This window comes from Thermococcus sp., from assembly GCF_015521605.1.
Classification (GTDB): Archaea; Methanobacteriota_B; Thermococci; order Thermococcales; family Thermococcaceae; genus Thermococcus.
Window position 1 is genome coordinate 1 of sequence record NZ_WANV01000024.1, and the last position, 54,020, is coordinate 54,020.

The following is a 54,020-nucleotide window of genomic DNA, read 5'->3' on the forward strand; positions in this document are numbered from 1 at the left end:
TGGTGGTCTCGGTGTCCCAGTAGTCGCCGGTTATGTTCTGAACCCACTCGAAGTAGCTGACGGTGACACCACCGGCGTTACAGAGGAAGTCCGGTATGACAAGGACGCCCTTCTCATGGAGGATCTCGTCGGCCTCCGGGGTGGTCGGACCGTTGGCGAGCTCTGCTACTATCTTGGCCTTGATCTTGTCGGCGTTGTCCTTGGTGATGACGCCTTCGATGGCGCTCGGGGCGAGGACGTCGACCTCGAGCTCGAGGAGCTCCTCGTTGGTGATGTTAGTGGCTCCCGGGAAGTCCTTAACTGAGCCGTGCTCCCTCTTCCACTTGAGGACTTCGTCGGCGTTTATGCCGTCCTCCATGTAGATGCCGCCCTTGCTGTCGCTGACGGCGACGACCTTCATGCCGTACTCCTCGCTCATGATCTTGGCCATGTAGTAGCCGGCGTTACCGTAACCCTGGATGGCGATAGTCTTACCCTTGAGGTCCATTCCGAGGGCCTTGGCCGCCTCACGGACGGTGAAGCTGGCACCCCTGGCCGTGGCGTCCATCCTCGCGACGATACCGCCGACACCGGGCGGCTTGCCGGTGATGATTCCGAAGCTCGGAACCTTCCTCCTGCTGATGGCCTCGTACTCGTCCATCATCCAGGCCATGATCTGCGGGTTGGTGTAAACGTCGGGGGCCGGAATGTCAGTGTAGGGACTGATGATGTCGTAGATGGCCCTTATGTAGTTCCTAGCGAGCCTCTCCTTCTCCCTCTCGCTGAGCTCCTTCGGGTTGACGATGATACCACCCTTACCTCCACCATAGGGGAGGTCAACAACGGCGACCTTCCAGGTCATCCAGGTGGCGAGGGCCTTGACGGTGCTGAGGGTCTCGGCCGGGTGCCACCTGATTCCACCCTTGGTCGGACCGCGGGCCCAGTTGTGCTGAACGCGGAAACCAGTGAAAACCTTGACAGAACCATCGTCCATCTCGAGCGGAACTGAGACCTCAACAATCCTCATGGGCTTCTTGAGCCACTCAAGGGCCTCTTCGCTTATGTCCATGAACTGGGCAGCCCTCTCGAGCTGCTGAACGGCCATCTCAAACGGGTCAATCTCGACCATCCTTACCACCTCGGGTTTCGGTAATTTGCGATAAGCCCTTAGGCATTTGCATATATAAACCTTTCGCCAAAGGAGGCAGGAGAACGGTTAATTTTAAACAAAAAGTTATGTACGGAAATTTTCGGCGAAAAGAAAATATCTGCCGAAATTTTGGGACAAAAACAGGACTGTACATCCAAGATTTTTTATACATTGGAGAACATAAAGGAGCACCACTGAATAAAAATGTATGAAATCATATTGAAACGGGGGCCCTCAGCGAGAAGTCGGTCATCACCCATCAGATCACTCTCGTTCCAATCATCGGGCACCACTACAACTGGGGCGCCACAGGTTAAATATTTGATGGAGTGTGAAGGACGTATTTTTGTCACTATTTGTCCAATAACCCCTCTGAATTGACACAGTGTCAAAATAGTGCTTACGTTCTTCTGACGTATTAGAAAAATGACGAGAGCGTAACAAGCTTGGTTTAACGGTTGAGTAAATCGTCTTTTGTCGAAAAAAGCTATTAGAAAGCTTTTTATAGAATGCCTTGTCTTATACATAATGCCCCGCCGCAGTACACGGGGTGCTAAAGCCCATACATTTAAGAACGGGGGTGAATTGTGTGGAACAAAGAGATCAATGGGCAACTAAGCTTGGTTTGATTTTAGCTATGGCAGGTAACGCCATCGGTCTTGGTAACTTCTGGAGGTTCCCGTACCAGCTGGCTAGCAACGGTGGCGGCGCCTTCATGATACCGTACTTCATAGCCCTGCTCTTCCTTGGAATACCAGTGATGTGGATTGAGTGGACAACGGGAAGATACGGTGGCAAGTACGGCCACGGTACAATCGGCCCGATGTTCTACCTCATGGCCAGGGAAAGCCTGAAGCCAAAGACCGCCCTTATCTTTGGTATCATCGGTGGTATGCTGGCTTTCTCGGTCGCTTCGCTGCTGAGCTCATACTACTACCAGGTCATCGGTTGGTCAGCGGCGTACACCTACTACAGCCTCACCGGAGCCTACTTCGGCAAGGACACCGTCCAGTTCTTCCTGAGCTACGTGGCCAACACCAAAGCAGTCATATTCTTCTGGGGACTGACGATGGTTCTCCTTGGAATAGCAGTCGGCCAGGGTGTCAGCAAGGGTATCGAGCGCTGGGTCAAGGTTATGATGCCGCTCCTCTACGTGTTTGCCATACTCCTTGTTATTAGGGCACTGACCCTCGGTTCACCAGTCAAGCCCGAGTGGAGCGCTATCAAGGGCCTTGAGTACATCTGGAAGCCGGACTTCCAGACCCTGAGCCAAAACTTCTTCAAGATCAGCCTTGCAGCGGCGGGACAGATATTCTTCACACTGTCCCTCGGTATGGGTATCATACACAACTACGCCAGCTACCTCGGTCCGGAAGATGACGTTGCCCTCAGCGGTCTTGCCACCGTTTCACTCAACGAGTTTGCGGAGGTCATCCTCGGTGGCTCACTCGCCATACCGATAGCCTTCGCCTACCTCGGCCCGGAGCAGGCTGTTAAGGGTGGCGTTGGTCTGGCCTACATGGCACTGCCGAACGTCTTCGCCAACATGCCAGCCGGTCAGATATTTGGTGCAATGTGGTTCCTGCTCCTCTGGTTCGCAGGATTCACCTCGGCCATAGCAACCTACAACTATCTTGTCGCCATGCTCGAGGAGGACATACACCTTGAGAGAAAGATCGGTACCTGGGTGGTCTGGATATTCCTGTTCATCCTCGGACTCCCGGTCGCCCTCGACAGCAGCCTGGCATACCTCAGCGAGCTCGACATGTGGGTCGGCAGCTACTTCCTCGTCCTGCTCGGTCTCTTCGACGTCATAGTGGCAGTCTGGCTCTTCAAGCCCGACAACTTCTGGGAGGAGCTCCACAAGGGAGCCTACATCAACGTGCCTAGCTGGTTCAAGCCCATCATGGTCTTCATAGCACCACTGTTCATGATAATCCTCCTCGCGGGGAACACCTGGGACTACATCCAGATGGGCGCATTCAGTGTCTCGGAGTCCTACGTTACCAACGTCCTTGGCTACGACTACACGCCCCAGGTCATCAGCCTCATCACCAGGGCCAGGATAGTGATACTCATAATCCTCATCATCGGTGCCATCGAGGCGTACATGGCCATCAAGAAGAAGTACGGCGAGGAGCTTGCGAAGAACGAGGTGCTCATAAAGATCTGAGGTGGTGGAGATGGACACGGGAGCTCTCGCTTTCCTAGTCTTTGCATGGGGCGCAATATTCATCATGATGTACTGGAGCATTACCAAGCTCCTGCAACATGAGAAACAGCAAAAGGCTTAAAGCTCCGCTTTTCTTTTACCTTTTGGAGGTGTAGGTATGCGAAGTGCAGAGATTCTGCGAGATGTCGCACAGACTTTAGAGGATGTCGAAAAGAGAATCAACTCATTAAAAAACCTCTCAGATAAAAACAAGCAGAAAGCCCTCAGGCTTATCCATGAAGCCCGCGAGAACTTCCTCCAGCTGTCTGAAAACCTCGCGACCGATAACGAGGAGCTGGCCAACTTCTTCCTCAAAAGGGCCGTCAGGCTGAAGAACAACACAAACGACAAATACATCGAGAAAATGGGGGAGAAGGAGTACATGAAGGACGTGGCGATGATGAACAAGTATTCCAAAGTTGCCCCCTACGATTTCGCCGGTGAGGTCAAGGTTCTCCGCAGGGCGTACAGGGCGTTCCTGTTTGGAATGGTTCCATTCTATATTGTATCCGGCATATTCGGTCCGATGTATGCCTTTACGGCCCTGATACTAATAATCCCAACGCTCCTGGCGATGCTGAGTCTGAGAAAGAGAGGTAACCTCGGCCTGATGCTGTCCTTCGCAGTCATGCCCATTCCGATGATCATGGGCGCATTCTCTATAAGGTATGCCATCTACGCATTTAACGACCCCACCGAACTCGCGAAGATAGCCGAGGCCTTCGGCAGAAGCATTGGATTTGCCCAGGCGGTCGTTGCTATCATAGGTGCTCTCGGAGCGGCAACACTGATCCTGCTCGGCTACGCCAGCTACGCCCTCTACAAGCACAGACACGCGTTCCTGTGAAAAAAGAAAGCCCTCAGTAGAGGGCCTCGTTCCCCCTTTCTCCTGTTCTTACCCGGATGGCGTCTTCCACCGGGATTATGAAGATCTTCCCGTCACCCGGTGTTCCGCTGCGGGCGTTCCTTACTATGGTGTCCACGACCCTTTCCACGTCCTTGTCCTTTACAACGATCTCGATCTTCATTTTTGGAAGAAGGTCGTACGGCGGAACACCGCCCTGAACGCCCCTCCCCTGCACTGGATAGGCCGTCAGGGGCACGATGCCAATCTGCTTGAGAGCGTTCTTCACGCGGTCGAAATCGTTTCCCCTAATAATCGCCTCAACTTTTTTCATAGCAACCACATAGATGGTTTGTTAAAACTTCAGAAAAGGCTTTCGAAATTAAACAAAGGAAAATTCAGGAAATCTGAGCCAGGAACTTCCTTAGCCTTTTGAGAGAGATGCGGGTTTTCCTGGCCAGCTCCTCAACATCGGCGTTTCTGAGGTCTTCTACCGTGTGAACTCCAGCACGCTGGAGCTTTGCCAGGGTTTTCGGTCCGATGCCCTTTATCGATAGGAGGCCACTCTTTTTCTTGAGTTTTCTTCCTTTCCCGGAGGTTCTGAGCCGCCCTACACTCGGTTTTCTGGCCTTTTCGCGTCCCGGTGGCTTTTCCGCTTTACGGGAAGGCTTTATGGCCACAACCTTGACCACTTCCGTGGCGTAGGCTCTCTCGGGAACTTCCTCCGATGGCCGTTCGGCGGGTTCTCCACTCCCCTCCGGTGGAACCTCGGGGGGCTCCACGTACTCCGGAACCTCCGGGGGATTCTCACTCACGTAGCTCGCAACCACCACCGGTCGGAAGGGGTTGTCCCGCTCCTCAAGCCGCTCCAGAAGGTGGACGTCAAAAGCTCCTGTTTTAACGTACCTTTCCAGCTCGTTTGCCAGCCTGTGGAAGTCCCTGCTGTGGGTCAGAATCCTTCTCTCGGCGTACTTCTTTGCCTGACCGGTCGTTATGAGGAACTGCCAGTCGCTGGCTTCGAGGATCAATATCTCCCTCGCGAGCTGCTCAAGGATTCTGTCGGTGGTTCTGTCCATCCCGTAGTACTTACTCGCCAGCGCTACCATTCTCTCCTCGGCACGATAGACGTGCTCCCACGTCCATTCCGTTCCCCCGTTCCACCAGGTCGAGTGGTCGGCGTTGGCCCCCCACGAGCCCTCTGGTAGCTCAACTTCGTACCGCTCTCCTGTGTAACTGTCAAGGAAGGCCGAAAGTGTCGTGGTAACTATTCCCCTTTCCGCCATCAGTTCAAGCACCCTGCCGAGCCATTTGACGCCCTCAAACCACCAGTGGCCGAAGAGCTCGGTGTCGTAGGGCGAAACGACTATTCCCTTCTCACCCAACTTCTCCTCATAGCCCTCCAGCAACGTGGTCACCAGCCAGACGAAGTGTCTGGCGTGCTCCTCGACCCGTTCCATCGCTTTATCGGGGTCGTAAAATTCCTTGTCCCCGAGCTCAACGTCCTTTCCCGTTACCCTCCAGTACTGCCCTCCGCTCTCCGGGGCTTTCCTGTGGAACTCCCGATAGAAGAAGTCGCCCGGATAGCCGTAGTGTGCGCTCCAGACCTGGTGGCCGGTTTCCCGGTTGCGGGCGAAGATGGCCACGCTGGAGCCCCTAACCCAGTAGGGCCTCAGCGTGCTCTTCTCTCCTTCGTAGAGCTGAATCTCGCCATAGCCCCTCGTCACGGGGCCCTCATCGATCAGGTTGCTCTCAACGAAGAAGTACTCGATACCGAATTCCTCCAGGAATCTCTCTATGCCCTGCCTCTTGACCAGCCTTCCACCCGGGAGCTCCCACTCTCCGGCCGGCCTGTAGGCGCACTCCGGAAGCCAAATCCCCCTCGGCCTCCTCCCGAAGTGTTTCTCGTACGTGGCAACGCCGTTTGCTATTTGCGCCCTTATCGCCTCGTCCCTCCCGAGGAGGGGGAGATAGCCGTGAGTTGCCGCGGAGGTTATTATTTCGAGATAGCCGGAATCCTGGAGCTCGCGGAACTTGCCGATGATGTCGCCGTTTATCGCCTTCCAGTAGTCGTAAACCTTCCTGAAGTGGTCAAGGGAAGCCCTAACCGCCTTTTCGTCGTACTTGCCCGATTTCAGGTCTTTCTCGGTTGCCTCGATTCTCCTCAGGAGATATTCCTCAAACTCGGCCTTGATGTAATCATCGGCCAGCTGCTCGGCCAGAACGGGGGTTATGTTGATCACTAGCTGGAACCTAACACCAGAATAACGGAGGCGCTCAAACTCCATGAGGAGGGGCAGATAGGTCTCGCTCATCGCCTCGTAGAGCCATTCCTCGCCGAAGGGCCATCTGCCGTGCTTCCGAACGTAGGGGAGGTGGGTGTGCAGGACGAATGTGAAGTAGCCTTTCATTCTATATCACCGGGAGTGTTGTTGATCTTGGAGTATTTAACCTTATCCGGAACAGAGTTGAGCCCGTGAACATCTCAGGACAGCGAAGGGGTTTAAAGGGAAAGGGACAACCCGGAAGGGGTGAGAGAATGAAGGAAGAAATGAGCAGCGTTGATATACGCTACATCGTGAGGGAGCTCCAGTGGCTTATCGGTTCTCGCGTTGACAAGGTTTACCATGACGGCGACGAGATAAGGATTAAACTCCGGACGAAGGAGGGAAGGGCTGACTTGATACTCCAGGCCGGCAAGAGGTTCCACCTCACGACCTACGTAAAGGAGGCCCCAAAACAGCCCTCAAGCTTTACCATGCTCCTCAGGAAGCACCTCTCAGGTGGATTCATCGACGCGATAGAGCAGCACGGCTTCGATAGGATAGTGAAGATTCGCGTTGGGGACTACACCCTCATCGGCGAGCTCTTCAGGAGGGGGAACGTGATACTCGTTGACGGGGAGAACAAAATCGTCGCAGCGCTCCGCTACGAGGAGTACAAGGACAGGGCGATAAAGCCGAAGGCGGAATACAGGTTTCCACCGGCGAGGGAGAACCCCCTTGAGGTTTCGAAGGAGCGCTTCCTAGAACTGATGCGGGAAGATGAAAATCTCGAACTCGTCCGTGCCCTGGCCAGAAAGCTTAACATGGGGGGCATGTACGCGGAAGAGATTTCCATCAGGGCCGGCTTCGAGAAGACAGCTCCCGTGAAGGAGCTGAGCGATGGAGACCTGCTGAGGGTCTACGAGGCGATGCTTAAGACCTTCAACGACGAACCAAAGCCCAACATAGTCTTCAAAGACGGAAACATGCACGACGTCGTTCCAATCGAGCTGAGGCTCTATGAGGGACTGGAGAAGCGCTATTTTAAAACCTTCAGCGAGGCCCTCGACGAGTACTTCGGAAAGATAACCCTGGAGAAGGCGAGAATTGAACAGACAAAGAGGCTTGAGGCCAAGAAGAGGCAGCTCCTCATGACGCTCAGAAAGCAGGAGGAGATGCTGAAGGGCTTCGAGGAGGGGGCGAAGGCCAACCAGGAGATAGGTGACCTGATCTACGCCAACTACGCCCTCATCGAGAGACTTTTGGAAGAATTCAGGAAAGCCACTGAAAAGCTCGGCTGGGACGAGTTCAAAAAGCGCATAGAGGAGGGCAAGAAGGGGGGCAACAAAATCGCGCTCATGGTGAAGGGCATCGACCCCAAGGAGAAAGCCGTGACGATAGAGCTGGAAGGCAAAAAGATACGCCTCCACCTCAACAAAAGCATAGGTGAGAACGCCGAACTCTACTACGAGAAGGCCAAGAAGTTCCGCCACAAGTACGAGGGGGCACTTAAGGCCTACGAGGACACGAGGAGGAAGCTCGACGAGGTGGAGAGGCTCATCGAGGAGGAGCTCAAGAAGGAGCTGAACGTCAGGCGAATAGAGAGGAGAAAAAAGAAGTGGTTCGAGAAGTTCCGCTGGTTCGTTTCGAGCGAGGGCTTTCTGGTTTTAGCGGGTAAGGATGCGAGCACCAACGAGATTCTAATAAAGAAGCACATGGCCGAGAACGACCTCTACTGCCACGCCGACGTCTACGGCGCCCCGCACGTTGTGATCAAGGATGGCCAGAAAGCCGGGGAGAAGACCATCTTCGAGGCCTGCCAGTTCGCGGTCTCGATGAGCAAGGCCTGGAGCAGGGGAGTTTACAGCGAGGACGCCTACTGGGCGCTCCCGGAGCAGGTCACCAAGCAGACCCCAAGCGGCGAGTACCTGGGCAAGGGAGCTTTCATGGTCTACGGCAAGAGGAACTGGCTCCACGGGCTCCCTCTCAAGCTCGCCGTTGGCGTGATAAACTACGAGGGCGAGGACTACGTCGTCTGCGCCCCTATCGATGCCATAAAGGCCCACACGGACAGGTACATCGTGATACGCCCGGGTTCGCTGAAGAAGAGTGAGCTCGTGAAGAAGATACGGCGTATTCTGGAGAAGTGGGGCTACAAGGTGAGGGAAGAGGACATTATGTCCGTCCTGCCGCCGGGGAACGGCGACGTTGTCGAGGTCGTGGGCTAGAGCTTTTCACCGCCGGCGACTACGAAGCCCACCACAAAGCTCAGCAGAGCTATGACGTAGCCCTCGGCCAGAATCTCAAAATAGCCTGAACCGTAGACGTACCACGACGTGAGGGTGAAGACGAACATCCCCACAGTGCCCACCCCGGGGCCGACCCTCCCCCCGAGAACACCGAAGAGCACGCCGACGAGTATCATGAATATTCCCGCAAAGAACGCTATGAAGGTGAACATGCCCGCGGTGCTGTGGGGGTTGAGCCACCAGAACGCCTCGTTGAACCCCCCGGGAATCGTCAGGACTTCGCGAAGGATACCGAGGAAGGTTATTTCCCAACCGTTGAAACGGAACCAGGGGAGTGCAAAGGAGAGAACCACCAGAAGGGAAGACAGGAAGGAAAAGAGCCTCATCTTCATCACCCCTTAAATCTCGTCAAACCAGCTCCCTTCCGGTGGTCGTCATCACGAGCTTCCCATGCTTCACTCCCTTCAGGCTTATCAGCCTCTCGGCTATCTCCTTTATCCGGGTGGCCTTGCCCTTGACCACGACCACCTCAAGGCAGTTGTGTTCATCCATATGGACGTGGAGGCTTGAGATTATCTCATCAACGTAGTCGTGCTGCAGGTCGAGCAGTTCCTTCACGACATCGGCCTCGTCGTGGTTGTAAACTATGGTGATTGTACCTGCAACGTCCCTGTCACCTTCCTCCCATTCGTGTCGGACTATGAAGTCCCTCATCATGTCCCTTATGGCCTCGCTCCTGTTAACATAGCCCTTTTCCTCGATTATACGGTCAAACTTTTCAAGCAGCTCATCGGGAACCGAGACTCCAAAGCGTGTGATCTTCATGACACCACCGTGATTTCTTTGAACGTCATCGTTAAAAACGTGACGCGAAAGCCTTTTATTCCCGGGGGAAAATGTAGCCCTATGCCAATCGAGGAGCTCTACGCAACAGCAACCAGAGAGCTGGCGAAGGACCTCGTTTTCGAGATAGACGACGAGCCGGTAACACTTTCGATAAGGGGTGTCCTTCTTGCCAGAACCGACTCCAAGGGCCACAACTTCTCGTTCTTTGAGCTTAGCGGGAACGAGTTCGTCCTTGCGGTTCAGATGAGGGGCTTCGTCGTATATCTTGGAATCGAATCGGATGAGGAGCTGGAAGAGGAGGTCTACCCCGAGCTCGTCAGGGCACTCCTCGAACACCTGACGCCGCAGATAGCCCTCCTGATAACCAAGGCGGAAAAAGAGTACCGCGGAAGGGCGGATCTGCTCCTCGACGATGACATGAGCCCCGACTTAAAGGAGTTCTTCTACGGCCTTCTGGTCAAACACCGGAAGGGCAGGCCAATATACGAGCAGACCGAAGTGGCCTAACTGAGGAGTTCAACAAGTACAAGCGCCACGAGCATCAGGGCAAGAACAAGCACGGTTCTCTTCGTGTAGAGCTTTGCCGCCCTCTTTTCATAGTAGCTCCTCGGGGAGACGTTGAGGATGTAGAGACCAAGAAGAGAACCGCTGAGAAGGCCGAGGACGTTTTCCACGGTGAGCACGAGTGAGCCGGCGAAAACGTCCCACCAGCCCATCGCGAGGGAGATACCTATAACCGCTGTTGGGGGGACTAGGGCGGCCGCTATTGAGACCCCAGCCAGGATCTCCGGGATTCTGCTGACTATGGCAACTATCCCGGCGTAGCCAAGGATTATGGCAAGGAGTATGTAAACCAGCCCGGAGTCGCCGCGAATGAGTATCTCGTGGGTTGGCTCGGGGGGCATCGAGCCGGCAAGCTTGAGGGCCAGAGACACAAGGAGAGCAGACAGAAATATGACTCCAAGGAGCTTTAGGATCGATGAAACGGCATCGAGGGCGTCCCTCCCCTTGCCCATGACGATGTTGAGGGAGAAGCCGTAGAGCGGACCGAGGATGGGCGATAGGAGCATGGCCGAGATTATCATCACGATGCTGTCGTTTATCAGGCCGAAGAGGGCTATTATCGATGCCACAGCACCGAGGGTGAGCTGAATCGGATCGACCCGGGCCTGGTTGTTGGCGTTTTCGATGAGCCCCTCAATGGCGGCGAGACTCCAGCGGCGCTTGAATTTTCTGAGCGACTTGGCCGAGTTGGCGTATTTTACCGACTTTCCGCTGACCGGAGTCCAGGTTATCGAGGAGTGGCCCTTTCTCAGGTCAACGGCCTTCATCAGCTCGTCGACGACGTCGTTAATCACGAAATCCGGCACGAGGACGGTGAATTTAAGCGCCCGGTGCCCGTTGCTCTGAACTTCCTCGAAGTAGAACTGGAGACCCCACCCGACCAGAACCTCCTTTACCTTCTCACCCTCACCCTCGTCGCAGTAGATTTCCAGCCGGAGCATGGCGCATCGTTTCAATTTGGGCGGTGCTCCTAATAACGCTACCGCTTCAAAGGGGTTTGAAGGGGAGGGAGCCGTTATAAAATCCGGCACCGTAGTGATCACCATGAAGGGACTTACCCTATCGCTCCTCCTTGGGATTCCCCTGCTCCTCGCGGCATGGGTGGTCGTCCAACTGAATGCATCGGCTGGAGCTCTGCTCTTCATAACAGCGTTCACGTTCCCGCTCATCCTCATGGGGAGGTATTTTCACGAAAATCCCCAGAAGGCGGCCGTCTTCGTGGGCGTTATGGTGGTGCTAACGCTCCTCTTCAGACCACCTCCAGTCTCCGGCCCCAACATCTATTTCGGCCTTCACTTTGCCACAGGCTGCTGGAAGCCCGAAGAAAACCCCTGGCCGCTTAACGGGAGCGCGGACGTCGCCTATTCCTGCTTTTACCTTACCGAGTCCGGGGTTCTCCACGTCTCCGGGATGGCGTGGGAGAAGACGTGGGTGAGGCTTCCTGTGACCGGGCGCGTTGTTGTTTTAGATGCTCCCCTGGGGAAGGCAGACAAGGTCTATCTGGCCGCCGTCGAAAGGGCAGAAGAATCCGGGTACGAGCCGGTAGTAGAGAATCGAACTGCAAGAGCAACGCTCCTGCGGAAGGGAAGCCAGTGCGTCTATATAGCGGAGAGAAACGTTTTGGGAGAGGGCATCGCGGTGGTCTCCGCACGCGGGAACTGCGAAGCGGTGGAGGAATTCGCCCGGATTCGGAGCAGTTGAGGGGGCACTTCGAACCGTGAGACCCACTTTGTCACCGTGACAAAAAGACGCCAGGCTTTTTGCAATTTCCTGCCCGATGGCCAATCCGACGACCGAAAGGCTCTTAAGTGATGCAATGTTCAATACTTCGATGCCCCATGCGGTACAGGAGTGATTGTTTTTGGCTACCCTGAGGGTTTCCTGAATCCCAACGTTAGCTCACCGATTTTTGGACGGGATTGCTTTTGGCGTTGACCTGAGGGGGGAGAGTTTTTGGTGTTTACACCGCCATACTCGACTTCTCTGCCGTAGCTGAGGCCTTCACGCTCGTTATTCCCTCATTTTTGGGACTTCTTTCTCCGGAAAGACTTCAAAACCAGGAGGTGGTAGAATGAAAGCTGTTCTGCCGGATGGAAGGATACCCAAGAGGTGGTACAACATCTTGCCGGACCTTCCGGAGTCCCTAGCCCCGCCACTCGACCCGGAGACAGACGAGCCAATGGATCCGGAGAAGCTTCTGAGGATTTTCGCGGCCGAGCTGGTCAGGCAGGAGATGAGCACCGAGCGCTACATTAAGATACCAAAGGAAGTCCGTGAACTCTACACCAAGATAGGCCGCCCGACGCCGCTTTTCCGAGCAACGAACCTTGAGAAGGCCCTCGAAACGCCAGCGAGGATATACTTCAAGTACGAGGGAGCGACGGTAACCGGAAGCCACAAGATAAACACCGCTCTGGCACAGGCCTACTACGCCAAAAAGGAGGGCATCGAGAGGCTCGTCACCGAGACCGGCGCAGGCCAGTGGGGGACGGCATTGAGCCTCGCAGGGGCCTTGCTCGGGCTTAAGGTTCGCGTTTACATGGCGAGGGCGAGCTACCGGCAGAAGCCCTACAGGAAGACGATAATGCGCCTCTACGGTGCAGAGGTCTATCCAAGCCCGAGCGACAGGACGGAGATAGGAAGGAAGTTCCTCTCTGAAGACCCGGACCACCCCGGCGGGCTGGGCATAGCGATAAGCGAGGCCATTGAAGACGTCCTCCGCGACGAAAGGGCCCGCTATTCCCTCGGAAGCGTCCTCAACCACGTCCTCATGCACCAGACGGTCATCGGCCTGGAGGCAAAAGAGCAGATGAATGAGTTTGAAGAGCCGGACGTGATAATAGGCTGCGTCGGCGGCGGAAGCAACTTCGCCGGCCTGGCTTACCCCTTCGTGAAGGACGTCCTCGACGGCAAAGAGGACTACGAGTTCATAGCGGTCGAGCCGAGGGCGGCACCGACAATGACCCGGGGCGTTTACAGGTACGACTACGGCGATTCGGGTGGCTACACACCGAAGATGAGGATGCACACCCTCGGCCACACCTACTACGTCCCGCCGATACACGCCGGTGGTTTACGCTATCACGGCCTTGCCCCAACGCTGAGCATACTCATCAACCACGGCATCGTCAAGCCGGTAGCTTACCACCAGAACGAGGTCTTCCGGGCGGCCGAGCTGTTCGCAAAGACCGAGGGAATAATACCCGCCCCCGAGAGTGCACACGCAGTGAAGGGGGCAATAGACAGGACGCTGAAGGCGAAGGGTGAAGGAAAAGAAGAGGTCATTCTCTTCAACCTCAGCGGTCACGGCCTGCTCGACCTCAAGGGATACGAGGACTACCTCGACGGAAGGCTTGAGGACTACGAGCCTGACGGTTTCCCGGCGCTGGAGGGCTGAGGCTTTCTTTTCCATTTCATTTGAGCCTTGACAGAATCCTCCTCGGATAGAAGTTCAGACTCGCCCTCGCCTGCGGTGTTTCCATGCCCAGGTTTATCCCGAGGCTCATGAGGTCCCTCGGAGAGCGGACGTCCCACCGGCTCTCGGCGGAACTTGTTATAAAGCGCGGAACATCGTACTTCCTGACGAGCTGCCAGGTCTTCGTCATGAAGCGGAGGATCTGAACCCTCTCATAGGGATTGGCAGTGAGGAGCGGCGCAAGGGAGAAACCTATGGCAACCCCCTTTTTCGCCGCTATCTTCGCAAGAACGTGGTCGAAGCCGGGGTCTTTCCTCCCGAGCCACGGGCTTATGAGTGCATCGACGCCGGCCTCAAGGGCGAAGCGGTTTACCCTCATGTCGCCGCCCTGGACATATATGAGGGCCTTTAAATTGCGGTTCTTCACCTCCCGGATGAGGCTCGGCTTTCTGGTGACTACGAGCAGTGCGACCCGGCCATGCCTCTCGCGAAGCTCCCTGAGATCCTCCTTCAGCGCACCCCAGTCCGGAGAGCCCTCAAGGGTGAGCTTTTTGGTGAAGACAACCTCGTCGAACCACTCGCTTGCCAGCTCGTAGGCCTCCCCGTTCCTCACGTCCATTTCCACGAAGTAGTCGCGGGAGAAGGAGAGCTCCTCGGCTTCAACTCTTTCACTGTCCGGGCTCATTCCTCCAGCCACTCCCTCACGGCTTTGACGACGGCCTCCTTCTTCATCGGGAAGGCCTTGACCTTTATCCTGACCTGAATGGTGTCCCCGCCTTCGTCTATCTCCGGCTCGCCTAGATAAGCCTTCTGCTTGTTGAAGCGGACGTAGAGGGTTCCCTCCTCGTCGACCTTCTCGTCGAGATTCTCCAAGAGGTACCCCCTGTCCTCCTCGCTCAGCAGTTCCTTGAAGTAGTCAATGAACTTCCTAACGGCCCTGCTCCTCTTTATCTCGACGTTGACGACCTTGATGGGGTTTCCAAAGAAGCCGGTGGTCTCGTCGATGTCGAAAATCACATCGTCGTCATCGATCTCTTCCGGAATGAATGTGGCAATCGCCTCAAGAACCTTGTCCTCATCCTCTGTGGCGTGGATGAAGGTGGTAATCCTGACGTGATGGGCCCTTAGGTTTGCCATTTCTATCACCGGAGTGAATTGGGAAAGCGGCTTTAAAAGATAACCCCGCTTTTGTGGGAAATCTTAAATAGTTTTCCCACCAAGGTTCTCTTGGTGGAAAAAATGCTGACCAGAGTTGACTCAAAGGGGCGCCTCTATCTCCCCAAAGCTATGAGGGAAGGCCTTCCAGATGAGGTTTATCTCGTTAAGCTCGATGAAGGAATACTGATCGTGCCGAAGCCCCAAGAACCCCTCAGAGAACTCGAAGAACTAGGAAAGAAACTCCCGGACAAGACCCTCCACGAACTCAAGAAGGAAATACTGAGGGAAGCCACAAAAGAGGTACTGGAGGAATCTGAATGATATACGCAGACACCGATTTCTTCCTCGCACTAATGAAGCCAGGCGACTGGCTCAAGGAGAACGCAGAGAAAATCCTCAAAAAATACAGCGGCCAGATAACAACCTCGGAAACTACGTTTCTCGAACTGCTAATTGTGGCAAGAAAGTACGACCTTGACCCGATAAGGTTAACCTCAGCCGTTATGGCCCTGACAGGAAGAGAGGACGACGTTTACCTGAGGGCGGCCTACTACATGAAGGAGCATGACCTCAACCCCTTCGACGCCTTTCATGCGGCAAAATGCGGGGGAGTTATAATAAGCTCGGACAGGGTCTATGAGAGAATCGGGATCAAGCGGATAAGGCTTGAAAATCCTGAAGAATAAGCAGCCATTAAAGACCCTTGGGAAAACATTCCCATAATCCTCGCGCTTGGATGAATGCAACGTTATCTTCTTTTTCTCAGGAAAACCAACAAGACAATTACCATAACAGCAAGAGTAACCAAAGTAAGTGATGCTAAAGACATACTATTCTCCGAATTTCTGGATAATACTGAAAGTATTTCCGGGGTTATATCGCGGAATTTGCCATTTTTAAAGAGATATGCTCTGTTTTCATTAAATACCACCACCCCTCCACAGCAAAATGATACCCTGTAATTATTGTTTCTAAGGGCATTTGGGAGCTCAATTGAATTTCCTGACGTGAGTTCAAACATGTCAGTAGAGTTGAAGAGGAAGACTGAATCTCCCCCAGGAGCTACGAGCATACTTCTGGACTCAACCTTTAGCGCGGGGAATCCCTTTAGCTCCCCCGTATTGACCACTCTGAGGTAGTTGTTTCTGGCTTTTAGGGAACCGAGTTGGACGAGTGAAAAACCTTTGAGTTCAAATAGATTGAGCAGGATGCGGGTTCCCCCGTTAGCAGGGACTCTCGAAAGAAGATAACTCCTATTGGAGGCCATTACTGGATAGAGCGTTGTGTAGCCTTTAAATGTGTGTATCTTGACGAAATCGGTGCCGTTAAATAACCAGATAATAGAAACCGAATCATTACGCGGATCTCCGTCAAAAAGCACCGGTTTTCCGATCCACACCTCTGGAGGATACGGCCCTTCTCCCAGCTCTCTTTCTTCCAATCTTCGATTGTGGATTAGAACCAGAGAAGAGTCCCTAACGGCAAATAACTTAACCCAACCGCCATCCGCGGATACTGTAACCAAATTTTTGCTGTCATTAATTACCAAGCCCACCGAGTATATACCCGTTCTGCTGAAGTTGTACTCGTCGAGTAGCTTCCCATTCTCGTCTACCAAGTACGCAAGAGATCCTTCAACGAGCCAGGCGTTTAGTGCTGGAATCCATATTGCCGGCCCCGAGACGTTCAAGGGGATTAGATTTTCGTCCTCTAAGAGGTAGTTCTTAAAGATAAAATCACATTCCCCAGTGCTGGGGTCATCGTTAGAACCCTGCATTATAAACGTCAGGAAGTACTCCTTCCCATTCCACTTAACCTCCAGGTCGTTATCGGTGCACAGACTTCCCCTACTGAAAGTTTTAATAAGCCTGAGCCTGCCTTTGCGATACGTGTAAAGCCCAACAGTCCCCCGCTCTCCCTTCTGGAGGAGCCAGTATTCGCCGTTCCAGTGCCGCACTTGATAATGACCCAAGGTAAAGTTGAGCCGTTCAGCTTCAAAGGAGTGGCCATCGTAAACTACACTGTAAAGCTCATCAGAGGCTTCATTGAAGACCAGAAAGGCAATCCTGTCTCCGGTGGAGTAGGCGTCCAATATTTTCAGGCCATCTTCCATACCCCATGCAGGAATGGGGCCGATGAGCAGAAATAAAAGCAGGGTGAAAAAACCAGTACTCTTCACCATTCGGGACATTGCCTTCTCACCGAGTTGAGGTTTGTGGATTCATGAGTATAAATGTAGTGTTTGACGAGCTTGACATCAGACGGATAGGAGTAAAAAACGGAAGAACGAGATTGGGCGTCAGTGAAGAGGTTCACTGAAAACACCCCTACCTACGCCCAAACTTATACCCTAAAATCCCCCCAATGAGGAGTGCAAGGACTAAACCGAGAAGGATTAAGCTGGGACCGTTCATGGAACCCGGCTCGGCAGTAGTTGTGGCCGAAGATATTGAACTGGAGTTTTTCTCATAGCAATCATGGAGATTGTACTGACCGGTAATCGTTGGAAACACTTCCTTGTTGTCAAGATTCACTGTTATGGTTGGGATTGCCTTGAGATCACCATGAAAAACGAAGATGTAGCCAGTTGCTTTTTCTGAATTAAAAACAGGGATAAATCTGCCGTCCCGGACGATCCCAGCGTAGACGGACCCGTTTGCCTTGAGATAGTAAAGTGCTGGGAAGAAAATGATCAGAGTACCATCAGACAGTTGCGCCGCCAAAAGTGAGTCCGCAAACACTGAGGCGTTGATTATTGATATGTCCTCCTCAAAGGCCTTCAGGGGCACTCTTTCTATAAAACTCGTCCCAATGGCCTCAGAATACGAGGAAAAAATAATCGTATGGTTTTTCAGCCTGGAGGTACCAAAAATCCCTGTGGATGGCGAGGGGATATTCCATGTTGGCTCTATGCATCCATTTTCAATCCTGTAAATAGTTATGGCGTTGTAGGTTAAATTGTAGGGGTAAGCTCTCGCAAATGGCCTCCCATTTATCCTGAAGAGGGGATAGCCGTACTGAAGAAGGAGGTACCAAGAGCCGTTCGAGTAGAAAGCCTCGTGAAATTCCGATGAGAAGTCCCCCTGCCATATGAGGTAATAACTTCCGTTAGATGAGTAGAACATGAAAGATCTCCACGGGGACTGGTCTACGGTAAGGTTAAGGGTTCTCAAGCTGTTTCCCGGGCTGTAAGCGTCGTAGGTGGAGACCTCAATGAAAAAGTCTCCGTCTCCAGGGACGACCCGCGTGGCTATTTTCACGCCGTGGTAAGCCGCGGAAACCTGTGGTGCTATTAACAAAAGTGTAAAGACAAAAAAGCCAGCAAAAGCTCTAAAATACATACTTCTTGCCTTTGTCATTGCAGTATTCCTCCATCTCTTGGATATTCTGGATATTGGCATCGTAATAGTAAGCCCTGTGCGGATAACCCTCGGTATATTTCACATAGGCACATGCTCTTTCTCTATACTCCAAAGCAGTTTCTGAATCGGGTGATCTAACTCTACCATCACATTCCATTTCCATGAAGATGTTGCTTAGATTGCTCTCCTCCTTAAGTTCCTCAATCTGATTATACACAACGTTGAAATCCTGCAGTGTCTTAGTTGTTCCCTGATAGTAATTAGGCTGGATAAACACGTACGTAAAGTATTTCGCCAGAAGTCCAATATCAGTTTTTGTAATATCACTAACATGATTTGGATATGAATAATGGAAATACGGGATCCAAATGAATTGCTGCCCCTTGTTCCAAATATGATTCGAGTCTTCATAAACAATCCCATCACTAAACTGCCAGGGGTATTCGAGATACCAATAAAAACCTACTTGGTAGCCGCTCGTGTTATTGTATACTCCATCAACCCATCCTTTCCAATATTGAATCCCCCTAATTCCTCGGGTTTTACTCTTGTCAATAAGAACTGGAATCACAACCCGGTAATCAATTCCCCTCAATATTGAATCTACCCATCTTCCAAGAGATGCACCATCTTGATATCCATCATCGTAAGAATACCCACTAAACGGGATATTCCCATGAACTAAGTTCCCATTTTCATCTTTTTTAGAAGAGTGTAATGCTATTGCATAAGTGAAGCCTCGATCTTCCAACTGGGATGGTGTTCCTGCAGAGGGGAATGTCTCATAACTTCCATTTTGTGCTTTAAAATACCACAATCCATATGTTGCCATTGTATCACTTCAATCCATAGTTCTAAGTTATACCCATTTAAGCTTTTTGATTTTTATATCATTATTAGTATTAACGGTATTTTACCTTAGTTATTTTAGTTTAGCTTGACAGGATAAATCCCCCCACAAATAACATCTACCCCAAAGATATCAACACACTAGTTCACAAATCAAATGAGAAATCTCATAATATTAAAATCCAACAGGAGAACAGAAAAGGGAGGCAGAGCCTTCACTTGCCCCTGCCCCTGTTGGCCCTTATACTGGGCCTGACCTTCTCGGCGCCCTTACCCTTGTTCCTGAGTCCCCTGCTCTTCCTGCCGGCGCTGGTGAGTCCGCGGAAGACCCTGCCCTTGTGGGCCTTGCCGGCTATCCAGTTGATCTTGGGGTCAGCCTTGATGACCGGGTGGTGCGGGTCGACCATTATGACCTCAAACCACCTGTACATTCCATCCTCGCCGACCCAGTAGCTGTTGAGAACCTCAAGGTTCGGGAACTTTCTGGCAGCCTTCTCCTCGGCGATCCACTGGAGGCTCTTCTTCGGGCTGTACTTGACCTGACCCATCTTGCTCGGCTTCCTTCCGCCCTTCCACCTGGGCCTCTTCCTTCCGCCCTTCCTGACTCTGACCCTAACCATGACGTAGCCCTGCTTGGCCTGGTAGCCGAGGCTCCTGGCCCTGTCTAGCCTGGTCGGCCTCTCGATCCTAACGACGACGGGCTCACGGCGCCACTTTATCATTCTAATCTTGAGAAGCTCCCCGACGTAGCTCTTCTTGGGGCTCTTCCAGGCTTCCCTAATGTACTTGTACATTCCCATCTTGCACCCTCCTTCCGTGTTTGTGGTTCTCCCTTCCGGGAACATCCCGCGGGCTTGGCCCGCCCAGTCGGTCGAGGTTCGAGGTTGAGTTTTTAAGCCTTGCGGAGTAGTTAACGTGGTGAAACCGATGCGCCTTCAAAAACTCGTATCCCTCATAAAAGAGAAGGACTTTGACGGAGCCCTGATAAGCCCGGGGACGAACCTCTACTACCTCACCGGGCTGACGGTTCACGAGGCCGGTGAGAGGCTCACCGTTCTGGTTGTGAGCGCCGACGGCGAATACCGGCTCCTGCTCCCTAGCCTCTACAAGAACGTCGTGAGAAACTTCCCAGTTACCTTCTGGCGGGACGGGGAGAACCCCTACGACAAGCTCGCGTGGATACTGGCCGAACTCCACCTCTCAGACGGCAGGCTCCTGATAGAGGACACCATGCGCGCCGACTGGCTGATGAACGTCATGAGGCTCGGTCCCTTCGAGTTCCACCCCCTAAGCTCGCTCGTTAGGGAACTCCGCATGAGGAAAGACAAGCATGAGATAGAGATGATGGGGCACGCCGCCAAGGCCGCAGACAGGGTCTTTGACGAGATCCTTAGCTGGAACCTGGTCGGTATGCGCGAGCGGGAGCTGGCCTTGAAGATAGAGCTGGCCATCAGGGAGCTCAGCGACGGAATCTCGTTCCCGCCGATAGTGGCGAGCGGTGAAAACGCCGCCAATCCCCACCACGAACCGGGAAACAGGAGGCTCAGGAAGGGGGACATGGTGATACTCGACTACGGGGCCAAGTGGAAGGGCTACTGCTCGGACATAACGCGGACGATAGCCCTCGGCAGACCAGATGAGAGGCTGGTTGAGATCTACGAGGTCGTTAAGGAGGCGCAGGAGAGGGCATACAAGGCTGTCCGTGAAGGCGTCCTCACGAGGGAAGTTGACAGGGCCGCGAGGGAAACCATAGAAAAGGCCGGTTACGGCGAGTACTTCACCCACAGGACAGGGCACGGCCTTGGCCTGGACGTCCATGAGGAGCCATACATCGGCCCGGATGGGAACTTGATCCTCGAAAACGGCATGACCTTCACAGTGGAGCCCGGCATTTACGTTCCCGGCCTCGGAGGGGTTCGCATAGAGGACGACGTCGTCGTTCATGACGGGAAGGGGAAGAGGCTGACAAGGGCGGAGAGAGAGCTTATCAGGCTTTGAATACCCCGGCTTTTCCTTCAGCTCCTCGATGTCCCCCACATTCTTAAATTGAGCACGTTAAGATACCCCCAGCCGTCGAGGTGCACGGGAATCTATGAAAGCAGAGAGAACTGTCTTTCTGCCCAAATCAGCCATCTCAGCCTTCCAGGGTTCTGGCGGCATCAAGAACCTCTCAGGTGTTCCATATCATTGCAACCTTTCCTTCCACAGTTAAAAATGCCTCAGCGCGCCTGAGGGGACGGAACGAGACACAGACGTTCCCGGTTGTGAGGGCACGTTTCAAGCACATAACTGAAGAGAGATGGCAAACGGAAGAAAATGGTTTCGAGGTCAGAGAATTTCCTCGACCGAGACCTCTATCTCCCAACCCATCATCCTGATGTCGGGGGACTTGTTTATCCTGCCCACCAGCCTGTTGCCATCGAGCCTGACGTCCAAAAACGTGCTGGCGATCTTCTCGATCTCTGGGAGGGGGTTGAAGGGAAGCCTCTGACAGACGTTCTTGTCCATAAAGTAAAACGCCTTCCGTTTCTTGTTCCCCAGGAACCGGTCTATGCTCGATATAATTTCATAGAAGTTGCGGTAGTTCTCCACGAAGGCAAAGAGCTTTTCCAGGCCAAGGACAACGTTTATAGCCTCGTTGAGACCGGAGAACACCCTGGCACTCGCCTCTTCGTACCGGCGCAGGTACATCGCCGCCTCGCTCTCAACCGCCACCCTATCCACCACCTTGCCAACGTTCATGACCCCCCCAGTTTTAAGGACGATGGCATCGTCGAACACCCCCTTAACGCCGAAGAACTTGAGATGCTCGTCGAGCATGTGGAGTGTATCCAGATGGTCGTCGACCACGAAGGAGTAGCCCCTGTCATCGGAATAACGCTTCAAAAGGAGCACCATGAAGTCGAGGGTGTAATTCGGTGAGGTGTACTCCACGAGTACAGTCTCCCCGAATCCCACCGAATCCAGGAACTGAAACACCTCGCCGAGTTTACCCACGGCCATCACCTCACTAATTTAACCAAACGACCCCAAGATATATAACAACTTTGGTTCGGAAGATGCCAAAAAGTGAACGGTGAGAACATTCAGCACCAGCAAAAGATTTAAATATCAGGAATCCTACTCGCACCGATGCCGATGAGGGGGGAGTGTCTTCTCCATCGCTGGAGTCGCAGCTGTGCCTGATTTCCCCGATAACCCCCCTATTCTGGAGTATCGCTCACGCTCTTTTGAAAAAATTCTGAGGAGGTATAGCCATGGCTGAGCTCAACTTCAAGGCCATTGAGGAGAAGTGGCAGAGGCGCTGGATGGAGGAGAGGGTTTTCGAGCCCGACAGAAGGGCGAAGCCCAAGGACAGGAAGTTCTACATAACCGTCGCGTTCCCGTACCTCTCGGGTCATCTCCATGTCGGCCACGCGAGGACCTACACGATTCCCGACGTCATAGCGCGCTTCAAGCGCATGCAGGGCTACAACGTCCTCTTCCCGATGGCTTGGCACATCACCGGCGCGCCGATAGTCGGAATCGCCGAGAGGATAAAGCACCGTGACCCGAAGACGATACACATCTACCGCGATGTCTACAAGGTTCCCGAGGAGGTACTCTGGAAGTTCGAAGACCCGAAGGAGATAGTCAAGTACTTCATGAAGGCCGCGAAGGAGACCTTCATCAGGGCAGGCTTCTCCGTCGACTGGACGAGGGAGTTCCACACAACGAGCCTCTTCCCGCCCTTCAGCAAGTTCATAGAGTGGCAGTTCTGGACGCTCAAGGACAGGGGGCTGGTGGTCAAGGGGGCGCACAGGGTCAGGTGGGACCCGGTAGTCGGTACGCCGCTGGGAGACCACGACATAATGGAGGGAGAAGACGTCCAGATCCTGGACTACATTATAATCAAGTTCATCCTGGAGGAGAACGGTGAGGAAATTTACCTTCCAGCGGCAACGCTCAGACCCGAGACTGTATACGGCGTCACCAACATGTGGCTGAACCCAGAGGCGACCTACGTCAAGGCAAAGGTCAGGCGCGGCGATAGGGAAGAGACCTGGATAATCAGCAAGGAGGCCGCCTACAAGCTCTCCTTCCAGGACAGGGATATTAAGGTTCTGGAGGAGTTTAAAGGAGAGAGGCTCATCGGAAGGTACGTGAAGAACCCGGTAACGGGAGATGAGGTCATAATCCTCCCGGCGGAGTTCGTAGACCCGGACAACGCGACCGGAGTGGTTATGAGCGTTCCTGCTCACGCGCCCTTTGACCACGTTGCCCTTGAAGACCTCAAGAAGGAGACCGAGATCCTGCTCAGATACGACATCGACCCGCGTGTGGTCGAAGAAATAAGCTACATCTCGCTGATCAAGCTGGAGGGCTATGGCGACTTTCCGGCGGTCGAGGAGGCCGAGAGGCTCGGCGTGAAGAGCCAGAAGGACGTTGAGAAGCTCGAAGAAGCGACCAAGAACATCTACAAGGCGGAGTATCACAAGGGGATCTTCAAGATTGAGCCCTACGCCGGCAAGTCCGTTCAGGAAGCCAAGGATCTGATAGCCAAGGAGCTCCAGGAGAAGGGCATAGCGGAGATAATGTACGAGTTCGCCGAAAAGCCCGTCATATCTAGGTTCGGCAACCAGGCGGTCATCAAGATAATCCACGACCAGTGGTTCATCGACTACGGCAACCCAGAATGGAAGGAGAAGGCGAGAGAGGCTTTGGCAAACATGACCATCTACCCGGAGAGCAGACGCGCCCAGTTTGAGGCGGTAATAGACTGGCTCGACAAGAAGGCCTGCGCGAGGAAGGTTGGCCTTGGAACGCCGCTCCCGTGGGACCCCGACTGGGTCATCGAGAGCCTGAGCGACTCAACCATCTACATGGCCTACTACACCATAAGCAGGCACATGAACAGGCTGAGGGAAGAGGGCAAACTCGACCCGGAGAAGCTCGACAGGGACTTCTTCGACTACCTGTTCCTGGAGGAGTTCAGCGAGGAGCGCGAGAAGGAGCTTGAGGAGAAGACCGGAATCCCGGCCGAGACGATTCGCGAGATGAAGGAGGAGTTCGAGTACTGGTACCCGCTCGACTGGCGCTGCTCGGCGAAGGACCTCATCCCGAACCACCTGACGTTCTTCATCTTCAACCACACCGCGATATTCAGGAAGGAGCACTGGCCGAGGGGCATCGCTGTCAACGGCTTCGGAACGCTGGAAGGCACCAAGATGAGCAAGAGCAAGGGCAACGTGCTGAACTTTATAGACGCAATCGAGGAGAACGGTGCCGACGTTGTCAGGCTCTACATAATGGGCCTGGCCGAGCACGACAGCGACTTCGACTGGCGCAGGAAGGAGGTCGGCAAGCTCCGCAGGCAGGTCGAGAGGTTCTACGAGCTGGTGAGCGAGTTCGCCACCTACGAGGCCAAGGAGGGCGTTGAACTAAAGGACATCGACCGCTGGATGCTCCACCGTCTGAACAAGGCCATCGAGGGAGCGACCAAAGCCCTTGAGGAGTTCAGGACGAGGACTGCTGTCCAGTGGGCATTCTACACCGTCCTTAACGATCTGCGCTGGTACATGCGCAGAACAGAGGGCAGGGACGACGAGGCAAAGCGCTTTGTTTTGAGAAAGCTCGCCGAGGTCTGGGTCAGGCTGATGGCGCCGTTTACACCGCACATCAGCGAGGAGCTGTGGGAGAAGCTCGGCGGAGAGGGCTTCGTCAGCCTGGCGAAGTGGCCGGAGCCAGTTGACGAGTGGTGGAACGAGACCATCGAACTGGAGGAAGAGTACGTCAAGAACCTCATCGAGGACATCAAGGAGATAATAAGGGTAGCTAAGCTCGAAGACGCGAAAAGGGCCTACCTCTACACTGCCCCTGAGTGGAAGTGGCGCGTCGTTGAGGTCGTCGCCGAGAAGAGGGACTTCAAGAGCGCGATGGCCGAACTGATGAAGGATCCCGAGATGAGGAAGCACGGCAAGGAGGTAAGCAGGCTGATACAGCGCCTCATCAAGGAGCGCGCCTTCGACGTGAAGAGGATAAACGAGGAGAAGGCCCTCAGGGAGGCGAAGGACTTCATGGAGAAGGAGCTTGGCCTTGAGATAATCATTAACCCCGAGGAGGACAGGGGAGGAAAGAAGAAGGCCGCGATGCCGCTGAAGCCGGCGGTATTTGTGGAGTGAGATTCCATGTTTCTTCCGAAACATTTTATCTTTCAGGCCGGAGAAGGGGTCACCTATCTTTTTCCCATCTAACATCTGGGGTCAATAGCTCATCTTGAAGAATTGATATTTCTGTCAGGTAGTTAGTAAGATTACAGGAGACTTGGTACTCTATAAACAGTCTAGTGATGTTCTGTTCAGGAGAGAGAAGAAATCTAAAAGTATTCTTACCTTGCGTAACCTGTTTCCCAAGACAAGAAGGCGATATACTGGCATTCATTGGGTTTACACATATTTCGCAAGTTCCGCTGAGCTTTGAAATTATATTGACCTCAAACTCATTTTGGAAGGGAGTTACATAAACTGTATCATACGGGGGGTCACCGTTGATGAGAACTTTTGTCTCGATGGGATTTTCAACAGTAAGCCATTGAGAGGTTATAAAAAGAAAGATAAGAACAAAAAGGGAGACAATGATTTTTTTCATTTCCCAGTCACCCCCTTAAAACCCCGTCTGGGTCTATTTTAAACGATACGTAACCAGATTTTTCCCATTCATCTCCCAAATGTGTTTGATAACTAACACTAACATATACTTATACCCAACAGTAACGCTAAGATCTCCCCCTATTCCAAAGGTGTGAACATAAGTCATTGACACTCTCGTCCATCTTCCAGACACTGATGGAGTTTTTGGTACAAAATATAGTCTTACATATCCAGAGTGGAGACTATCTGGTGTATAATATGCTATTGCTCCAAGATCGGATCCTGCTCTTCTCATTTCGGGGGATGCATACACGTCTTTAAACAATATTAAATCATCCGCCTCGTCCCATTTGTAGTAGACTACATCATCAGGCCCTCTATAAAGAGTGCCCTCCAGTTCCTTCCATAAATAATTCCCCCATATCATAACGTAATACGGCATCTCCGGATCGTTTTGGTAAAAGTGAGCACCACCAACATCCAACAGTAAATCGTTGTAATCTCCACTCATTGGCTGGATAGGAGGTTTTTTAATTGGAACCACACGATCTCCTAAGAATTGGGCCAGTTTTATGATAACTTCCGGATCGCCTCCACTTCTTGAGGCTACAAACTCCATCAATTGTATCTTTTTTATAAATCTGAGTATGCTGGATTCTGAGGCTGTTAACCCCAGAGTTTTTAGTTCCTTGACTTGTTTGGTGTCTTCAGGTGTTATTCTCTGAATCGCAAGAAGATCAAAATAACTCACAGGCACGCTTAGATTGTTATTGAGAAAGTCATGTAACTTTGCTATCGATTTCTGGTTTTCATAACTAGCAATGCCAACTGAGTCGAGGTAAGATCTCGTTACTTTAGCGGACAGAGCACTTCCAGCCATCACCCCAGCCATCAGCAGTCCCAACAGGACTGCAAACAACGGCTTCCACTTCACATAATTCACTTCCAGCAGGTTTGCAACCAATTTTAGATCAGTCCCCTTATAAGTTTTACTACTAAATTTAGTGTTTATAAATACCGTTGGAGTAATTTTGTTAACACTACTTCATCTCGGACTTTTTGAGAGAAATAGGGACAGAGTAAAAGAAGTTGTATGGTTATGCAATCAGCAGGAAAAGCCAGGATTAAGCTGGTATCCTTCGGAAGAAAATCCTGCAAATCCAAAAATCCACTCTGCCATAAATTCACCCCCATCTTATAAAACCTTTTCTCCGAAAACCCCTTAAAGAAAAGCCCTTTAGCATTTTCCGGTGTCCCACATGCTTTTTGACGAAGAAACGTTCAAAAGAGAAATCCTCTCCAGAATCCCGCCCCGGGACGAGTCCCCACTACCGCCCAATTGGCTCCACACCGAAATGCTCGAACGCTTCCGCGTCCTGCAGTTCGCGCCGATAAGAGAGGGAATGAACATCCTCGAAATCGGGTGTGGCGCACACGCCCTAGCAACGGTTCCCCTTGCCTACCTCGTCGGCAAAACCGGCCGCGTTGTGGCAGTTGATAAATCAAGGTGGCGCTTCTTCGAGGAGATAACCACCGCAACGGGCATGAAACACAGGATAATCCCCCTAAAGCTCGACGCGAGAGAACTGCCCTTTCCGTTTAAGGCCTTCGATTTAGCCGTCCTCGTGCACGGGGTAAGGAGCCTGAAGAACGAGGAGATTATGCTCAAAGTCATCTCAGAGATGCTCAGAGTCTCGGAGAGAATTTTCATAGCCGAGAGCCTGCCCATAGCCAACAACGAGAGGCAGAGGGCGCACCTCGAACTCTACAACCTGCGCGAAGAAATATTCGAGGCGCTCTTTGGCGAGAAGGACGACCTTCACTATCCAACGCTGGAGAAGCTCCGAGAACTTGTGGAAACGACCGGAGGGAAAGTAATCGAAAGCGGAACTTTCAAGCCAAGCCTGCCTCACTATCTCGCATACATCCCGCGGGAATACGTGGAGGGGATAAAAGACGAAAAAAAGCGCGTTGATCTCCTAAGAAGATGGGACGCGGCGTACGAAAAGTGGAAGAGTGGAGCCGAGCATCCGCCGGTGGGGTGGGTTCTGGCGGAAAAAGAGTGATAAGGCTTAGAACTCCCTCTCGACGAGGAACTCGGCGAGAAGCTCCAAGTCCTTTCTCGCCTCACTCTCAGGGAGGATCTTAAGGGCCTCGTTTGCTTCCTTGACGAGGTTCTTCGCGTACTGTGCCGCATAGTCTATGCTGCCATACTTCCTGAGGAGCTCGATGGCCCTGGCAACTTCCTCCTTGACCCTCTCGTCGTGTATCAGGGCGTCTCCCTTTGCGTCGCCTGCGTATTTTCCAAAGACCCTGAGGAACTCGGCCTTGTCCTCCTCGCTCGCGTGGTCGAAAAAGTGGCTCACTATGAGGGTCTTCTTGCCCTTCCTTATGTCGCTGCCGACGGGCTTTCCAAGCTTCTCCTCGTCGGCGATGAGGTCAAGCACATCGTCCCATATCTGGAAGGCTATGCCCACGTTCATTCCCCACTTGGCGAGGGCCCTGATGTACTCCTCGTTATCGGTCCCGACTATCGCGCCTATCTCAGCCGAACCCTCGAAGAGCGCCCCTGTCTTGCCGCTGATCATCCTGAGGTACTCCTCGACGGTAACCTCCTCCCTGGTCTCGAACTCTATGTCGAGCGCCTGCCCTTCGCAGAGCATGTTGGACGTTCTGACGAGGACGTCGAGGATCCTCGCCTTCTTTTCCGGACTGACTTCAGCTTTGGCCACCGCCTCGAAGGCCTTGCTGAAGAGCAGGTCGCCGGCGAGGATCGCCATGTTCACTCCCCAGAGCTTGTGGACGGTCGGCCTTCCGCGCCTCAGCTCATCCATGTCCATTATGTCATCGTGGACTAGGGAGTAGTTGTGGATGAACTCAACCGCGGCCGCTGGATAGAGCGCTTTCTCTGGGTCACCGCCGACGGCCTCGGCGGCTCGAAGAACCACGAAGGGCCTAACGCGCTTTCCACCCGCGAGGGGATAATGTCTGGCCGCATCATAGAGCTTACCCGGCTCCTTCTCAGGGATGAGCTCAAATATTGCCTTATCAACGTCCTTTGCCATCTCCTTGACCCTTGCGAACAGTTTATCGTACTTCCCCATTCTATCACCCCGTGAGTGATGAAAACAACCTAAAGGAAAAATAGGGCAACTCTTTATCAGTTTTGCCCTACCTTATCTCAACTAGGTACCCGTTCCTCGACACAAAGACGTCCCTGCCGATGAGATAGCCCTCCTCCTCGGCGAGCTCGGCGTAGTGGGTCAGCATCCTGAAGTCGCCGTGTGCGGGAACTATGTTCTCAGGATTGAGCAGCCTGAGAAGGTAGCGGTGGTCTTCCCTGCTGGCGTGACCGCTGACGTGGAGGTCCTTTATCATCCTGACCCCCTTCATCTTGAGCTTCGTCTCAAGGACATAGCGCTGGGCCCTGTTGAGCGGGTTGGGTATCGTTCCTGCGGAGAAGACGACGGTGTCGCGCTTGCCGATGTCATAGAGCTCACTGTTGGCCATCCTCGTGAGCACCGCGCCGGGCTCCCCCTGGTGCCCCGTGACTATCAGCAGGTAGTTCTCCCTCGCCCCGGAGACCTCCTTGAGAACCTTCCTGACGGCGTTGGGGCTTCTCACGGCCTTCGCACCCTTCATCTTGATGAGGCCGAGCTGCTTGGCTATGCCGGTGTACTTGGCCAGGGAGCGGCCGACCAGAACGGCCTGTCTGCCCATCTTGTTGGCAATCCAGATGAGCTCCTGAAGGCGGGCGATGTGACTGGCGAAGGTGGTGGCTATCAGTCCATCGGCCTCCATGCCCTCGTAGAGGAAGAAGTCCTCAAGGAGCATCTGGGCAACGGCCTCGCTGGGCGTCTTGGTAGGTTCAGCAACGCGGGTTGACTCGGGAATGAGTACCTTGACACCCTCCTTACCCAGCTCCTTCAGGCGCTTGTAGTCGGGCCTCTCACCGAGCGGGTTGTTGTTGTCGAACTTGAAGTCGCCGGTGTGAACCACCGCCCCCTCGGGCGTGTGGACGACGACCATGGATGACTGCGGAATGGAGTGGGTTATTCTCACGAACTCTATCGCCAGGTTCTCACTAACCTGGACTATCTCGCCGTACTCGGTCTCGTACATCGGGTTCTTGACCTCAAAGTACTGCTCGCTCTTGACCTCGCCCTTCGCGAGCTTTATCGTGTAGGGCGTGCCGTATATCGGGACGTCCGGGTAGTGGGGGGCGAGCTTGGCAACCGCCCCTATGTGGTCGAGGTGACCGTGGGTGAAGGTTATGGCGACAACTTTCTTGTTTCTAATTGAAGAATCGTCAGGAATTGCACCAAGCTTTTGCAGTTCTTTCGTGGGAAACTGCTGAATGTTGACGTCCTCATGGATGAGAACACGGTCAAGCCTAATCCCCATGTCGATTATAACGACTTCCCCGTTGTACTCAACGGCGGTCATGTTTTTGCCTACTTCCTCGTAACCGCTAACTGTATGGATTTTTATCATATCTATTCCTCCTTACGCCCCCAGGCCTCTCCTGAGGCGTGGGGCTGCGTTGGTCTTAGTTATCGGGAGGGTTTAAAAAGGTGTGCATTTGTGAGAACTGGAGAAAAAGGGTAAAAATCACCGCCTCCGGAGGTATGCCGGCAGATTTATTCTCACCTCCAGCCACTCCCTCGTGAAGCCCGTGACGACGAGGGGAACCTTCCTAAGCTCCTCGACGTTTCTGGCTCCAACGAGGAACATAGCGTTGCGAATCTCCTCGATGTAGCGCTGAAGGACTTTGACTACTCCATCGACATCGCCTTTCACCGCCGGTTTGAGGAGCGGCAAAGCGACGCCGGCGAAGGTGGCACCCATCGCGAGCGCTTTGGCCATAGTTATTCCGTCGCGCATGCCGCCTGTGGCTATTATCGGAAGTTCAGTGGCGTAGCGAACCTCTGCGACGCTTATGGCGGTCTTGATGCCCCAGTCCCAGAACCGAAGGGCAAGGTTTCTTCCCATCTCATCCTTGGCGCGGTAGTACTCAACACCGCTCCAGCTGGTTCCACCGAGGCCGCCGACGTCGATGGCGTCAATGCCTATGCTCTCGAGCCTTATCGCCACCTCCATTGAAACGCCAGCTCCGGTCTCCTTCGCTATTATCGGGTAGGGGAACTCCGATTTGAGCTCGGCCAAAGCTTTCAGGACGCCCCTGTACTGCGTGTCCCCCTCGGGCTGGACGCTCTCCTGGAGGGGGTTCATGTGTATCGCCAGAGCGTCCGCCTGAATTGTCTCGACGGCCTTCAATGCCTCATCCACCCCATAGCGCCCGGGCATCGTCTCAGCGAACTGGGGAGCGCCGAGGTTGCCGACGAGGAAAACGTCGGGGGCAACGTCCCTGACATAGTAGCTCTCCCAGGTCTCGGGCTTCTTTATCATCGCCCTCTGGCTACCGACGCCCATCGGGATGTTCAGCTCCTGGGCAGCCTTGGCCAGGGTCTTGTTTATCTTCCCGGCAAGCTGGGAACCCCTCGTCCCGCCGGTCATTCCGGCTATGAAGATTGGATAGTCAAACTTCCTCCCAAGGAACTCAACGCTGAGGTCTATTTCATCCTTGTCTATCTCGGGAAGGCTCATGTGGATGAAGTGAACATCTTCAAACCCGTTTCTCACGTGAGCCTGAACGTTCCTCTTGAGGCAGTGCTCAATGTGCTCAAACTTCCTGATGACCGTGAGTTCTTCCTTGTCAAATGCCTGCATTCACACCACCGAAAGAGAAAGGGCGAGGGAAGTTAAGAGGTTTTTGGAGGCTCAAGTTCCACCACATGGGAGGGTAACGTTGAGGGTTCTGACTTCGACCCATCCCCCGCTGTGCTCAATATACCGCGAAAAGTTGAACTCAAAGAGAACCTCGAGCTCTCCGCTTCCAAATACCGGATAGTTGGGTCCCAGGTACAACTTTGGCCTCAGCTCAACATACCCCGGGACAACCTCCCCACCCCCGTTGTCGTGAAAGTACGCAAAGATCACGGGTATGGTCGAGCATTCCGAAATGTTGGAGGGGGATATGGGTATCTCCACCTTGCCCCTATCGACGTTTCTGGGCACGAAATAGACCAGTTTGGCCATCATAACCCTCGGCGTGTTGAACCCGGGGGTAGGGTAATACCACACATTGTAACCGAAATCATACGTCCGCTTCCACCCACCGTCATCAATTGCTACCGCCGGTCGGAAAAGGTCACTGATGATGGGCCACGACTCATCCAGAAGTCTGATCTTGACGGGGTAGAAGACAAAAACCGCGTCGTTTCCGGCCAGTAGCCTTTCGATGGGCTTCCTCTCAATGTCCCACTCAATGAGAAAGTTCGACGTCCCGTTCACTGCGATGATGGAAGCGTTGACCCCAAGATCCCCGGGCGTGGCCATAAAGCGTCCCAGGAACCCTGATCTGATCGAGATGTGAAGGAGCAGGAGAACGAGAATAACAAAAGCCACAATCCTTTTCATCACGCACCGCCTAGGGGAATATAACGTTGAGAAATAAAAAATTTACGCTGATTAAATGTTGATCCTCGTTCCAAAGCCGTCACCCCGTATCGCCCCGCTCAGCCTCCCAGGAACTTTGCCGTTCACGAACCAGACCTCGGAGTGGTCGGCTATCTTCTTTGCCTCCTTCAGCTTGTTGCAGATTCCGCCGGTGACGTCGGTTCCGGCGGCGGTGCAGTGGAGCCTTTCGAGGAGGGAGTCTATCTCCTCCCTGCTGAGGTTCTGAATCAGCCCCCCCTCACCGGGCTTGCCGTCGTAGATTCCGTCAACGTCCATGAGGAAGATGACCTTCTCAGGCTCAAGCATCTTGGCGAGGTAGGTTATGATCTGGTCGCCGGAGAGTATGTCGATGCCCTTCGCGAGGTCTATCGAGACGTCTCCAAAGAGAACGGGAATGAATCTGAGTTCCAGCAGTCTTTCCACGACCTCAAGGTCACCGTAGGCGACCTCACCGTTTTCGGTTATGAAGACGGAGGATGTCGAGACGGAGAAGGCCGGCAGACCCTCACGGACGAAGGCTTTGATGAACTTCGCGTTTGCCCGGAGCATGGCCTGATGGGTCTCGGTGAAGCCTATCCTCCGGAAGTTGGCGGTCTCCCAGTCTTCGGGGAGGCCCTCCCTTATACCGTACTTTTTCGCCTCGGGATGGCCGAAGCTCCCCCCGCCATGAACGATGATGAAGTTCTCACGGGGATAAAACTTGGCTATCTCCTTTGCTATGTTCCCCACGGTCTCACGGTCAAAGTTCTCGGGCTCACCTTTCTTATCGCTGAAGACACTGCCGCCGACCTTGACGATTATCATGGCAGAACCTCCTCTATCCTGAGTCCCTCACGGCTTATCCTCGTTATCATCGGCGTTCCACCGGCTATCGTTATAGCTGTGGCAACTTCGCTCTGGTTCTTCGGCGCTAAAGCGTACATACAGCCGCCCCCGCCGGCGCCGGTTATCTTCGCCCCTATCGCCCCAGCAACCCTCGCGGCGTAGACCAGTTCGCTGAGCTTCTTTGTTGAGACGCCCAGGGCATCCAGGAGGCCGTGGTTGATGTTCATGAGCCGTCCGAGCTTTTCAAAGCGAACCTCCTCGTCGAGGTCTGAGACTATTACCTCCCGGGCCTTCTCAACTATCTTGCCCATCGCAACGAGCACCGGTTCTATGACCCCGGGCATCTCCTCGTAGGTTCTCCTCACCATGGCCACCAGTTCCTTCGTCGACCCGCTTGAACCCGTGTAGCCGACTACTATGGGCAGCTCCATGAAGGGGAGGTGCTCGAAGCTCCCCTTCTCGTAGTGGATGAAGCCGCCTATGGCCGAGACTGTTGGGTCAATTCCGCTCGATGCCCCCTGAACGAGGAGTTCGACCTTATGGCCGAGCTTTCCTATCTCCTCGTTGGTCAGCTCAAGGCCGAGCAGTTTTGAGACCGCACCGATGGTCGCAACGGCAACCGCAGCGGATGAGCCGAGGCCAGCCCCGACGGGTATCTGAGAGGTTATCGAGACAGTTATTCCTTTGTCGTTTGCGTCCGCCTCGTCCCGAACGAGCTCAATGGCCTGCCTGACGTAGCTAAGCACTTCAGCCGCCTTTCCGTAGTCGCTCTCGAAGTATATCTCGTCCTCGGAGAAGGATACAGTAAGACCCGGGACGCGTATGTCCTTGGCCTCGATTTTAATAGCCCCACTATCGTTGAACTCGGCCCGGACGTAGGTTCTGAGGTCTATGGCAGCTGCTATCGCCGGCTTTCCGTAGACGACGCTGTGCTCGCCGAAGAGGATAATTTTAGCGGGTGCTGACGCTAAAACCCTCATTTTTGGCCCTCCATGATACTTTTTAAGCGAAATTCAATCTCATCGAGGTCGTTCTTGATTGTGTACCAGACGATTGAAAGGTCAACTCCAAAGTAAGCATGAAACAGTCTGTCCCTCATTCCAGCGATTTCTCTCCAAGGCAAATCCGGGTGCATTGCTTTAAACTCTTCCGGGAGATTCTTAACTGTCTCTCCAATGATTTCGAGGTTGCGTATAACAGCATCTACCGTCTTTTCATCCACTACAAAATCCTCAAAATCCATGCCCTCAGTGTATCGCTTTATTTTTTCAATGGCTTCCAGGATGTCTTCCACGTACAAAAGAGTATCCCTCATACGTACTTCACCTCTTGAAGAATACGTTCTTTAATCCTCTTTTTGAGCGCTCCTTTGGTCACAAGGTCAACTTTAACCCCGAGGAGGCTCTCGAGGTATTCCTGAAGTCGAATGAAGTCTATGAGTCCTATTGGCTTTTCAAACTCGACGAGAATGTCAACGTCGCTGTCTTCCTTCTGCTCTCCGCGCGAGTAAGAGCCAAACACCCCAATTCTCTTGACACCGTATCTCTCCCTAAGCTCCTCCTTATGTACGCGGAGTACCCTTTGGACGTCCCTGAGGGTTCTGACTCGGGAAACCTGCATGGTTTAGAGTAATGAAGTGGAACCTTATCACCCTTTCGCTCACTTCCGCATCACAATGCTGGCGTAGCCCACTACGGCATCGGTCGAACGGCTCACCTCGAAGCTCGTGGTGTAGTGCAGGAGCTCGGCCTCAACCGCTCCAGCGAGGCGGGAATAGACTATCGCGGTTCCAACTCCTCCAGGCCCGCACATGGTGTGGTTCATCTCCTTCAGCTCGCGGAACATCCCCCTAACATCGAAGTCGAGGATGCGCCTTATTACCCTGAAGTCCCACTCCTTTATCCTGTGGGGGAGCTCATCGGCCCTTGCCCTGAAGGGTATGTAGCCGTACATGGGGCCGTAGTGCATGAAGTCAGTGCTCGCGATGACCACGACGTCCCTGCCGAGCTCTCCACCGGCTTCAAAGATGGCCTTTCCGAGGTCTTCGGCAACCTCCTCGTCCTGAATGCCGAGGGTTATCGGGACTATTTTAACGTCCTTTCCCGCCTTCTTGGCCAGGTACTGGATGAAGGGAAGCTGAACCTCTATCGAGTGCTCATAGGTGTGGGCGGTCTCGTCGAGGTCCGCTATCCCCGAGAGCCTTGATATGGCTCTGGCCATCTCGGAATCAACATCGACGTCACCGAGGGGCGTGCGCCATTTTCCCGAGGGATAGACCGCTATCGGAGAACCCATTCCGGTGTGGTTCGGCCCGAGGATCACAAAGGTCTCCGGCAGACCGTCTTCAAAGATGGCCTTGTAGATTCTGCTCGCGGTGTAGCCCGAGAAGACGTAGCCGGCATGGGGAGCAACGCCGGCGGTTATTCTCCTCTCACTCCCCTCCTCCCCGAGGTCGCCCAGGAACTCCTCCAGCATCCCGATGAGCGCTTGGCCGGACGGGTAGAAGCTGCCGGCAACGGCAGGATACCTTACCTTCGCCATTCTCTCACCTCCGGCTATTCTTGGAATTCAAACCTTAAATACCTTCAACCGTCTTCAGCCCGGAACCGGTGAGGGGGAGAAGGACACTCGAACCCTCTGGAATTTCGCCGCTCTCGACCAGTTCCCACAGGGCCGCAAGAACCGTTGCGGACGTCGGCTCCACCATAAAGCCCCTTCCCCAGAGCCATTTCAAGGCCTGCCCTGTTTCGGAGTCACCCACGCTTACGCAGGTGCCTCCGGTTTCGTCAAGAACCGCCCTCATTTCTTCCAGCCGAGGGGGCTCGGTTATCGCTATCCCCTCCGCGAGGTGACTTTTAACCGACGAGCGCTCGCAGAGGCTCTCGTAGCCGGCCGCCTGCACCGCCACAAACGTGGGGAGCCTATCAATCTCCCCAAGACACTTGAGCTCTGAAAACCCCTTCCATAGGCCAAGGAAGAGAGTTCCGCTTCCGGCCGGAGCAATGACGTAGTCGGGAACTCCAAGTTGCTCGTAGGCCTCAAAGGAGACAGTCTTCGTCCCCTCAAGGAAGTATGGGTTGAGCCAGTGGGAGACGTAGACCAGGCCGTTCTCCTCGGCGAACTCCACTGCCTCCCGGTGAACGGCCATTCTATCACCGCTGACTATGTGAAGCTCCGCCCCCACCTTCTCCAAGAGAGCCAGCTTTCCAGGGCTCGTGTGAGCCGGGACAAAGAGGTGCGCCTTTATTCCTGTCCTCCTTGCAAACACGGCCAGGCTTACCGCAGCGTTCCCGGAGCTGTCGAGGACGACCTCAGTGATGTCGCTTTCCCTCAGCTTCGACACCGTCACCCACGTGCCCCTGTCCTTGAAGGAGCCGGTTGGCTGAAGGTATTCGAGTTTGAAGAAGGCATTGACCCCCCGGGTATCGAGCCCGGAGACGGGAGTTATTGAAGGAACCAGCCCGGGAAGGTGCTCCTCAGAAACCGGAAGAAGCCTGAGGTACCGCCTCATGTCAAGATTGGAAGTTATAGCCTCGGAAAAACTCAGGGGAAGTTTCCGCCTGACCAGCAACGTGCCCCCGCATTCACAGGTTAACCGGAATTCTTCGGGGTATTCCCTGCCGCATTTAGAGCATACCAGCACCTGAACCACCCAAGACTTTTTAGGGCGTGCGTTGATATCTATGGCACAGGTCAATAAAAAGGTGGTTGCCATGGTTGAGAAGTTCGTATCGGCTGAGAGGCCCCAGACGGAGGAGGGCTACCAGTACCACATAGCCTGCAAGCCGGGGGACGTTGCACGCTACGTTCTCCTCCCCGGAGACCCAGAGAGGGTCCCCAAGATAAGCTCCCTCTGGGACGAGGCCAGGGAGATAGCATTCCACAGGGAATACAGAACGCACACTGGAAAGTACAAGGGGGTTCCAATAAGCGTCACTTCCACTGGAATAGGGGGCCCCTCAACGGCGATAGCCATTGAGGAGCTCGCCGCCATCGGGGCGGACACCTTCATAAGGGTCGGTTCGACCGGGGCAATCCAGCCGGGGATGGAAATCGGAGACCTGATCATAGCAAAGGCCGCCGTGAGGCTCGAAGGCACCTCAAAGCAGTACGTTCGCGTCGAGTATCCCGCCGTTGCGGATCTCGAAGTTACCCTAGCACTCATCGAGGCGGCTGAAACTTTGGGCGTTCGCTACCACATAGGCATCACTGCTTCGACCGACAGCTTCTACCTCGGCCAGGGGAGGCCGGGGCTCAGGGGCTACTTCCCGAGCTTCGCAAAGAACATAATGGACGACCTGAGGCAGGCCAACGTCACGAACTTCGAGATGGAGGCGGCAACCCTCTACACCCTTGCCAACATCTACGGACTCAGGGCCGGCTGTGTCTGTGCGGTCTTCGCCAACAGGATAACCAACGAGTTCGGGAAGGCCGGGGAGAAGGAGGCCGCCCTCGTTGCCAGCGAGGCTGTGAAGATACTCGCCGAGTGGGACGAGGAGAAGGAGCGGAAGGGCAAGAAGGTCTGGTTCCCCGGGCTGAGGGGTTGATGCTTTATATTTTTATTTTTAAGATGGTGGATATTACCGGCGTGCACTTTTCAAAATCCTGTTGGGTGAGATTTGCTTCTAAAAGAAGCCTTTGGACAGTTTGATTTTTGTTCTGGCGCCCATAGAACAGCCTGAGGAGAGCAACCACCCAAGAACTGGCAATTGATGAGTGAACCCCCGGAAATCAGCATTCTCAGAAAGCACGCAATCTTTCCGTCAACGCTTCGTGAGAAGCAAAGGGCTGCTATGGCGCCCCGGCGGGGATTCGAACCCCGGACCTCGAGGTCCGCAGCCTCGCGCCCTATCCAGACTAGGCCACCGGGGCACTGCCCGCTAACCCTTCTAATGGAGTCTTTATAAATTTAACCGTCTCTGCTCACCGAAAGATTTATAAAGCGCCCGAAGGTGAGTATTCTACGGGCTTGAACTGCGGTGGTAGTCTAGCCTGGTCTAGGACAGCGGCCTGCCACGCCGCTGGCCCGGGTTCAAATCCCGGCCACCGCACCACAACTCGTTTCTTAACAGCTTTTTAGGGCTTAGGGGTGTTCAACGTGAGATTTGCCTGTCCAGGAGTGGAATTTTGAAAAATTAAGCTGAAGAGTGGCGCCTTTGTAGGGAAAATCACGTCCTCAGCTTCGCCAGGGCATCCTCTGCCGCCTGGAGTACCGGATACGCCACAGGAGACGCCGTGAGGAGCGGGTGGGTCGCTATCTGCAGAGTGTAGAGCTCGCTCGCGGTAAGGCGTTTCTGTATCGCCAGCGCGAGGATGTTTATCATCTCGCCCACGCTCTCCCCACCGGCTATCTGGGCGCCGAGTATTGCCCCCCTGTCACGGGAGAATATCAGCTTCGCCGTTATCATAGACGTTCCCGGAAAGACCGCGGGATGCTTGTCAGGAGCCTTTCCGTAGCCAACTATGACCTCAAAGCCCTCTTTCCTCGCAGCCTCCTCCGTAAGGCCGGCCGCCGCGAGGGTCAAACCGGCAACGTGGGTGGCGTAGACGCCTATTGTTCTCCTGTTTTCCCTCACTATCTGGAGTCTGAAGAGATTGGCACCGGCTATTCTGGCCTCAAAGGTTGCCGTTGAAGCCAGCATAAGGGTGTACGGCTTCCCAGTGAAGAAGTCCCTGTGCTCCACGCAGTCGCCAACCGCAAAGATGTCCGGATGGGAAGTCCTCATGTACTCGTCGGTCCAGATGCCGTAGCGCGTCACCCTGAGACCGGCCTTCACGGCAAGCTCGACGTTTGGCCTGTAGCCGATGGAGAATATCACGAGGTCGGCAGGAAGCTCGGTGCCATCAACCAGCCTGACCCTCTCGACCCTTCCCCCTCCGAGGAGCCTCTCAACGTGACCGTAAACGATGTCAACACCTGCCTCGCGGAGCCTATTTTCCGCCATTTCGCTGAACTCCGGATCAAAGGAGTTCCTGAGGAGCCTGCTTCTGACTACAAGGGTAACGTTCTTTCCGAGTTTTCGTATCTCGTCCCCCACCTCAAGGGCTATGAACCCGCCGCCGATTATAACGACGTTTTCCGCCTTCTTCAGCCTCTCCTTAAGCCCCTTTAGGTACTCGTAGTCCTTGGGTATGGTGTGCACACCCTCAAGGTCAAACCCAGGAACCTCTGGGAGAACCGGTCGGGAGCCCGTGGCTATGACGAGCTTATCCCACCGAACCTCCTCCCCTCCCCGGGTCCTTACGAGCTTAGCCTTGGGGTCTATGTGGGTCACCTCGTCCACAAGAACGTCTATTTCCGCAGGCTTGAAGAACATGTCGAGGGGGATTATGTCTTCATCGATGCTCCTGAGCGACCCGAAGACGTACGGAATGCCGCAGGAGATTATGCCGACGTCTTCCTTTTTGACCACCAATATGCTCTTGTCTGGATAAAACCGCCTCGCGGCGAGGGCCGTGGTTATTCCGCCGGCGCTCGCGCCGACAACTACAACATCGTACTTCATCATTTCGAAAATCACCACTAACGTCTCCACTCAAAGGTTTTAAACAGTTTCGTTATCAAACTCAACTGGATGTAAGCAGTATCAGTGAACAAAAAGTAGAGAAGGGGCGTCACTCCCCGGTCGCGCCCTTCAGGGCGTCCTTGCAGGGGCAGTGCCTCTCCTTCGGTATGTACTTGATGGACTTCATGAGGAGGTACTTTATCTCCTCGCTCTTTTTGGCCATCAGCTCGACTACCTCGGTGTGGGTGAGCTTCTCCCTGCTTATCCCCGCGGCAAAGTTGGTGACTATGGCAACACTGGCGTAGCACATCTCAAGCTCCCTGGCGAGGGCTGCCTCCGGGCACTGGGTCATTCCGACGACGTCAGCCCCGAGTATCTTAAGGGCCCGTATCTCAGCCCTCGTCTCGAAGCGCGGCCCTTCCATGCAGGCGTAGGTTCCCGTCGGGTGGTATTCAAACCCAAGCTCCCTCGCGGCAGTTATCAGTGCCTTCCTCAGCTCAGGGCAGTAGGGGTCGGTGAAGTCAACGTGGGCCACGAACTTCCTGTCGTGGGGGCTATCATCACCGTCGTAGAAGGTGTAGTGCCTCGTCTTGGTGAAGTCGAGTAGCTGGTCGAGAATGACAAAGTCCCCCGGCTTCATCGCCTCGTTGAGCGAGCCGACCGCTGAAGTCGAGAGAATCCTCTCGACGCCGAGTTCATAGAGCGCCCAGATGTTGGCGCGGTAGTTGATCTTGTGGGGGGGAACGCTGTGCCCCTCGCCGTGCCTGGCCAGGAAAGCTATCTCCTCGCCACCGTACTCGCCTATCTTCACCCTGACCTTTCCGTAGGGAGTGCTTACGAACTCCTCCCTGACGTTCTGGAGCAGCTTCGGGTCGTAGACTCCGGAACCTCCAATAATTGCTATCCTCGGCATGGTATCACCTGAAAAGGAGAAACGGGGGAGGGCTTAAAACGTTAGTGCTTTTCCCAGAGAACCTTCTGGTGCTCCGCCCTTTCTTCGATGTCCTCGCTGACCTCTCCCTCGGCCTGCAGTTCCAGTATCTTCGTGAGGATCTCGCTGAGCAGCCACGACCCCCACTTGGGGTCTTTAACTTCAAGGGCGGCATCTATGGCCCCGTCGATGTCCCCGGATTTCAGACGGGAGATAGCTATGCTCCCGAAGGCCAGAGAGCGTAGGTAGTTGCCGCGGACCAGCTGGGCAAACCTGAGCGCCTCATCGAACTCGCCGAGCTTCGAGAGGTACGTAACCACCTTAACCAGGATCGTGTTCTCCCGGGTGCGCTCTCCTATTGTTCTGACCAGGGACAGGTATTTGGGATGAACCTGTTTCGAGAGTAGCTGATCCATTATAACCCCCGCTATCCTTTCGAACTCTTCGCCTTCCAGATATCTCAGGAGACCCGAGAGAACCCCCTCCTTATCGACCGAGGTCTTGACGATGCCCTCCAGGATGGAGAGCCTCTCGTCAGGATGCACCCGTTCAAGGATTCTCATGACAAAATCCAGCTCTCCCTGATTACCTAGGCCAATTAGGAGAGACCTCAACACGTCAAACCCCGTATCCGAGGACATTCCCAGTGCAATATCCACGAACTTTTCGTACGTGGCGGTCGGCACGTCGGAGTTCTTGAGGTAGACCGCGACCTCCTTCATTGCCTCCCCAAGCCAGTACTCACTCTTGAGCTCCGAGAGAACCCTGATGGCACTTCCAAACTCCTCACGTTTTAGATGCTCCTTTATTGCCTCTATGGCGGCTATGGAGTGCCAGGGCTCGTCGTCTATCTGCTCTATGATGAGCCTTGCCCTGCGCATATTGCCCTTCTTGAGGTAGACCCTGAGTATCTTCAGGAACAGGTCGTTTCGCTTTACGGAGTCCTCAACGTCGGTGGCATAGAAGAGTGCATCGTCGGGCATATCCAGCTCCAGGAGGCGAATGACCAGCTCTTCCAGGAGATCGTCCTTCAGGGGCTCTGGGAAGGTGAGGATGGACTCGTAGGCCTGATGGAAAACCTTCTGAGAGGTCTTTGCATCCGTCCTCTTAAGGTACGTCCCTATCTCCACAAGGGCTTTGACCAGAAGAACGGGGTTCTCGATTGATGCGGCAGCATTGAAGGCGTATTTAAAAGCGGTCTTATACTCTGGCTTTTTGGCGCGGTACATGTAGTAACCAATTTTAGCGTACGTGACTGCCCGGAGGTACTTATCCCTTATATCAGAAGCTAACCGGAGGGCCTCGCGATAAACGTCCACAGGCATTATTTTCACCGGGAAAATTTACGATATGGGAGTATTTAATTATTTCCAACAACCAGAGCAGAACACAAAAGGTTAGTCAAAAAACGAAAGTTCAGCCGAGCTCGTCATAAACAACTCCGACGACCTCTCCGTCGTCGAGCGAGACAAAGCTTACCTTGGTCTTTTTGCCGCTCTTGGGGTCTACCACAACGAAATCTGGCTTGGACAGGTACTTACTGGCGGGCATCCTCCAGACATCGCCGTAATGGGCCCTAAGCTCCTTCAAAAATCTTTCCGCATCACGTCTAATAACGGTTGTCATCGATATCACCACCAGTATATACTACTTTAAAATATAAAAAGCTTTCCCATAGACATTCGTCAAAGATAATATCGACAATCGCCTAAAATTTTGGCCGTATGCAAACCATCGCTCCCCGAGGAACGCCAGCTATACTGTCGTCTCCGAGGTCGTTTAAAGTCTCAAAATTTCCTGTCCCTTTGCAATTATTACGTCTGCCCCCTCAAAGAGCGGCGAAAATTCCTGTGATTCATACTCCTGAGGCGTTCCAGGAGCCTTGAGCCGGTAGGGATTATCCCTGTAACCTCGTGACATCACGAGCGATGCGTTCGTAGTGAATCCTCATCTACCACCAAGGGAAGATAGAAAAGGCCCTTAACAAATCAAGCCCTAAGCCTCTCGACGTATTCGAGCTCCTCCGGGATTGGGCTTCCCCTTCTCAGCATCTCCCTCACGACCAGGTAGCCGTAAAGCGCGGTCATCCACTCCATTTTCCTCACCCCTTTCCATTTCTTCCGGAGTGTCCAGCCATATTTTGAGCTTAAAAGCTTTTTTAGACCTTAAAATCCCATCTATGTCCACAAAATATCCGCAATCCCTTCAAAAAGCAGCGATGAAAGTCTTCGAGATTAAATGTACAAAAATAGACAATTTAAAGACCGGAGATGGTTCTTCTTTTGTTAAAAGAGTACATTTGGGCAGGGCACTGAAACCCAACCGTTTATAAACTTTGGAGACTCCATCACTACGGTGGGAGAAAATGGCCTTAGAAAAGCTAGGGAAGGCACTCAACAATGCCCTCAGGAAGCTTGCCCGTTCGAGCACCGTTGACGAGGCCACCATTAAGGAGGTGGTACGCGACATCCAGAGGGCGCTCATCCAAGCCGACGTTAACGTTAGGCTGGTTCTCCAGTTAACAAAGACGATAGAAAAAAGGGCGCTTGAAGAGAAACCTCCCGCAGGGGCATCAAAGAAGGAGCATATAATCCAGATAGTTTACGAGGAGCTTACAAAGTTTCTCGGAAAGGAAGCCAAGCCCCTCGAAATAAAGGAGAAGCCGACCATCCTGCTCACCGTTGGTATACAGGGTTCGGGTAAGACCACGAGCGTGGCAAAGCTGGCGAGACATCTCCAGAAGAGGGGTTACAAGGTGGGCCTCGTCTGTTCGGACACCTGGCGTCCCGGTGCCTATTACCAGCTCAAACAGCTCGTTGAGCCATTTGGAATAGAGGTCTTTGGCGATCCCGAGGAAAAAGACGCCGTGAAGCTTGCCCGCGAGGGTGTTGAGTACTTCAGGGGCAAGGGTGTGGACGTCATAATAGTCGACTCCGCGGGAAGGCACAAAGAAGAAACCGGTCTCATCGAGGAGATGAGACAGATAAGCGAGGCAATAAAGCCCCACGAGGTGATCCTGGTCATCGATGGAACCATTGGCCAGCAGGCACACAGTCAGGCACTCGCGTTCAAGGAAGCAACACCGATAGGCTCGATAATAGTCACCAAACTCGACGGCTCCGCCAAGGGTGGTGGGGCACTATCCGCTGTGGCAGCGACCGGAGCGCCGATAAAGTTCATCGGCGTAGGGGAGAGGATAGACGACCTGGAACCCTTTGACCCCAAACGCTTCGTGTCCAGACTCCTCGGAATGGGTGATATAGAGGGACTGCTCCAGAAGCTTGAGGAGCTCCAGAAGGAGCAGGAGTTCAAGGAGGAAGACCTTGAGAAGTTCCTCAAGGGCAAGTTCAACCTAAAGGACATGTACGCCCAGCTTGAGGCGATGCAGAAAATGGGGCCTCTCAAGCAGATACTCCAGATGATCCCGGGAATGGGCTACTCCCTGCCGGAGGACGCGGTTAAAGTCGGCGAGGAGAAGCTGAAGAGGTACAGGATAATAATGGACTCGATGACGGAGGAAGAGCTCGAACATCCTGAGATCATCAACTATTCGAGGATAAAGAGAATCGCCAGGGGTTCAGGAACAAGTACCCAGGAGGTCAGGGAGCTGCTCCACCAGTACAACCAGATGAAAAAGATGTTCAAGAGCATGGACAAGAGAAAGCTTTCTAAGATGGCAAGGAAATTTAACTTTGGAGGGTTTGGGATATGATCGAGGCCTTCGTGCTGGTTGTTGTTAGGCCCGGAACCGAGGAGAAAGTATACAACGCCCTCGCGAAGGAGGAGAAAATCAAGGAGATATACCGCGTCTATGGGGAGTACGACATCATACTCCGGGTGGAAGTTGAGAACATCCACGAGCTTGACAGGTTCCACGACGAGACTCTGAGGAGGATAAGCAACATAGAGATGACGGAAACGCTGATAGCCAGCTCGTACAGGGGGTGAAGCCTTGGAAAAGAGGTGGGTCGCCAGGATTCACCTCGATACCCTCGAAGTCGAGCACGACCCCTCTTTTAAATTTAAGTGCATCGAAAACTGTGGAAAGTGCTGCTACGAGCTTGAGATACCCGTTAGAGACGACGACATAGCTGGGATAGAGGATCTCGGCTACAACACCTGGGAATTCGTGGACTACGAAAAGATGTTCTACCGGGGGGACAAATTCCTCAGCTACGCACTCAAAAAGCGTCCCTTCGACGGCGGCTGCGTTTTTCTAGACCCGGAGACCTTGAAATGCAGGATATACGAAAAGAGGCCCCTGGCATGCAGGCTGTATCCCTTCGTCTTCGTAAAGCAGGGAAGTGTCATGGAAGTTTACGTCAAAATGGACTCCTTCTGCCCCGGCCTCAACCACCAAGATGGTGAAGCCATCACCAGAGAGTTCCTGCTGCGCGAGTACGAAGACGTCATAGAGGCCTACCGCAGGAAAGTTGTGAAGAGCCGGGAGTGACCGAAACATATTTATACATTTTCTTGTTAATTTTTGGCCACTGGAGGTGAGAGAATGAGTCAGCTAAAGTCGGTTCAGGAAAAGCTCAGGCTGGTCAGGGTGCTCAGACTGCTCAAAAAAACCTACACCTACGAAGAGCTGTCCAAGATAACCGGCCTCCCCATCACGGTGCTCAACAGGTACGTGAGGGGGAAGGTCCTTCCGAGCGCCGAGAGAACCAAGGAGCTCCTTGAGCTGCTCCTACCGTACATCAACATAGAGGAGGAAGTCAGGAGAAGGATAAAATTTGACGAGTACGGATTTTTTGACAACATGCCCGTGCTCAGCGATACCGCCCTCATGAGCCTCATCGCCGAGGAGGTGGCGGGCAGGTACATGGACAAGAACGTGGACAAGGTTCTCACCGCTGCGACCGACGGAATCGCCCTCGGTGTCCACGTGGCCAAAGAACTCAGTGTTGACGTCGTCTATGCCAAGAAAAAGAAGGAAGTCGGAGTCGAGAAGTTCTACGAGGTCAGCTACGTCCCGAGCGCCTCTGGAAGCGTAACCACCCTGTACCTCCCCCAGTGGGCGCTCAGAAAGGGCGAAAACGTCCTCATAGTTGACGACGTGATAAGGAGCGGTGAGACGCAGAGGGCCCTCCTTGAGATGTGCAGACAGGCAGGGGCAAAACCTGTGGGCATGTTCTTCCTCATAAGCGTCGGCGATGTCATCGACCACCTCAAGGAGGAGTACAGCATCCCCGTGGAGAGCCTCATAAGGCTGGAGTGATGCCGATGAAGGTGTTCATTTACAACGCAGATGGTCTGACCATACCGGTGGAGGTCGAGCTCGGCCTCCCCTTCAAATTCGTCTGTAGTGAAGAGGAATGCGGCAGAAAAGTCGTCATAGAGGGAGTTGTCAGGCTGGCCAGCGAGGATGAGTTTACCGAGATACTCGAAAGCACCATAGCAGAGAACTCGGACTTCAAAAAGATACGAGAAATAACCGCCAGGATGCTTGTATTCGAGGGAAAAGTCAACGGAAAAGAAGTGAAGCTTCCTGTTGAGAGCTTCGACGACTTTGCCAAACGCTTTTTGGACGAGGTTTTAGTCCTCCGTTAGCTTAAGCCTCAGGTCTTCCTTGACCACCTGCATTGCCACGCTCGTGTTCGTTTTTTCCACCCCATCCAGCGAGAGAAGCCATTTAACGAAGCGGTTCATATCTGCCCTGTCCCTAAACTTGGCCACTACAACTATGTCAAACTCCCCGGTGATGTCGTACACCATCACAACCCGGTCGTTGCGGGCTATTTCCCGTTCTATCTCAACTATCTTCCTGCCCTGGGCCTTAACCCCTATCACCGTGGTGAGGCCAAAGCCAAGCTTCTCATAGTCGAGAATCGGCGCAAATCCCCGGATTATTCCCTCCTCCTCCATCCTCTTGATGCGGTTGTACACGGTTCCTACGGCGACCTTCAGCTCACGCGCTATCTCGCGATAGGAGAGCCTAGCATTCTCCTGAAGCAGGGAGAGTATCCTGAGATCCAGCTCATCCACCATGCTCACCACCGGGAAGAATACACCGTAAACTTTAAATACCCTTCCCTTGGAGGGAATAGCGGGCAGAGGACCGGTAGCCTAGCTAGGATAGGGCGGCGGCCTCCTAAGCCGCAGGTCCGGGGTTCAAATCCCCGCCGGTCCGCCATAACAGCCCTTTTCTGGCAAAAGTGTTGGCGGAAAATCCCGTGCTTGCCACTTCCACGTGATGTTCTACAACGAAATGAGTTGAAGTGTTTTTCTGGATGCAGAGTCCCTGCTAAATGTCAGCCATGAATAACGTGGTGTTCCTCTTTCCCGAAAGATTTAAATATCCGCAAATTTTAGTTAATTTGGGTAAGAAAAAGTTGGGGGGGTGAGAAGATGGTGTACGTCGCGGTTCTGGCAAACGTTAACGGCAACCTCCCCGCCCTCGCAAAGGCCCTCGAAAAGATAGAGGCCCTAAAAGAGGAGGGCTACGAGATCGAGAAGTACTACCTCATTGGAAACATCGTGGGGCTGTTCCCCTACCCAAGGGAGGTTCTAGACACCCTCGACGACCTCATAAAGAACAACAAGGTCAGCGTAATCCGCGGCGAGTTCGACCAGGTTATATCGGAGAGCGACCCCCATGCCGAGGGCCCGGACCACATCGACCGTGTGAACTACCCCGAGCACGTCAAACTGGCCCTGAAGTACACGTGGGAAAAGCTCGGCCATGAGGGCAGGGAGTTTATACGCGACCTGCCTGTTTATCTGGTCGACAGGGTTGGAAAGAACGACATTTTTGGTGTCTACGGAAGCCCCCTCGATCCATTTGGGGGAAAAGTCCTTCCAGAGCAGCCGACGAGCTACTACGAGGCCATAATGCGCCCCATGAAAGACTACGAAATACTCTTCGTGGCCTCACCAAAGTATCCGGTCAATGCCATGACGCGCTACGGAAGGGTCATCTGCCCCGGAAGCATAGGGTTCCCACCAGGAAAGGAGCACAAGGCCACGTTCGCCCTTGTGGACGTTGACACACTTCACACGAAGTTCGTAGAGGTCGACTATGACAAGAAGCTCATAGAGGAGAGGATACGCAGGGAAGGCCTGCCCGAAGAGCTCGTCAGGATTCTCTACCACGGAAAGATTTGACCAGGGCAATTCCCTCCATTATTCCCCTTCTATCGTAGGCAAGGAAAAGCAGAAAACCCGCCAGAAGGGCGTACTTTGACAGAAAGACCAGGGACTGAAGGAGCAGTGCCGCAACCAGCGAGGCGTATATCGTGGGAGATACCTTGAGGAGACTCCTCGCGTAGTGGGCAACGCCCGCGAGTATAATACCGTAGCCGAGCATCAGACCCCCCATAACACCCACGGCCTCAAACGCCGGTATCAGATAGAACCACGAAACTAAAACCGCCAAGGCCCCAAGAAGTGCCACGAAGGTTCCTTTTTTAACGTAGGCTGTTGAATTCAGGGCAACTATGCTGGGATTGTAGGCTATGTAAACCTCCATCGCCATGAGGGCCAGGTAGAAGGCGGGGCCCACATCGAAGCCAAATATTGCCGAGAGAACCTCTCTGCCGAGCAGCATGAGAATGAACACTGCGATGCTGGTCACCAGTATCAGGAGGGTCGTTGTCTTCTCGGCGAGGAATTTGATATAGTCCTCCTCGTTTTTGCCGTACTTGTAGGAAAAGAGGGGCATTATGGCCGACTGGAGAACCTGGGGGAGATACGTCAGGAGAAAGGCCGCGGAGAGTATCGCGGACACCACGCCTGCAACCCCCGGGCCGGAGAGATATTCGCTCATGAAATAGGGGCCCTGTATCAGGAAGACACCCGAGAGGGTTCCCAGGAACGCAAACGCCGAATACGATATGAGAAGGCCCATTTCTTTCCTCCGGGGCTTTCCAATTAGGTCAAACCTCACCAGGTAGGCGGCGGAGAAGAGCGCAATTAACCCAAGGAAAAGCAGGTATGGAGCGAAGACGTTGGGGAGTAGAAACCCGCCAAGGAAACCCGCGAAAGCCAGTGTTATCATGTAGGCGTAGTGCTCTCCCCGGTGGATGCCGTAGAGGAAGTTCCTGAGGGTCAGCTGAATTCCCCTGAGCGTTGCAAGGACTCCCAGGTAGAGATTTACGGGAAGCAGGAGAAGGCCGGCCAGCGGGAGGAGGAACGAAGGCAGGGTTACTGAGCGTATCAAATCGGCTCTGCCGGCCCCCAAGAATTCAGAGGCGTATTTGCCAAGGGCTATCGCAAAGAAGCTCAGGGGTATGGCGACAAAGAAGGCCTGCGAGATAAGAGAGTTCGCCATCCCCAGCTCCTCAAGGCCAAAGCGCCTGGCGACTATTGCGCTGTACAGAAACCTGGTCAGCCCAGTGAGGCCCAGGGCAACCACCGATGCGAGCGAATGGCGTATAATGACCCGGCGCTCGTAGCTCATGGATGAAGAGGGAAAAGGAAAAATTTAACCTTTTTGGAAGCCCAGATAGAACCCCACGACAAACGCCCCAGTTCCAGGAAGTATCCCCAGAACTTTGTCGGACAGGCCGATTATCTCACTTGTCCATCCACTGGCAAGGTTGAACAGCCTGTCCTGGTTCACTGTTATGACACCCTTCTGCTGGAGCCAGAACAGACTCAGGACATAAGCCCCTATAAGGGCCAGTGCGAGCTTCATTAGTTTTTTCAGGGCATATCCTGTGACAAAACCCACAACGCCCCCAACCCCAATGTCACCCACCATTGCATTTACGTTGAACTCCATTTCAGTCACCTAATATCAGTCGTGCACTGGAGAATAAAACGTTTTTGCCAAAATGTTTAAATTACACGATTCCAAAATATTTCTAAAGCATAAAAGTAGGTGTGAAGGCCATGACGACCCCGATGGAGAGGCTCAAAAACAAGATAACGAAGGAAGTCCTGTGGCTTTATATCCTCAGGCTTCTGAAGGAGAGACCCATGTACGCGTACGAGCTCAAGGAGAGGATAAAGGAAGCCTTCAACTTTGAGCCAGCAACCGTCAGCTCCTACGTCGTTCTCTACAAGTTGGAGAAGGACGGATACGTTACCGCAGAATGGCAGGAGAGTGAGACGGGAAAGCCGTCGAGGAAGTACTACAAGCTCACCCCTGAGGGGGAGAAGCTCTTTGAGGAGGGCATAGCTTTTCTTGAGAACATGCTCTCAAAGCTCAAAGAGTAGCTTCCAATTTATGACCGAGAAAAGTGCAAAAGAGAAACCTTTGAGGGCTAAAGCCCTCAGCGTCCCATTCCACCGCGCGGCTCTCTCGCCTTCGGGCGGAGACCCTTGTAGCCGCACTTTCTGCACTTCTTGGCCTTCCACGGGTTAGTGGCGCCGCAACGCATGCAGATGTACTTCCTAAAGATTCTGGCCTCAGCCTCTGGGAATCTCGCCATCGTGATCACCTCATGATCTTAATCCAACACACCTATCCCCACGGACTTTTAAACCTTTGGTGCGGGGGACGGGATTCGAACCCGCGCAGCCCTGCGGCAGCGGATCTTAAGTCCGCCCCCTTTGGCCAGGCTCGGGCACCCCCGCGCGAGGGAGAGTAAAGCGAGGGGCGTTAAAAATCTTCCCCTCAGGTTCTGATGATCCTCATCTCAAAGTCCTCGACCGGGACCTTGAAGTCCTCCCTGCTCTCTATCTCCTTCCTGTTGTAGAGAACCTCCCTCGCGAGGATCCAGTAGATGAGCGCCAAAGCTTTCCTACCCTTGTTGTTGGTCGGTATGGCAACATCGACGTAGCTGAGGAAGTTCTCGGTGTCGACGAGGGCAACTATCGGGATTCCTATCTCTATGGCCTCCTTCATGGCCTGGTGGTCGGCCCTCGGGTCGGTGACTATGAGGACGTCGGGCTCCATGAAGTTCTTGACCTGCGGGTTGGTCATGGTTCCTGGCAGGAAGCGTCCCGGAATGGCCCTGGCACCGGTAACGTCGCCGAACTTCTTCACCGGCTTCTGGCCGTAGAGCCTGACGCTGACGGCGAGTATGTTGGCAGGATCGAACTTGGCAAGGAACTTACCGGCTATCCTGAGCCTCTCGTCGGTCTTCCTGACGTCGAGGACGTAGAGGCCGTCCTGCCTGACGCGGTAGATGAACTTCTTCATGTCCTGAGTCTTCTGCTGGGTGCCGATGTGGACACCGGCGGCAAGGTACTGGTCGAGTGGAACAAGGTATTCCTCCATTCTTCACACCTCCTCATCCTTCAAAGGTTATTATCCTACCCCTTTCACCCAAATCTTCGGCTATTCTTATCAGCTCGTTCAGCTTGGCGATGGAGTCCCCCCGGAGCACCATCGCCGGGCAGCGCAGACCCACCGCGAGGTGGGCCAGTGCCTCGTCGGAGGACTCGTAGCGAGCCTCCGCGAGGATGGGGGTTATCCTCTCCGACTTCGCGTCGTTCACGAGGTTGTATAAGTCGGTGAGCGTGCCCAGGTTTATCGGCTTTATTGACAGGGCGTTGTAGTAGCGCCTGTCGAGTATATCCTTCTCGCGGAAGAGGTGCTCGCCGTCAACGAACACCTCGTGGGTGCCGGCTATCAACTCAAGGAACAGCTCCTCGTCGCCGAGGGGCTTTATGTAGGCCACGTTGTTGTCCTCAACTATGGAGAGCACTTCTTCCATCTCCATCGGGACCTTCTGCACGAGGCCGAGGGCAACCTCAAGGCCGAGCTCGTCGGTGGCCTTTTCTGTTGCCGCTGAAAAGGCTCCCACGGTTCGGTCTCCCGCGTGCTCAATGACCTTGTTGGCGGCGTCAACGACATCGGTTATCTCCATGAGGTCACGAACCATCACGTAGTAGTCAAAGGCCTCGTCGCCAGCTATCTCCAGTATCGGGACGGGTAGCTCGGTCGTAAAGGTGCCGCCGATATAGCTGTAGAGGGGCATCCTCTTGACGCTCGCTGCGGCCTTGGCGACTGCTATTGACACCGCCAGCGCGGTGTTGGCCCCGATATGGCTGAAATTCTCGGTGCCGTCTATCTCCCAGAGGTAGCTGTCTATGAGCTCCTGCTCGCTGGCATCGAAGCCTATCAGCTCGGGCCCGATTATCTCGTCAACCTCGCTCACGGCACGGTGGGCCTCGGCTATGTACAGGCTCGGGTTCTCGTCTATGGGTGCGGCAAATCTCCCAAAGCCCGAGCTGGTTATGACGTCCACCTCGACGGAATATCTGCCCCCCTTGAGCACCGCGACCCTGCCGATTACGTTCTCTATCACGGTCATTTTTCATCAGCTCGGCCTGATTACGGTGAGTGGGATTATTCCCTTCTCAAACTCAAGCAGCGCGGCGTCGAGCGGCGTGATTCCTTCCGGGACGTCGATGAGTATTGGCGCACCCATCGCTATCTGGAGGGCCCTCGCTCCAATTATACGGGCCTTTTCAAATCTCGTGTACCTGAACATTCCAACCACCCGTGCAAATTTTGGTGGGGCCGCCGGGATTTGAACCCGGGTCTCCGGCACCCCAAGCCGGGAGGATAGACCAAGCTACCCCACGGCCCCCCAGAAATGTGGTTTTTCAGTATACCCTGTATACCATTACCTGGTCTATGAGCTCGACGTGGCTCAGCAGGGTTCTCCTGCAGCAGTACCTCTCGACCCCGAGGTCGTCGAGGACCTTCTCGGGATCCTCGCCCTTCTCAACCCGGGCCTTGAACTCGTAGTATTTGTCTCCTATGACCTTTCCACACGTGAAGCACCTGACGGGGACTATCACCCGTATCACCTTCTCGAATGAATTAAAGGAAAGCCATCAGCGGTAGGATTTCTGCCTCTTGGCCCTTGGACCCTTCGTTGAGCGGTTGGGCTTGTGCGGCTCGGTGCGCCTGCTGTCCCCGACGAGCATGGTTCTGTCGTACTTCATAAACTTTTCCTTGAGGTTCATGTCGTTGGTCCACTCGACGAGCGCCCTGGCTATGGCGACGCGCGCGGCCTCTGCCTGTCCCATGAAGCCTCCACCCTCGACCTTGACGTCTATGTCGACCTTGCTGACTATCTCCTCGCCCGCCAGAACGAGCGGCTCCATGATGGTGAAGCGCGCTATCTCGGGCTCGATGATCTCAACCGGCTTGTGGTTGATCCTGACGCGGCCCTTTCCTTCCCTGATGGTGGCCCTCGCAATGGCCGTCTTTCTCTTACCAGCAGTCTGGATGACCTTCATCTTCTCTCACCTCAGAACTTTCCACCGAGGAACTTGGCAACCTCGCCAACGGTAACGTACTTTGGCGTTGCAAGCCTCGACATGTGGGCCTCGATTATGGTCTCAAGCTCCTTACCCTCGAACTCCTTCGGAACGCCAGCGTAGACCTTGAGCCTCTTGAAGGCCTTCCTTCCGCGGTCGGTCTTCCAGGGGAGCATTCCCCTGACGGTTCTCCTCACTATCTCGTCGCTCCTCTTCGGGTAGAACGGACCCCTCCTCGGGTTGGTTCTGGTTCTCAGCTCGGTCCTCTGCTTGTACTTGGCGAAGATGTCCTCCCTGTTGCCGGTGATGATGGCCTTGTCGGCGTTGACTATGACAACCTCCTCGCCCTCAAGGAGCATCTTGGCGACCTTCGAGGCGAGCCTTCCGAGTATGAGTCCTTCAGCGTTAATTATCCTCATGGCCCATCACTCCATTATGATTACTCCACTACCCTTCGGGTTCCTCTCAATGAGCTCCTCAATGGTGAGGACCTCTCCACCGGCCTCGACTATTTTCTTCTTTGCCGTCTCGCTGAACTTCCAAGCCGCAACGGTGACCTTGTGCTCAAGCTTTCCTGCACCGAGGACGCTTCCGGGGACGATGACGACGTCGCCCTCCTTGGTGTAACGGTTGATCCTGCTGACGTTAACCTCGGCCCTCTGCCTCCTAGGCCTCTCAAGGCGCCAGGCTATGTCCTTCCATATCTTAACCCCTTCCTCATTCGACTTCTTTCTGAGGTAGCGGATGAGCCTCCTCAGGTTGATGTCAGTGGGTCCGGTTCTCTTGACCATGAACATACCTCCTTAACGCTCTCTCGCAGGTGGGAAACCGACAGATCCAACGGGGTGAGCGTAAATACTGGTGCGGGGGCGGGGATTTGAACCCCGGAACCCCTACGGGACGGGACCCTGAATCCCGCGCCTTTGACCAGGCTCGGCAACCCCCGCGTCAGTCGGACGCTAATTTATGGAGTTCGCTTATAAATCTATCGCTCTTCCTCATGAGGATTTTGAGGGCTATGGCCACGATTTCCTCAACGGGGAGCTCTCCGTTGGTCTCGACGGTAAACACGAACGTCCCGGGAACTACCTCTTCCCGTATCTTGTCACCCTGATAGGCCTCGAATTTCCTTGGGAGGTAGAAGGCCTTTGTGGTAGTTATGATGAGCTCCTCATCGGTCTCCTCAACGGGAAGACCGCGCCTCTCGGCAAGATTCTTGAGCTCTTCCCAGTCGGGAACTTCCTTGCTGACGTGTATCTTCGTGAGGTACTTGTAGTAGACAAAGCCCGGCTGCCACTTGGCGTGATCCTTTCCGCGTCCAAGCCTCGCGTAGGCGTTGAGGGTAAGCCTCTGCCCCTCGGCGAGCTTGACTATCGGGATGTCCGGGTTGGCGGGCTTGACTCCCTCATCGTCGCTCTTCAGGTCGCCGGAGTAAACCATTCCCGGCCCCTCAGCCTCAAGGGAGAGCGTGACCGTGTAGTCCTCAAGCTCAAGGGAGTCGAGTGAAAACCTCTCGACCGGGGTGGTGAGCGGAATCATCGCCAGTCTGTGGG

The 54,020-nt window shown here is 54.0% G+C and carries 60 protein-coding genes and 6 tRNA genes (1 of these 66 running past the window's edge); 21 read left to right on the forward strand and 45 right to left on the reverse strand.

Going from position 1 to position 54,020, the window contains the following annotated elements; all coding sequences use genetic code 11:
* Positions 1 to 1,108 (reverse strand): glutamate dehydrogenase (gene gdhA / locus F7C11_RS04765; RefSeq protein WP_297091472.1); only part of this gene is annotated, 1,108 nt, incomplete at its 3' end.
* 610 nt (positions 1,109 to 1,718) lie between these two features.
* Here gdhA and F7C11_RS04770 point away from each other — a divergent pair.
* Together F7C11_RS04770 and F7C11_RS04775 are read left to right on the forward strand one after the other, a co-directional pair.
* Entirely contained in the window at positions 1,719 to 3,302 is a 1,584-nt protein-coding gene (locus F7C11_RS04770) for a sodium-dependent transporter (protein ID WP_297091475.1), read from the forward strand.
* Between the two features lie 157 nt (positions 3,303 to 3,459).
* A complete protein-coding gene (locus tag F7C11_RS04775; RefSeq protein ID WP_297091477.1) occupies positions 3,460 to 4,188 on the forward strand; it encodes an alpha-glucosidase in 729 nt (242 codons plus the stop codon).
* A 13-nt stretch (positions 4,189 to 4,201) separates the two neighbouring features.
* Here F7C11_RS04775 and F7C11_RS04780 read toward each other — a convergent pair whose 3' ends face one another.
* Together F7C11_RS04780 and F7C11_RS04785 are read right to left on the reverse strand one after the other, a co-directional pair.
* Positions 4,202 to 4,519 (reverse strand): P-II family nitrogen regulator, encoded by a 318-nt coding sequence (locus tag F7C11_RS04780; protein WP_297091575.1) that lies wholly within the window; start codon positions 4,517 to 4,519, stop codon positions 4,202 to 4,204.
* Positions 4,520 to 4,583: 64 nt separating this feature from the next.
* Entirely contained in the window at positions 4,584 to 6,593 is a 2,010-nt protein-coding gene (locus F7C11_RS04785; RefSeq protein ID WP_297091479.1) for a 1,4-alpha-glucan branching protein, read from the reverse strand.
* A gap of 128 nt (positions 6,594 to 6,721) precedes the next feature.
* Between F7C11_RS04785 and rqcH the strand changes: the two genes are divergently transcribed.
* Positions 6,722 to 8,674, forward strand: coding sequence for a ribosome rescue protein RqcH (rqcH, locus tag F7C11_RS04790; RefSeq protein WP_297091481.1), 1,953 nt, complete (start codon positions 6,722 to 6,724; stop codon positions 8,672 to 8,674).
* On the opposite strand, the gene F7C11_RS04795 is transcribed toward rqcH, so the two are convergent.
* On the reverse strand, positions 8,671 to 9,087 hold the full coding sequence (locus F7C11_RS04795) for an amino acid permease (protein WP_297091483.1): 417 nt from the start codon (positions 9,085 to 9,087) through the stop codon (positions 8,671 to 8,673). The two genes, rqcH and F7C11_RS04795, sit on opposite strands and share 4 nt — an antisense overlap.
* A 16-nt stretch (positions 9,088 to 9,103) precedes the next feature.
* The gene (gene nikR, locus F7C11_RS04800) at positions 9,104 to 9,520 is read right to left on the reverse strand and encodes a nickel-responsive transcriptional regulator NikR (protein WP_297091485.1); all 417 of its coding nucleotides are present in this window, start codon (positions 9,518 to 9,520) and stop codon (positions 9,104 to 9,106) included.
* A gap of 81 nt (positions 9,521 to 9,601) precedes the next feature.
* On the opposite strand from nikR, the gene F7C11_RS04805 reads away from it, so the two are divergent.
* Positions 9,602 to 10,048 carry a hypothetical protein gene (locus F7C11_RS04805; RefSeq protein ID WP_297091487.1) on the forward strand — a complete coding sequence of 149 codons (447 nt, stop codon included), beginning with the start codon at positions 9,602 to 9,604 and terminating at the stop codon, positions 10,046 to 10,048.
* Here the strand turns inward: F7C11_RS04805 and F7C11_RS04810 are convergent.
* Positions 10,045 to 11,046 carry a TIGR00341 family protein gene (locus F7C11_RS04810; protein WP_297091489.1) on the reverse strand — a complete coding sequence of 334 codons (1,002 nt, stop codon included), beginning with the start codon at positions 11,044 to 11,046 and terminating at the stop codon, positions 10,045 to 10,047. The two genes, F7C11_RS04805 and F7C11_RS04810, sit on opposite strands and share 4 nt — an antisense overlap.
* A 103-nt stretch (positions 11,047 to 11,149) precedes the next feature.
* On the opposite strand from F7C11_RS04810, the gene F7C11_RS04815 reads away from it, so the two are divergent.
* Entirely contained in the window at positions 11,150 to 11,806 is a 657-nt protein-coding gene (locus F7C11_RS04815) for a hypothetical protein (protein WP_297091491.1), read from the forward strand.
* 370 nt (positions 11,807 to 12,176) lie between these two features.
* The gene (locus F7C11_RS04820) at positions 12,177 to 13,502 is read left to right on the forward strand and encodes a TrpB-like pyridoxal phosphate-dependent enzyme (protein ID WP_297091493.1); all 1,326 of its coding nucleotides are present in this window, start codon (positions 12,177 to 12,179) and stop codon (positions 13,500 to 13,502) included.
* Positions 13,503 to 13,518: 16 nt separating this feature from the next.
* On the opposite strand, the gene F7C11_RS04825 is transcribed toward F7C11_RS04820, so the two are convergent.
* Together F7C11_RS04825 and F7C11_RS04830 are read right to left on the reverse strand one after the other, a co-directional pair.
* A complete protein-coding gene (locus F7C11_RS04825; protein WP_297091495.1) occupies positions 13,519 to 14,205 on the reverse strand; it encodes a Ribonuclease P protein component 3 in 687 nt (228 codons plus the stop codon).
* A complete protein-coding gene (locus tag F7C11_RS04830) occupies positions 14,202 to 14,657 on the reverse strand; it encodes an RNA-binding protein (RefSeq protein WP_297091577.1) in 456 nt (151 codons plus the stop codon). Before F7C11_RS04830 ends, F7C11_RS04825 begins: the two co-directional genes overlap by 4 nt.
* A gap of 102 nt (positions 14,658 to 14,759) precedes the next feature.
* On the opposite strand from F7C11_RS04830, the gene F7C11_RS04835 reads away from it, so the two are divergent.
* Complete coding sequence (locus F7C11_RS04835) at positions 14,760 to 14,999, forward strand: AbrB/MazE/SpoVT family DNA-binding domain-containing protein (protein ID WP_297091579.1); 240 nt, start codon at positions 14,760 to 14,762, stop codon at positions 14,997 to 14,999.
* A complete protein-coding gene (locus F7C11_RS04840; protein WP_297091497.1) occupies positions 14,996 to 15,364 on the forward strand; it encodes a PIN domain-containing protein in 369 nt (122 codons plus the stop codon). Before F7C11_RS04835 ends, F7C11_RS04840 begins: the two co-directional genes overlap by 4 nt.
* Positions 15,365 to 15,426: 62 nt before the next feature.
* On the opposite strand, the gene F7C11_RS04845 is transcribed toward F7C11_RS04840, so the two are convergent.
* The 4 genes from F7C11_RS04845 to F7C11_RS04860 all read right to left on the reverse strand — a co-directional run bounded on the left by F7C11_RS04845 (position 15,427) and on the right by F7C11_RS04860 (position 19,689).
* Positions 15,427 to 16,869: a hypothetical protein gene (locus F7C11_RS04845; protein ID WP_297091499.1), complete on the reverse strand. Its 1,443-nt coding sequence runs from the start codon at positions 16,867 to 16,869 to the stop codon at positions 15,427 to 15,429.
* Positions 16,870 to 17,005: 136 nt separating this feature from the next.
* Complete coding sequence (locus F7C11_RS04850) at positions 17,006 to 18,037, reverse strand: hypothetical protein (protein WP_297091501.1); 1,032 nt, start codon at positions 18,035 to 18,037, stop codon at positions 17,006 to 17,008.
* Positions 18,009 to 18,872, reverse strand: coding sequence for a DUF4855 domain-containing protein (locus F7C11_RS04855; protein ID WP_297091503.1), 864 nt, complete (start codon positions 18,870 to 18,872; stop codon positions 18,009 to 18,011). Before F7C11_RS04855 ends, F7C11_RS04850 begins: the two co-directional genes overlap by 29 nt.
* Before the next feature lie 232 nt (positions 18,873 to 19,104).
* Positions 19,105 to 19,689, reverse strand: a complete 585-nt coding sequence (locus F7C11_RS04860) for a 50S ribosomal protein L15e (protein WP_297091505.1) — start codon at positions 19,687 to 19,689, stop codon at positions 19,105 to 19,107.
* A 127-nt stretch (positions 19,690 to 19,816) separates the two neighbouring features.
* Here F7C11_RS04860 and F7C11_RS04865 point away from each other — a divergent pair, with 127 nt between their 5' ends.
* A complete protein-coding gene (locus F7C11_RS04865) occupies positions 19,817 to 20,887 on the forward strand; it encodes a Xaa-Pro peptidase family protein (RefSeq protein WP_297091581.1) in 1,071 nt (356 codons plus the stop codon).
* A gap of 330 nt (positions 20,888 to 21,217) precedes the next feature.
* On the opposite strand, the gene F7C11_RS04870 is transcribed toward F7C11_RS04865, so the two are convergent.
* Complete coding sequence (locus F7C11_RS04870; RefSeq protein WP_297091506.1) at positions 21,218 to 21,892, reverse strand: DUF257 family protein; 675 nt, start codon at positions 21,890 to 21,892, stop codon at positions 21,218 to 21,220.
* A gap of 254 nt (positions 21,893 to 22,146) precedes the next feature.
* Between F7C11_RS04870 and leuS the strand changes: the two genes are divergently transcribed.
* A complete protein-coding gene (leuS, locus tag F7C11_RS04875; protein ID WP_297091507.1) occupies positions 22,147 to 25,050 on the forward strand; it encodes a leucine--tRNA ligase in 2,904 nt (967 codons plus the stop codon).
* A gap of 49 nt (positions 25,051 to 25,099) precedes the next feature.
* Here the strand turns inward: leuS and F7C11_RS04880 are convergent, their stop codons facing one another.
* Complete coding sequence (locus F7C11_RS04880) at positions 25,100 to 25,516, reverse strand: hypothetical protein (RefSeq protein ID WP_297091509.1); 417 nt, start codon at positions 25,514 to 25,516, stop codon at positions 25,100 to 25,102.
* A gap of 33 nt (positions 25,517 to 25,549) precedes the next feature.
* Positions 25,550 to 26,452: a hypothetical protein gene (locus F7C11_RS04885; RefSeq protein WP_297091511.1), complete on the reverse strand. Its 903-nt coding sequence runs from the start codon at positions 26,450 to 26,452 to the stop codon at positions 25,550 to 25,552.
* Positions 26,453 to 26,777: 325 nt separating this feature from the next.
* On the opposite strand from F7C11_RS04885, the gene F7C11_RS04890 reads away from it, so the two are divergent.
* Positions 26,778 to 27,584 carry a class I SAM-dependent methyltransferase gene (locus tag F7C11_RS04890; protein WP_297091583.1) on the forward strand — a complete coding sequence of 269 codons (807 nt, stop codon included), beginning with the start codon at positions 26,778 to 26,780 and terminating at the stop codon, positions 27,582 to 27,584.
* A 6-nt stretch (positions 27,585 to 27,590) separates the two neighbouring features.
* Here the strand turns inward: F7C11_RS04890 and F7C11_RS04895 are convergent, their stop codons facing one another.
* The 10 genes from F7C11_RS04895 to F7C11_RS04940 form a co-directional block, all read right to left on the reverse strand.
* Positions 27,591 to 28,622: a polyprenyl synthetase family protein gene (locus tag F7C11_RS04895; protein ID WP_297091513.1), complete on the reverse strand. Its 1,032-nt coding sequence runs from the start codon at positions 28,620 to 28,622 to the stop codon at positions 27,591 to 27,593.
* A 67-nt stretch (positions 28,623 to 28,689) separates the two neighbouring features.
* Positions 28,690 to 30,012 carry an RNase J family beta-CASP ribonuclease gene (locus tag F7C11_RS04900; protein WP_297091515.1) on the reverse strand — a complete coding sequence of 441 codons (1,323 nt, stop codon included), beginning with the start codon at positions 30,010 to 30,012 and terminating at the stop codon, positions 28,690 to 28,692.
* Positions 30,013 to 30,129: 117 nt separating this feature from the next.
* Positions 30,130 to 31,248 (reverse strand): type 2 isopentenyl-diphosphate Delta-isomerase, encoded by a 1,119-nt coding sequence (gene fni / locus F7C11_RS04905; protein WP_297091516.1) that lies wholly within the window; start codon positions 31,246 to 31,248, stop codon positions 30,130 to 30,132.
* Positions 31,249 to 31,299: 51 nt separating this feature from the next.
* Positions 31,300 to 31,998: a hypothetical protein gene (locus F7C11_RS04910; RefSeq protein ID WP_297091518.1), complete on the reverse strand. Its 699-nt coding sequence runs from the start codon at positions 31,996 to 31,998 to the stop codon at positions 31,300 to 31,302.
* 51 nt (positions 31,999 to 32,049) lie between these two features.
* Positions 32,050 to 32,841 carry an isopentenyl phosphate kinase gene (locus F7C11_RS04915; protein ID WP_297091520.1) on the reverse strand — a complete coding sequence of 264 codons (792 nt, stop codon included), beginning with the start codon at positions 32,839 to 32,841 and terminating at the stop codon, positions 32,050 to 32,052.
* Positions 32,838 to 33,842 (reverse strand): mevalonate kinase, encoded by a 1,005-nt coding sequence (locus F7C11_RS04920; protein ID WP_297091522.1) that lies wholly within the window; start codon positions 33,840 to 33,842, stop codon positions 32,838 to 32,840. The genes F7C11_RS04915 and F7C11_RS04920 overlap by 4 nt, the downstream gene beginning before the upstream one ends.
* The gene (locus F7C11_RS04925; protein ID WP_297091524.1) at positions 33,839 to 34,177 is read right to left on the reverse strand and encodes a DUF86 domain-containing protein; all 339 of its coding nucleotides are present in this window, start codon (positions 34,175 to 34,177) and stop codon (positions 33,839 to 33,841) included. Before F7C11_RS04925 ends, F7C11_RS04920 begins: the two co-directional genes overlap by 4 nt.
* Positions 34,174 to 34,482, reverse strand: a complete 309-nt coding sequence (locus F7C11_RS04930) for a nucleotidyltransferase family protein (protein ID WP_297091526.1) — start codon at positions 34,480 to 34,482, stop codon at positions 34,174 to 34,176. Before F7C11_RS04930 ends, F7C11_RS04925 begins: the two co-directional genes overlap by 4 nt.
* 39 nt (positions 34,483 to 34,521) lie before the next feature.
* On the reverse strand, positions 34,522 to 35,403 hold the full coding sequence (locus F7C11_RS04935; protein ID WP_297091528.1) for an MEMO1 family protein: 882 nt from the start codon (positions 35,401 to 35,403) through the stop codon (positions 34,522 to 34,524).
* A 34-nt stretch (positions 35,404 to 35,437) separates the two neighbouring features.
* Positions 35,438 to 36,505 (reverse strand): pyridoxal-phosphate dependent enzyme, encoded by a 1,068-nt coding sequence (locus F7C11_RS04940; RefSeq protein WP_297091530.1) that lies wholly within the window; start codon positions 36,503 to 36,505, stop codon positions 35,438 to 35,440.
* A 70-nt stretch (positions 36,506 to 36,575) separates the two neighbouring features.
* Between F7C11_RS04940 and udp the strand changes: the two genes are divergently transcribed.
* The gene (udp, locus tag F7C11_RS04945) at positions 36,576 to 37,409 is read left to right on the forward strand and encodes a uridine phosphorylase (RefSeq protein ID WP_297091532.1); all 834 of its coding nucleotides are present in this window, start codon (positions 36,576 to 36,578) and stop codon (positions 37,407 to 37,409) included.
* A 247-nt stretch (positions 37,410 to 37,656) separates the two neighbouring features.
* Here the strand turns inward: udp and F7C11_RS04950 are convergent.
* Positions 37,657 to 37,734 (reverse strand) — tRNA-Arg (locus F7C11_RS04950).
* A gap of 104 nt (positions 37,735 to 37,838) precedes the next feature.
* Between F7C11_RS04950 and F7C11_RS04955 the strand changes: the two genes are divergently transcribed.
* A tRNA-Gly gene (locus F7C11_RS04955) sits at positions 37,839 to 37,916 on the forward strand.
* Positions 37,917 to 38,030: 114 nt separating this feature from the next.
* On the opposite strand, the gene F7C11_RS04960 is transcribed toward F7C11_RS04955, so the two are convergent.
* From F7C11_RS04960 to F7C11_RS04975, 4 genes are all read right to left on the reverse strand, one after another.
* A complete protein-coding gene (locus F7C11_RS04960; protein ID WP_297091534.1) occupies positions 38,031 to 39,383 on the reverse strand; it encodes an NAD(P)/FAD-dependent oxidoreductase in 1,353 nt (450 codons plus the stop codon).
* A 94-nt stretch (positions 39,384 to 39,477) separates the two neighbouring features.
* A complete protein-coding gene (gene mtnP, locus F7C11_RS04965) occupies positions 39,478 to 40,281 on the reverse strand; it encodes an S-methyl-5'-thioadenosine phosphorylase (protein WP_297091535.1) in 804 nt (267 codons plus the stop codon).
* Positions 40,282 to 40,322: 41 nt separating this feature from the next.
* The gene (locus F7C11_RS04970) at positions 40,323 to 41,624 is read right to left on the reverse strand and encodes a hypothetical protein (protein ID WP_297091585.1); all 1,302 of its coding nucleotides are present in this window, start codon (positions 41,622 to 41,624) and stop codon (positions 40,323 to 40,325) included.
* A 91-nt stretch (positions 41,625 to 41,715) separates the two neighbouring features.
* Positions 41,716 to 41,925, reverse strand: a complete 210-nt coding sequence (locus F7C11_RS04975; RefSeq protein ID WP_297091587.1) for a hypothetical protein — start codon at positions 41,923 to 41,925, stop codon at positions 41,716 to 41,718.
* Positions 41,926 to 42,664: 739 nt separating this feature from the next.
* On the opposite strand from F7C11_RS04975, the gene F7C11_RS04980 reads away from it, so the two are divergent.
* From F7C11_RS04980 to F7C11_RS05000, 5 genes are read left to right on the forward strand one after another with little or no spacing between them, the layout of a single operon-like run.
* A complete protein-coding gene (locus F7C11_RS04980) occupies positions 42,665 to 44,011 on the forward strand; it encodes a signal recognition particle protein Srp54 (RefSeq protein ID WP_297091537.1) in 1,347 nt (448 codons plus the stop codon).
* A complete protein-coding gene (locus tag F7C11_RS04985) occupies positions 44,008 to 44,247 on the forward strand; it encodes an Lrp/AsnC family transcriptional regulator (RefSeq protein ID WP_297091540.1) in 240 nt (79 codons plus the stop codon). Before F7C11_RS04980 ends, F7C11_RS04985 begins: the two co-directional genes overlap by 4 nt.
* Before the next feature lie 4 nt (positions 44,248 to 44,251).
* Positions 44,252 to 44,752 carry a YkgJ family cysteine cluster protein gene (locus F7C11_RS04990; protein WP_297091542.1) on the forward strand — a complete coding sequence of 167 codons (501 nt, stop codon included), beginning with the start codon at positions 44,252 to 44,254 and terminating at the stop codon, positions 44,750 to 44,752.
* A 54-nt stretch (positions 44,753 to 44,806) separates the two neighbouring features.
* A complete protein-coding gene (locus F7C11_RS04995) occupies positions 44,807 to 45,523 on the forward strand; it encodes a phosphoribosyltransferase family protein (RefSeq protein WP_297091544.1) in 717 nt (238 codons plus the stop codon).
* Positions 45,524 to 45,528: 5 nt separating this feature from the next.
* On the forward strand, positions 45,529 to 45,855 hold the full coding sequence (locus F7C11_RS05000; RefSeq protein WP_297091590.1) for a hypothetical protein: 327 nt from the start codon (positions 45,529 to 45,531) through the stop codon (positions 45,853 to 45,855).
* Here F7C11_RS05000 and F7C11_RS05005 read toward each other — a convergent pair.
* Positions 45,841 to 46,293 (reverse strand): Lrp/AsnC family transcriptional regulator, encoded by a 453-nt coding sequence (locus F7C11_RS05005; RefSeq protein WP_297091591.1) that lies wholly within the window; start codon positions 46,291 to 46,293, stop codon positions 45,841 to 45,843. The genes F7C11_RS05000 and F7C11_RS05005 overlap by 15 nt on opposite strands.
* A 67-nt stretch (positions 46,294 to 46,360) precedes the next feature.
* Here F7C11_RS05005 and F7C11_RS05010 point away from each other — a divergent pair.
* Positions 46,361 to 46,438: transfer RNA gene (locus F7C11_RS05010), tRNA-Arg, on the forward strand.
* Positions 46,439 to 46,653: 215 nt separating this feature from the next.
* Positions 46,654 to 47,409, forward strand: coding sequence for a metallophosphoesterase (locus F7C11_RS05015; protein ID WP_297091546.1), 756 nt, complete (start codon positions 46,654 to 46,656; stop codon positions 47,407 to 47,409).
* Here the strand turns inward: F7C11_RS05015 and F7C11_RS05020 are convergent.
* Together F7C11_RS05020 and F7C11_RS05025 are read right to left on the reverse strand one after the other, a co-directional pair.
* Positions 47,381 to 48,703, reverse strand: coding sequence for a lipopolysaccharide biosynthesis protein (locus F7C11_RS05020; protein WP_297091548.1), 1,323 nt, complete (start codon positions 48,701 to 48,703; stop codon positions 47,381 to 47,383). The two genes, F7C11_RS05015 and F7C11_RS05020, sit on opposite strands and share 29 nt — an antisense overlap.
* Positions 48,704 to 48,727: 24 nt before the next feature.
* Complete coding sequence (locus F7C11_RS05025) at positions 48,728 to 49,027, reverse strand: FUN14 domain-containing protein (RefSeq protein WP_055430124.1); 300 nt, start codon at positions 49,025 to 49,027, stop codon at positions 48,728 to 48,730.
* A gap of 110 nt (positions 49,028 to 49,137) precedes the next feature.
* Here F7C11_RS05025 and F7C11_RS05030 point away from each other — a divergent pair, with 110 nt between their 5' ends.
* Positions 49,138 to 49,464, forward strand: coding sequence for a PadR family transcriptional regulator (locus F7C11_RS05030; RefSeq protein WP_297091594.1), 327 nt, complete (start codon positions 49,138 to 49,140; stop codon positions 49,462 to 49,464).
* Between the two features lie 56 nt (positions 49,465 to 49,520).
* Here the strand turns inward: F7C11_RS05030 and F7C11_RS05035 are convergent, their stop codons facing one another.
* From F7C11_RS05035 to F7C11_RS05090, 12 genes are all read right to left on the reverse strand, one after another.
* Entirely contained in the window at positions 49,521 to 49,679 is a 159-nt protein-coding gene (locus F7C11_RS05035) for a 50S ribosomal protein L40e (RefSeq protein WP_012571071.1), read from the reverse strand.
* 57 nt (positions 49,680 to 49,736) lie between these two features.
* Positions 49,737 to 49,824 (reverse strand) — tRNA-Leu (locus F7C11_RS05040).
* Positions 49,825 to 49,864: 40 nt separating this feature from the next.
* Entirely contained in the window at positions 49,865 to 50,470 is a 606-nt protein-coding gene (rpsB, locus tag F7C11_RS05045) for a 30S ribosomal protein S2 (RefSeq protein ID WP_297091551.1), read from the reverse strand.
* Between the two features lie 13 nt (positions 50,471 to 50,483).
* Positions 50,484 to 51,509 carry a hypothetical protein gene (locus F7C11_RS05050; protein ID WP_297091553.1) on the reverse strand — a complete coding sequence of 342 codons (1,026 nt, stop codon included), beginning with the start codon at positions 51,507 to 51,509 and terminating at the stop codon, positions 50,484 to 50,486.
* A 6-nt stretch (positions 51,510 to 51,515) separates the two neighbouring features.
* Positions 51,516 to 51,689: a DNA-directed RNA polymerase subunit K gene (locus tag F7C11_RS05055; protein WP_055430129.1), complete on the reverse strand. Its 174-nt coding sequence runs from the start codon at positions 51,687 to 51,689 to the stop codon at positions 51,516 to 51,518.
* Between the two features lie 21 nt (positions 51,690 to 51,710).
* A tRNA-Pro gene (locus tag F7C11_RS05060) sits at positions 51,711 to 51,788 on the reverse strand.
* 16 nt (positions 51,789 to 51,804) lie between these two features.
* Positions 51,805 to 52,002 (reverse strand): DNA-directed RNA polymerase subunit N, encoded by a 198-nt coding sequence (locus F7C11_RS05065; RefSeq protein WP_088864100.1) that lies wholly within the window; start codon positions 52,000 to 52,002, stop codon positions 51,805 to 51,807.
* A gap of 36 nt (positions 52,003 to 52,038) precedes the next feature.
* Positions 52,039 to 52,446 (reverse strand): 30S ribosomal protein S9, encoded by a 408-nt coding sequence (locus tag F7C11_RS05070; protein WP_055430131.1) that lies wholly within the window; start codon positions 52,444 to 52,446, stop codon positions 52,039 to 52,041.
* An 11-nt stretch (positions 52,447 to 52,457) separates the two neighbouring features.
* Positions 52,458 to 52,886, reverse strand: coding sequence for a 50S ribosomal protein L13 (rplM, locus tag F7C11_RS05075; protein ID WP_297091562.1), 429 nt, complete (start codon positions 52,884 to 52,886; stop codon positions 52,458 to 52,460).
* A 6-nt stretch (positions 52,887 to 52,892) separates the two neighbouring features.
* On the reverse strand, positions 52,893 to 53,258 hold the full coding sequence (locus F7C11_RS05080; protein WP_297091564.1) for a 50S ribosomal protein L18e: 366 nt from the start codon (positions 53,256 to 53,258) through the stop codon (positions 52,893 to 52,895).
* A gap of 68 nt (positions 53,259 to 53,326) precedes the next feature.
* Positions 53,327 to 53,414: transfer RNA gene (locus F7C11_RS05085), tRNA-Leu, on the reverse strand.
* Between the two features lies 1 nt (position 53,415).
* Positions 53,416 to 54,020 carry the 3' portion of a DNA-directed RNA polymerase subunit D gene (locus tag F7C11_RS05090; RefSeq protein ID WP_297091596.1) on the reverse strand. Its footprint extends 181 nt past the window's final position, so 605 of the gene's 786 nt are visible here — the last part of the coding sequence; its start codon lies off the right edge, out of view; the stop codon is at positions 53,416 to 53,418.

Bases quoted from the DNA above. Each gene is read 5' to 3' on its own strand.
- F7C11_RS05035 (WP_012571071.1), bottom strand. From the start codon at position 49,679: ATGGCGAGATTCCCAGAGGCTGAGGCCAGAATCTTTAGGAAGTACATC.
- F7C11_RS04920 (WP_297091522.1), bottom strand. From the start codon at position 33,842: ATGAGGGTTTTAGCGTCAGCACCCGCTAAAATTATCCTCTTCGGCGAG.
- F7C11_RS04980 (WP_297091537.1), top strand. From the start codon at position 42,665: ATGGCCTTAGAAAAGCTAGGGAAGGCACTCAACAATGCCCTCAGGAAG.
- F7C11_RS04975 (WP_297091587.1), bottom strand. From the start codon at position 41,925: ATGACAACCGTTATTAGACGTGATGCGGAAAGATTTTTGAAGGAGCTT.
- F7C11_RS04930 (WP_297091526.1), bottom strand. From the start codon at position 34,482: ATGCAGGTTTCCCGAGTCAGAACCCTCAGGGACGTCCAAAGGGTACTC.
- F7C11_RS04895 (WP_297091513.1), bottom strand. From the start codon at position 28,622: ATGGGGAAGTACGATAAACTGTTCGCAAGGGTCAAGGAGATGGCAAAG.
- udp (WP_297091532.1), top strand. From the start codon at position 36,576: ATGGTTGAGAAGTTCGTATCGGCTGAGAGGCCCCAGACGGAGGAGGGC.
- F7C11_RS04915 (WP_297091520.1), bottom strand. From the start codon at position 32,841: ATGATAATCGTCAAGGTCGGCGGCAGTGTCTTCAGCGATAAGAAAGGT.
- F7C11_RS04850 (WP_297091501.1), bottom strand. From the start codon at position 18,037: ATGACAAAGGCAAGAAGTATGTATTTTAGAGCTTTTGCTGGCTTTTTT.
- F7C11_RS04825 (WP_297091495.1), bottom strand. From the start codon at position 14,205: ATGAGCCCGGACAGTGAAAGAGTTGAAGCCGAGGAGCTCTCCTTCTCC.
- F7C11_RS04860 (WP_297091505.1), bottom strand. From the start codon at position 19,689: ATGGGAATGTACAAGTACATTAGGGAAGCCTGGAAGAGCCCCAAGAAG.
- rplM (WP_297091562.1), bottom strand. From the start codon at position 52,886: ATGAGGATAATTAACGCTGAAGGACTCATACTCGGAAGGCTCGCCTCG.
- rpsB (WP_297091551.1), bottom strand. From the start codon at position 50,470: ATGGAGGAATACCTTGTTCCACTCGACCAGTACCTTGCCGCCGGTGTC.
- F7C11_RS04890 (WP_297091583.1), top strand. From the start codon at position 26,778: ATGCTTTTTGACGAAGAAACGTTCAAAAGAGAAATCCTCTCCAGAATC.
- F7C11_RS05055 (WP_055430129.1), bottom strand. From the start codon at position 51,689: ATGTTCAGGTACACGAGATTTGAAAAGGCCCGTATAATTGGAGCGAGG.
- F7C11_RS04995 (WP_297091544.1), top strand. From the start codon at position 44,807: ATGAGTCAGCTAAAGTCGGTTCAGGAAAAGCTCAGGCTGGTCAGGGTG.
- F7C11_RS04985 (WP_297091540.1), top strand. From the start codon at position 44,008: ATGATCGAGGCCTTCGTGCTGGTTGTTGTTAGGCCCGGAACCGAGGAG.
- F7C11_RS04775 (WP_297091477.1), top strand. From the start codon at position 3,460: ATGCGAAGTGCAGAGATTCTGCGAGATGTCGCACAGACTTTAGAGGAT.
- F7C11_RS04815 (WP_297091491.1), top strand. From the start codon at position 11,150: ATGAAGGGACTTACCCTATCGCTCCTCCTTGGGATTCCCCTGCTCCTC.
- F7C11_RS04820 (WP_297091493.1), top strand. From the start codon at position 12,177: ATGAAAGCTGTTCTGCCGGATGGAAGGATACCCAAGAGGTGGTACAAC.
- F7C11_RS05000 (WP_297091590.1), top strand. From the start codon at position 45,529: ATGAAGGTGTTCATTTACAACGCAGATGGTCTGACCATACCGGTGGAG.
- F7C11_RS05050 (WP_297091553.1), bottom strand. From the start codon at position 51,509: ATGACCGTGATAGAGAACGTAATCGGCAGGGTCGCGGTGCTCAAGGGG.
- F7C11_RS04925 (WP_297091524.1), bottom strand. From the start codon at position 34,177: ATGAGGGATACTCTTTTGTACGTGGAAGACATCCTGGAAGCCATTGAA.
- F7C11_RS04845 (WP_297091499.1), bottom strand. From the start codon at position 16,869: ATGTCCCGAATGGTGAAGAGTACTGGTTTTTTCACCCTGCTTTTATTT.
- F7C11_RS04840 (WP_297091497.1), top strand. From the start codon at position 14,996: ATGATATACGCAGACACCGATTTCTTCCTCGCACTAATGAAGCCAGGC.
- F7C11_RS04935 (WP_297091528.1), bottom strand. From the start codon at position 35,403: ATGGCGAAGGTAAGGTATCCTGCCGTTGCCGGCAGCTTCTACCCGTCC.
- F7C11_RS05030 (WP_297091594.1), top strand. From the start codon at position 49,138: ATGACGACCCCGATGGAGAGGCTCAAAAACAAGATAACGAAGGAAGTC.
- F7C11_RS05070 (WP_055430131.1), bottom strand. From the start codon at position 52,446: ATGAAGGTCATCCAGACTGCTGGTAAGAGAAAGACGGCCATTGCGAGG.
- F7C11_RS04970 (WP_297091585.1), bottom strand. From the start codon at position 41,624: ATGCCTGTGGACGTTTATCGCGAGGCCCTCCGGTTAGCTTCTGATATA.
- F7C11_RS04830 (WP_297091577.1), bottom strand. From the start codon at position 14,657: ATGGCAAACCTAAGGGCCCATCACGTCAGGATTACCACCTTCATCCAC.
- mtnP (WP_297091535.1), bottom strand. From the start codon at position 40,281: ATGCCGAGGATAGCAATTATTGGAGGTTCCGGAGTCTACGACCCGAAG.
- F7C11_RS04880 (WP_297091509.1), bottom strand. From the start codon at position 25,516: ATGAAAAAAATCATTGTCTCCCTTTTTGTTCTTATCTTTCTTTTTATA.
- F7C11_RS05015 (WP_297091546.1), top strand. From the start codon at position 46,654: ATGGTGTACGTCGCGGTTCTGGCAAACGTTAACGGCAACCTCCCCGCC.
- leuS (WP_297091507.1), top strand. From the start codon at position 22,147: ATGGCTGAGCTCAACTTCAAGGCCATTGAGGAGAAGTGGCAGAGGCGC.
- F7C11_RS04785 (WP_297091479.1), bottom strand. From the start codon at position 6,593: ATGAAAGGCTACTTCACATTCGTCCTGCACACCCACCTCCCCTACGTT.
- F7C11_RS04810 (WP_297091489.1), bottom strand. From the start codon at position 11,046: ATGCTCCGGCTGGAAATCTACTGCGACGAGGGTGAGGGTGAGAAGGTA.
- F7C11_RS04870 (WP_297091506.1), bottom strand. From the start codon at position 21,892: ATGGCCGTGGGTAAACTCGGCGAGGTGTTTCAGTTCCTGGATTCGGTG.
- F7C11_RS04780 (WP_297091575.1), bottom strand. From the start codon at position 4,519: ATGAAAAAAGTTGAGGCGATTATTAGGGGAAACGATTTCGACCGCGTG.
- F7C11_RS04855 (WP_297091503.1), bottom strand. From the start codon at position 18,872: ATGGCAACATATGGATTGTGGTATTTTAAAGCACAAAATGGAAGTTAT.
- nikR (WP_297091485.1), bottom strand. From the start codon at position 9,520: ATGAAGATCACACGCTTTGGAGTCTCGGTTCCCGATGAGCTGCTTGAA.
- F7C11_RS04805 (WP_297091487.1), top strand. From the start codon at position 9,602: ATGCCAATCGAGGAGCTCTACGCAACAGCAACCAGAGAGCTGGCGAAG.
- F7C11_RS04900 (WP_297091515.1), bottom strand. From the start codon at position 30,012: ATGATAAAAATCCATACAGTTAGCGGTTACGAGGAAGTAGGCAAAAAC.
- F7C11_RS04795 (WP_297091483.1), bottom strand. From the start codon at position 9,087: ATGAAGATGAGGCTCTTTTCCTTCCTGTCTTCCCTTCTGGTGGTTCTC.
- rqcH (WP_297091481.1), top strand. From the start codon at position 6,722: ATGAAGGAAGAAATGAGCAGCGTTGATATACGCTACATCGTGAGGGAG.
- F7C11_RS04910 (WP_297091518.1), bottom strand. From the start codon at position 31,998: ATGAAAAGGATTGTGGCTTTTGTTATTCTCGTTCTCCTGCTCCTTCAC.
- F7C11_RS05025 (WP_055430124.1), bottom strand. From the start codon at position 49,027: ATGGAGTTCAACGTAAATGCAATGGTGGGTGACATTGGGGTTGGGGGC.
- F7C11_RS04865 (WP_297091581.1), top strand. From the start codon at position 19,817: ATGCGCCTTCAAAAACTCGTATCCCTCATAAAAGAGAAGGACTTTGAC.
- F7C11_RS05005 (WP_297091591.1), bottom strand. From the start codon at position 46,293: ATGGTGGATGAGCTGGATCTCAGGATACTCTCCCTGCTTCAGGAGAAT.
- fni (WP_297091516.1), bottom strand. From the start codon at position 31,248: ATGCAGGCATTTGACAAGGAAGAACTCACGGTCATCAGGAAGTTTGAG.
- F7C11_RS04835 (WP_297091579.1), top strand. From the start codon at position 14,760: ATGCTGACCAGAGTTGACTCAAAGGGGCGCCTCTATCTCCCCAAAGCT.
- F7C11_RS05080 (WP_297091564.1), bottom strand. From the start codon at position 53,258: ATGGTCAAGAGAACCGGACCCACTGACATCAACCTGAGGAGGCTCATC.
- F7C11_RS05020 (WP_297091548.1), bottom strand. From the start codon at position 48,703: ATGAGCTACGAGCGCCGGGTCATTATACGCCATTCGCTCGCATCGGTG.